59 protein-coding genes and 2 pseudogenes (1 of these 61 running past the window's edge) are annotated in these 55661 nt (G+C 52.3%); 39 read left to right on the forward strand and 22 right to left on the reverse strand.

Translation table 11 applies throughout. The features are described from left to right. Window positions 1–59 precede the first annotated feature (59 nt). On the reverse strand, window positions 60–1799 hold the full coding sequence (locus AWJ19_RS09970; protein WP_068723367.1) for an SGNH/GDSL hydrolase family protein: 1740 nt from the start codon (window positions 1797–1799) through the stop codon (window positions 60–62). 263 nt (window positions 1800–2062) lie between these two features. On the opposite strand from AWJ19_RS09970, the gene AWJ19_RS09975 reads away from it, so the two are divergent. Continuing rightward, window positions 2063–4918 (forward strand): glycosyl hydrolase 115 family protein, encoded by a 2856-nt coding sequence (locus tag AWJ19_RS09975; protein WP_068723368.1) that lies wholly within the window; start codon window positions 2063–2065, stop codon window positions 4916–4918. Here the strand turns inward: AWJ19_RS09975 and AWJ19_RS09980 are convergent. Both AWJ19_RS09980 and AWJ19_RS09985 read right to left on the reverse strand, forming a co-directional pair. Next, the gene (locus tag AWJ19_RS09980) at window positions 4884–5663 is read right to left on the reverse strand and encodes an AraC family transcriptional regulator (RefSeq protein ID WP_068723369.1); all 780 of its coding nucleotides are present in this window, start codon (window positions 5661–5663) and stop codon (window positions 4884–4886) included. The genes AWJ19_RS09975 and AWJ19_RS09980 overlap by 35 nt on opposite strands. 35 nt (window positions 5664–5698) lie before the next feature. Next, on the reverse strand, window positions 5699–6802 hold the full coding sequence (locus AWJ19_RS09985; protein ID WP_068723370.1) for an endospore germination permease: 1104 nt from the start codon (window positions 6800–6802) through the stop codon (window positions 5699–5701). A 164-nt stretch (window positions 6803–6966) separates the two neighbouring features. Here AWJ19_RS09985 and AWJ19_RS09990 point away from each other — a divergent pair, with 164 nt between their 5' ends. The 3 genes from AWJ19_RS09990 to AWJ19_RS10000 are packed head-to-tail and all read left to right on the forward strand — an operon-like array spanning window position 6967 to window position 9939. Next, the gene (locus AWJ19_RS09990; protein ID WP_068723371.1) at window positions 6967–8481 is read left to right on the forward strand and encodes a spore germination protein; all 1515 of its coding nucleotides are present in this window, start codon (window positions 6967–6969) and stop codon (window positions 8479–8481) included. After that, complete coding sequence (locus AWJ19_RS09995; RefSeq protein ID WP_068723372.1) at window positions 8478–9698, forward strand: Ger(x)C family spore germination protein; 1221 nt, start codon at window positions 8478–8480, stop codon at window positions 9696–9698. The genes AWJ19_RS09990 and AWJ19_RS09995 overlap by 4 nt, the downstream gene beginning before the upstream one ends. A gap of 7 nt (window positions 9699–9705) precedes the next feature. Further along, window positions 9706–9939: a hypothetical protein gene (locus tag AWJ19_RS10000; RefSeq protein WP_082707811.1), complete on the forward strand. Its 234-nt coding sequence runs from the start codon at window positions 9706–9708 to the stop codon at window positions 9937–9939. 37 nt (window positions 9940–9976) lie between these two features. Here AWJ19_RS10000 and AWJ19_RS10005 read toward each other — a convergent pair whose 3' ends face one another. Further along, window positions 9977–10210 carry a ferredoxin gene (locus AWJ19_RS10005; protein ID WP_068723374.1) on the reverse strand — a complete coding sequence of 78 codons (234 nt, stop codon included), beginning with the start codon at window positions 10208–10210 and terminating at the stop codon, window positions 9977–9979. Window positions 10211–10416: 206 nt separating this feature from the next. On the opposite strand from AWJ19_RS10005, the gene AWJ19_RS10010 reads away from it, so the two are divergent. Then, window positions 10417–10926 carry a GNAT family protein gene (locus AWJ19_RS10010; protein WP_068723376.1) on the forward strand — a complete coding sequence of 170 codons (510 nt, stop codon included), beginning with the start codon at window positions 10417–10419 and terminating at the stop codon, window positions 10924–10926. A gap of 165 nt (window positions 10927–11091) precedes the next feature. Then, window positions 11092–11994, forward strand: a complete 903-nt coding sequence (locus AWJ19_RS10015) for a hypothetical protein (RefSeq protein ID WP_068723377.1) — start codon at window positions 11092–11094, stop codon at window positions 11992–11994. An 84-nt stretch (window positions 11995–12078) separates the two neighbouring features. On the opposite strand, the gene thiD is transcribed toward AWJ19_RS10015, so the two are convergent. The 3 genes from thiD to AWJ19_RS10030 form a co-directional block, all read right to left on the reverse strand. Next, the gene (gene thiD, locus AWJ19_RS10020) at window positions 12079–12891 is read right to left on the reverse strand and encodes a bifunctional hydroxymethylpyrimidine kinase/phosphomethylpyrimidine kinase (protein WP_068723379.1); all 813 of its coding nucleotides are present in this window, start codon (window positions 12889–12891) and stop codon (window positions 12079–12081) included. A gap of 204 nt (window positions 12892–13095) precedes the next feature. Next, window positions 13096–14481: a DUF4850 domain-containing protein gene (locus tag AWJ19_RS10025; RefSeq protein ID WP_068723382.1), complete on the reverse strand. Its 1386-nt coding sequence runs from the start codon at window positions 14479–14481 to the stop codon at window positions 13096–13098. Beyond that, window positions 14474–15013, reverse strand: coding sequence for an RNA polymerase sigma factor (locus AWJ19_RS10030; RefSeq protein ID WP_068723383.1), 540 nt, complete (start codon window positions 15011–15013; stop codon window positions 14474–14476). Before AWJ19_RS10030 ends, AWJ19_RS10025 begins: the two co-directional genes overlap by 8 nt. 189 nt (window positions 15014–15202) lie before the next feature. On the opposite strand from AWJ19_RS10030, the gene AWJ19_RS10035 reads away from it, so the two are divergent. Then, a complete protein-coding gene (locus AWJ19_RS10035; protein ID WP_347231098.1) occupies window positions 15203–16363 on the forward strand; it encodes a glycosyltransferase in 1161 nt (386 codons plus the stop codon). A gap of 92 nt (window positions 16364–16455) precedes the next feature. Here AWJ19_RS10035 and AWJ19_RS10040 read toward each other — a convergent pair whose 3' ends face one another. After that, a complete protein-coding gene (locus AWJ19_RS10040; RefSeq protein WP_241781673.1) occupies window positions 16456–17436 on the reverse strand; it encodes a glycosyltransferase family 4 protein in 981 nt (326 codons plus the stop codon). Window positions 17437–17593: 157 nt separating this feature from the next. On the opposite strand from AWJ19_RS10040, the gene AWJ19_RS34710 reads away from it, so the two are divergent. After that, window positions 17594–17794: a hypothetical protein gene (locus AWJ19_RS34710; RefSeq protein ID WP_128083559.1), complete on the forward strand. Its 201-nt coding sequence runs from the start codon at window positions 17594–17596 to the stop codon at window positions 17792–17794. An 11-nt stretch (window positions 17795–17805) separates the two neighbouring features. On the opposite strand, the gene AWJ19_RS36430 is transcribed toward AWJ19_RS34710, so the two are convergent. Both AWJ19_RS36430 and AWJ19_RS36435 read right to left on the reverse strand, forming a co-directional pair. After that, on the reverse strand, window positions 17806–18333 hold the full coding sequence (locus tag AWJ19_RS36430; RefSeq protein ID WP_347231101.1) for a TIM barrel protein: 528 nt from the start codon (window positions 18331–18333) through the stop codon (window positions 17806–17808). 8 nt (window positions 18334–18341) lie between these two features. Further along, window positions 18342–18641: pseudogene (locus tag AWJ19_RS36435) on the reverse strand (sugar phosphate isomerase/epimerase); the annotation flags it as partial. A 120-nt stretch (window positions 18642–18761) separates the two neighbouring features. Here AWJ19_RS36435 and AWJ19_RS10055 point away from each other — a divergent pair. After that, the gene (locus AWJ19_RS10055; protein WP_068723390.1) at window positions 18762–19160 is read left to right on the forward strand and encodes a YkvA family protein; all 399 of its coding nucleotides are present in this window, start codon (window positions 18762–18764) and stop codon (window positions 19158–19160) included. On the opposite strand, the gene AWJ19_RS10060 is transcribed toward AWJ19_RS10055, so the two are convergent. Continuing rightward, a complete protein-coding gene (locus tag AWJ19_RS10060) occupies window positions 19157–19561 on the reverse strand; it encodes a helix-turn-helix domain-containing protein (protein ID WP_068723392.1) in 405 nt (134 codons plus the stop codon). The two genes, AWJ19_RS10055 and AWJ19_RS10060, sit on opposite strands and share 4 nt — an antisense overlap. A gap of 146 nt (window positions 19562–19707) precedes the next feature. Between AWJ19_RS10060 and AWJ19_RS10065 the strand changes: the two genes are divergently transcribed. The 3 genes and pseudogenes from AWJ19_RS10065 to AWJ19_RS10075 all read left to right on the forward strand — a co-directional run bounded on the left by AWJ19_RS10065 (window position 19708) and on the right by AWJ19_RS10075 (window position 21687). Further along, complete coding sequence (locus AWJ19_RS10065; protein WP_068723394.1) at window positions 19708–20391, forward strand: NAD(P)H-dependent oxidoreductase; 684 nt, start codon at window positions 19708–19710, stop codon at window positions 20389–20391. A 195-nt stretch (window positions 20392–20586) separates the two neighbouring features. Continuing rightward, window positions 20587–20886 carry a CidA/LrgA family protein gene (locus tag AWJ19_RS10070; protein WP_128083560.1) on the forward strand — a complete coding sequence of 100 codons (300 nt, stop codon included), beginning with the start codon at window positions 20587–20589 and terminating at the stop codon, window positions 20884–20886. Between the two features lie 112 nt (window positions 20887–20998). Next, window positions 20999–21687, forward strand: a pseudogene (locus tag AWJ19_RS10075) (LrgB family protein). A gap of 13 nt (window positions 21688–21700) precedes the next feature. On the opposite strand, the gene AWJ19_RS10080 reads toward AWJ19_RS10075, so the two are convergent. Beyond that, the gene (locus tag AWJ19_RS10080) at window positions 21701–23212 is read right to left on the reverse strand and encodes an alpha-N-arabinofuranosidase (protein ID WP_068723396.1); all 1512 of its coding nucleotides are present in this window, start codon (window positions 23210–23212) and stop codon (window positions 21701–21703) included. Window positions 23213–23358: 146 nt separating this feature from the next. Between AWJ19_RS10080 and AWJ19_RS10085 the strand changes: the two genes are divergently transcribed. The 7 genes from AWJ19_RS10085 to AWJ19_RS10110 all read left to right on the forward strand — a co-directional run bounded on the left by AWJ19_RS10085 (window position 23359) and on the right by AWJ19_RS10110 (window position 27622). Next, window positions 23359–24261 (forward strand): ArsR family transcriptional regulator, encoded by a 903-nt coding sequence (locus AWJ19_RS10085; protein WP_068723397.1) that lies wholly within the window; start codon window positions 23359–23361, stop codon window positions 24259–24261. 109 nt (window positions 24262–24370) lie between these two features. Then, window positions 24371–24544 (forward strand): hypothetical protein, encoded by a 174-nt coding sequence (locus AWJ19_RS35765; protein ID WP_167347609.1) that lies wholly within the window; start codon window positions 24371–24373, stop codon window positions 24542–24544. Window positions 24545–24732: 188 nt separating this feature from the next. Beyond that, on the forward strand, window positions 24733–24918 hold the full coding sequence (locus AWJ19_RS10090) for a hypothetical protein (RefSeq protein ID WP_068723399.1): 186 nt from the start codon (window positions 24733–24735) through the stop codon (window positions 24916–24918). Between the two features lie 198 nt (window positions 24919–25116). Then, window positions 25117–25689: a putative ABC transporter permease gene (locus AWJ19_RS10095; protein WP_241781674.1), complete on the forward strand. Its 573-nt coding sequence runs from the start codon at window positions 25117–25119 to the stop codon at window positions 25687–25689. Between the two features lie 180 nt (window positions 25690–25869). After that, a complete protein-coding gene (locus AWJ19_RS10100; RefSeq protein WP_068723405.1) occupies window positions 25870–26346 on the forward strand; it encodes an NUDIX domain-containing protein in 477 nt (158 codons plus the stop codon). A gap of 32 nt (window positions 26347–26378) precedes the next feature. Then, on the forward strand, window positions 26379–26822 hold the full coding sequence (locus tag AWJ19_RS10105; RefSeq protein ID WP_068723407.1) for a DUF2809 domain-containing protein: 444 nt from the start codon (window positions 26379–26381) through the stop codon (window positions 26820–26822). 5 nt (window positions 26823–26827) lie between these two features. Then, on the forward strand, window positions 26828–27622 hold the full coding sequence (locus tag AWJ19_RS10110; protein ID WP_068723580.1) for a lipid II flippase Amj family protein: 795 nt from the start codon (window positions 26828–26830) through the stop codon (window positions 27620–27622). Window positions 27623–27650: 28 nt separating this feature from the next. Here the strand turns inward: AWJ19_RS10110 and AWJ19_RS10115 are convergent, their stop codons facing one another. Further along, window positions 27651–28433, reverse strand: a complete 783-nt coding sequence (locus tag AWJ19_RS10115; RefSeq protein WP_068723409.1) for a hypothetical protein — start codon at window positions 28431–28433, stop codon at window positions 27651–27653. Between the two features lie 233 nt (window positions 28434–28666). Here AWJ19_RS10115 and AWJ19_RS10120 point away from each other — a divergent pair, with 233 nt between their 5' ends. The 3 genes from AWJ19_RS10120 to lepB all read left to right on the forward strand — a co-directional run bounded on the left by AWJ19_RS10120 (window position 28667) and on the right by lepB (window position 30610). Beyond that, entirely contained in the window at window positions 28667–29533 is an 867-nt protein-coding gene (locus AWJ19_RS10120; RefSeq protein WP_068723411.1) for an SDR family oxidoreductase, read from the forward strand. A 137-nt stretch (window positions 29534–29670) separates the two neighbouring features. Continuing rightward, window positions 29671–30072: a DUF4265 domain-containing protein gene (locus AWJ19_RS10125; RefSeq protein ID WP_068723413.1), complete on the forward strand. Its 402-nt coding sequence runs from the start codon at window positions 29671–29673 to the stop codon at window positions 30070–30072. 40 nt (window positions 30073–30112) lie between these two features. After that, window positions 30113–30610 carry a signal peptidase I gene (gene lepB, locus AWJ19_RS10130; protein ID WP_068723415.1) on the forward strand — a complete coding sequence of 166 codons (498 nt, stop codon included), beginning with the start codon at window positions 30113–30115 and terminating at the stop codon, window positions 30608–30610. A gap of 27 nt (window positions 30611–30637) precedes the next feature. Here the strand turns inward: lepB and AWJ19_RS10135 are convergent, their stop codons facing one another. Beyond that, on the reverse strand, window positions 30638–30943 hold the full coding sequence (locus AWJ19_RS10135; protein WP_068723416.1) for a Dabb family protein: 306 nt from the start codon (window positions 30941–30943) through the stop codon (window positions 30638–30640). Between the two features lie 295 nt (window positions 30944–31238). On the opposite strand from AWJ19_RS10135, the gene AWJ19_RS10140 reads away from it, so the two are divergent. The 8 genes from AWJ19_RS10140 to AWJ19_RS10175 all read left to right on the forward strand — a co-directional run bounded on the left by AWJ19_RS10140 (window position 31239) and on the right by AWJ19_RS10175 (window position 39770). Further along, on the forward strand, window positions 31239–32225 hold the full coding sequence (locus tag AWJ19_RS10140) for an HD domain-containing protein (RefSeq protein ID WP_241781675.1): 987 nt from the start codon (window positions 31239–31241) through the stop codon (window positions 32223–32225). A 171-nt stretch (window positions 32226–32396) separates the two neighbouring features. Further along, complete coding sequence (locus AWJ19_RS10145; RefSeq protein ID WP_068723420.1) at window positions 32397–33134, forward strand: GTP pyrophosphokinase family protein; 738 nt, start codon at window positions 32397–32399, stop codon at window positions 33132–33134. 139 nt (window positions 33135–33273) lie between these two features. Further along, entirely contained in the window at window positions 33274–34140 is an 867-nt protein-coding gene (locus tag AWJ19_RS10150) for an HAD family hydrolase (RefSeq protein ID WP_068723422.1), read from the forward strand. Then, window positions 34133–35770, forward strand: coding sequence for a glycoside hydrolase family 9 protein (locus AWJ19_RS10155; protein ID WP_068723423.1), 1638 nt, complete (start codon window positions 34133–34135; stop codon window positions 35768–35770). The genes AWJ19_RS10150 and AWJ19_RS10155 overlap by 8 nt, the downstream gene beginning before the upstream one ends. Next, window positions 35767–36441 (forward strand): HAD family hydrolase, encoded by a 675-nt coding sequence (locus AWJ19_RS10160; RefSeq protein ID WP_068723425.1) that lies wholly within the window; start codon window positions 35767–35769, stop codon window positions 36439–36441. The genes AWJ19_RS10155 and AWJ19_RS10160 overlap by 4 nt, the downstream gene beginning before the upstream one ends. Window positions 36442–36475: 34 nt before the next feature. Beyond that, complete coding sequence (locus AWJ19_RS10165; protein WP_068723427.1) at window positions 36476–37024, forward strand: YfiT family bacillithiol transferase; 549 nt, start codon at window positions 36476–36478, stop codon at window positions 37022–37024. Between the two features lie 177 nt (window positions 37025–37201). Further along, window positions 37202–38794, forward strand: coding sequence for a diguanylate cyclase (locus AWJ19_RS10170; RefSeq protein WP_068723428.1), 1593 nt, complete (start codon window positions 37202–37204; stop codon window positions 38792–38794). A 139-nt stretch (window positions 38795–38933) separates the two neighbouring features. Beyond that, the gene (locus AWJ19_RS10175; RefSeq protein WP_082707812.1) at window positions 38934–39770 is read left to right on the forward strand and encodes a cupin domain-containing protein; all 837 of its coding nucleotides are present in this window, start codon (window positions 38934–38936) and stop codon (window positions 39768–39770) included. 49 nt (window positions 39771–39819) lie between these two features. Here the strand turns inward: AWJ19_RS10175 and AWJ19_RS10180 are convergent, their stop codons facing one another. After that, window positions 39820–40812, reverse strand: a complete 993-nt coding sequence (locus tag AWJ19_RS10180) for an acryloyl-CoA reductase (protein WP_068723430.1) — start codon at window positions 40810–40812, stop codon at window positions 39820–39822. A gap of 139 nt (window positions 40813–40951) precedes the next feature. Here AWJ19_RS10180 and AWJ19_RS10185 point away from each other — a divergent pair, with 139 nt between their 5' ends. The 4 genes from AWJ19_RS10185 to AWJ19_RS10200 all read left to right on the forward strand — a co-directional run bounded on the left by AWJ19_RS10185 (window position 40952) and on the right by AWJ19_RS10200 (window position 43238). Then, the gene (locus tag AWJ19_RS10185) at window positions 40952–41548 is read left to right on the forward strand and encodes a TetR/AcrR family transcriptional regulator (RefSeq protein WP_068723431.1); all 597 of its coding nucleotides are present in this window, start codon (window positions 40952–40954) and stop codon (window positions 41546–41548) included. Between the two features lie 130 nt (window positions 41549–41678). Further along, the gene (locus tag AWJ19_RS10190) at window positions 41679–42224 is read left to right on the forward strand and encodes an AAA family ATPase (RefSeq protein ID WP_068723433.1); all 546 of its coding nucleotides are present in this window, start codon (window positions 41679–41681) and stop codon (window positions 42222–42224) included. Between the two features lie 4 nt (window positions 42225–42228). Next, a complete protein-coding gene (locus AWJ19_RS10195; RefSeq protein WP_068723435.1) occupies window positions 42229–42693 on the forward strand; it encodes a hypothetical protein in 465 nt (154 codons plus the stop codon). A 101-nt stretch (window positions 42694–42794) separates the two neighbouring features. Then, window positions 42795–43238, forward strand: coding sequence for a GNAT family N-acetyltransferase (locus AWJ19_RS10200; RefSeq protein WP_068723437.1), 444 nt, complete (start codon window positions 42795–42797; stop codon window positions 43236–43238). Window positions 43239–43309: 71 nt separating this feature from the next. Here AWJ19_RS10200 and AWJ19_RS10205 read toward each other — a convergent pair whose 3' ends face one another. From AWJ19_RS10205 to AWJ19_RS10215, 3 genes are all read right to left on the reverse strand, one after another. Continuing rightward, a complete protein-coding gene (locus tag AWJ19_RS10205) occupies window positions 43310–44101 on the reverse strand; it encodes an ABC-2 family transporter protein (RefSeq protein WP_068723438.1) in 792 nt (263 codons plus the stop codon). Between the two features lie 53 nt (window positions 44102–44154). Continuing rightward, window positions 44155–44940, reverse strand: a complete 786-nt coding sequence (locus AWJ19_RS10210; protein WP_068723440.1) for a hypothetical protein — start codon at window positions 44938–44940, stop codon at window positions 44155–44157. Between the two features lie 61 nt (window positions 44941–45001). Then, window positions 45002–45817 (reverse strand): ATP-binding cassette domain-containing protein, encoded by an 816-nt coding sequence (locus tag AWJ19_RS10215; protein ID WP_241781676.1) that lies wholly within the window; start codon window positions 45815–45817, stop codon window positions 45002–45004. Between the two features lie 383 nt (window positions 45818–46200). Here AWJ19_RS10215 and AWJ19_RS10220 point away from each other — a divergent pair, with 383 nt between their 5' ends. Next, the gene (locus AWJ19_RS10220; protein WP_068723442.1) at window positions 46201–46692 is read left to right on the forward strand and encodes a DinB family protein; all 492 of its coding nucleotides are present in this window, start codon (window positions 46201–46203) and stop codon (window positions 46690–46692) included. 340 nt (window positions 46693–47032) lie between these two features. On the opposite strand, the gene AWJ19_RS10225 is transcribed toward AWJ19_RS10220, so the two are convergent. The 3 genes from AWJ19_RS10225 to AWJ19_RS37575 all read right to left on the reverse strand — a co-directional run bounded on the left by AWJ19_RS10225 (window position 47033) and on the right by AWJ19_RS37575 (window position 49295). Next, window positions 47033–47491 carry a DIP1984 family protein gene (locus AWJ19_RS10225; protein WP_068723445.1) on the reverse strand — a complete coding sequence of 153 codons (459 nt, stop codon included), beginning with the start codon at window positions 47489–47491 and terminating at the stop codon, window positions 47033–47035. 83 nt (window positions 47492–47574) lie between these two features. Beyond that, window positions 47575–49062, reverse strand: a complete 1488-nt coding sequence (locus AWJ19_RS10230) for an ABC transporter substrate-binding protein (RefSeq protein ID WP_347231099.1) — start codon at window positions 49060–49062, stop codon at window positions 47575–47577. Further along, window positions 49059–49295, reverse strand: a complete 237-nt coding sequence (locus tag AWJ19_RS37575) for an SgrR family transcriptional regulator (protein WP_347231100.1) — start codon at window positions 49293–49295, stop codon at window positions 49059–49061. Before AWJ19_RS37575 ends, AWJ19_RS10230 begins: the two co-directional genes overlap by 4 nt. Window positions 49296–49408: 113 nt before the next feature. On the opposite strand from AWJ19_RS37575, the gene AWJ19_RS10235 reads away from it, so the two are divergent. The 3 genes from AWJ19_RS10235 (at window position 49409) to AWJ19_RS10245 (ending at window position 53714) form a co-directional block, all read left to right on the forward strand. Then, complete coding sequence (locus AWJ19_RS10235) at window positions 49409–50920, forward strand: DUF4173 domain-containing protein (protein WP_068723447.1); 1512 nt, start codon at window positions 49409–49411, stop codon at window positions 50918–50920. A 118-nt stretch (window positions 50921–51038) separates the two neighbouring features. Beyond that, window positions 51039–51737, forward strand: a complete 699-nt coding sequence (locus AWJ19_RS10240) for a cyclic nucleotide-binding domain-containing protein (protein ID WP_068723449.1) — start codon at window positions 51039–51041, stop codon at window positions 51735–51737. A 279-nt stretch (window positions 51738–52016) separates the two neighbouring features. Beyond that, window positions 52017–53714, forward strand: coding sequence for a methyl-accepting chemotaxis protein (locus tag AWJ19_RS10245; RefSeq protein WP_068723450.1), 1698 nt, complete (start codon window positions 52017–52019; stop codon window positions 53712–53714). A gap of 40 nt (window positions 53715–53754) precedes the next feature. Here the strand turns inward: AWJ19_RS10245 and AWJ19_RS10250 are convergent, their stop codons facing one another. Continuing rightward, the gene (locus tag AWJ19_RS10250; RefSeq protein WP_068723452.1) at window positions 53755–54180 is read right to left on the reverse strand and encodes a hypothetical protein; all 426 of its coding nucleotides are present in this window, start codon (window positions 54178–54180) and stop codon (window positions 53755–53757) included. Window positions 54181–54583: 403 nt separating this feature from the next. Between AWJ19_RS10250 and AWJ19_RS10255 the strand changes: the two genes are divergently transcribed. Further along, window positions 54584–55661, forward strand: the 5' end (the start) of a protein-coding gene (locus tag AWJ19_RS10255; protein ID WP_241781677.1) for a discoidin domain-containing protein. 1601 nt of this gene lie beyond the right edge of the window; only the first 1078 of its 2679 coding nucleotides appear in the window; its start codon is at window positions 54584–54586; its stop codon lies beyond the right edge, outside the window.

A 55661-nucleotide genomic window follows, 5' to 3' on the forward strand; every position in this document is an offset into this window, starting at 1 on the left:
TTATCTGGCTCCTTATCCCATCCCTCAATAACCCACTTACATTTGCACTCACGCCGTTGTCAGCAATACCCAAACCCAAGTATAGTAAAGCACTTGTCCTGATCACCACTGCCCATGGTGATTTCCACCGTATGCTCGCCGCTCGTCTCCTGCTGGTAGACAATGACTGCATTACAGTGGGTCCAGTTGTTCTCGTGCGGGTCGGCGGTGAGCACTTGTTTGCCGTCCACGCGGATTTCGGCTTTGCCGAAGCTTGCGCTGCCGGAATCCTTGAACACCAGAATGAGGATTTTACTGGTTATTGTCAGCTTAAATGGCACAGCTCCGGCTCCCTCCGGACGCATCCAGTTATAGGGGAACTGCGGCGTCCCGTGCGGATTGTCATCCAGCTCTACCATCTGCAGGTCCATGTCGGATTCTGTGAAGCTGCCCGGTTCGATCCGCACGTTACTTAAGGTATGTGAGCGGTCCAGCAGGCGTATCGCCGTAAAGTCATTCCCGATTGCCGGCGGCACGTTAAGGTCAATATCTTCAGTATCTGCCGGCGCTTCAGCGGCCCGTGTGAACAGATGGATCAGGCAATCCGCCATAACCCTGTGCCCGTCGCCGGTTGGATGATAGATATCGTAGAAAAACTGCCTTTTGGAGATTGTATTTCCACCGGCCTTGGTCAGCTTGAACTGCTCGGTCACAGCATCCTTTATACTGACCATCGGGAGGTTGTAGCGGAGTCCGACAGGGGAGAGCCGCTCCTGAAGGTTCCAGTCATTCACAAAAACGCTGAACAGCAGCACGACCGCAGGCTGGTTACCGGCGGACAGAATCTTCAGACACAGGCTTTCGTAGCAGTTGCCCCTTGTTTCATCCCCCGCGTCGTTGACGGCAAATTCGACAATAACGATATCCGGCTGGACAGCACCGTCCCTGAGCACATCGCGTTCATAGCGGATAATTCCAAGCTCGGACGGAGTTCCGCCAACCCCGGCTTTGATAAAATGAACATTCCCGCCTCCGTCTTTACCGTACAGCGCTTTAAATCCTAAATAAGACTGATAGGCATAACATTCACTATGGATCGGTTTGGCTCCCGCACCCTGCGTAATGGAGCCTCCGATATAGGCAATCGTTACATCTTCTCCGCGGGAGGCTTTGTCTATGGCGGCTTTCAGCCGCACATTATTCCCCGGATGCATCAGGGAGCGCGCTATCATCTCCCGGTACTGCTCCGAACCGAAGGCTACCGGCGTTTCCGGGGTCAGCTCAGGTGCCGTATACCCGTCATTCAGATAAAAAATAATACTCGCCACCGCCAGGCTGCCAGCCTCTTCAAACTCAAAAGCAAATTTGCCGGGGACGTCATCGTCTGCCGACCATTCAATCTGATCCAGCTGCAAAATAAGCTCAGTCCCGTCCGCCGGACAGGGGACCTGGAGACTGGTGCCGGATGTATATTTGTCTGTCTTTCCCCAGTTCTGCAGCAGAAATGAGACCCCGCCCCGGCTATCCTCCGCTTTTACAGATATTCCGATGCTATGGACGAGCTTGCGGAATCCCGCACAGGTTCCAAGCAGGGACAGTATGTGCTCATCCTCAACCCCGCCGATATATTTGGCCTTATCAATCAGATAGCTTCCCTCCAGATAAACCTCCTGTGAAGGCTTGCCCGAAGGGCGCGCGGTTGCTTCAATTTGCGTTTCAAACAGCACAAAAAATCCATTTCGGCGCTCAGCAGGGTCTTCAGGAGCTTTGGGGCCGCTGCCGGCGGTGATGCTATCTAGTGAGCTGATTGGATCTGACATATAGGATCATCCTTTTAGCTGATATTTTGAAGGCGCTTACTATTTATGGCGGGTATAAGGGAGCACGTGCGCCATACAATGCCTGAATTTTATCAGAATTCGGTCTTTCCTGAAATGCATTCCCGCTCCATTTGAGCCCTTTTATGAAATTCATATCGGTTAATTACAAGAAGTATCTGGTTTACACATGGCTGCTGTAACCGCTTAACTTATATAATGTGCCTGAATAGCCCAAAAAGCCGACACGGAAGGAAGAGGAATGAATGATCGTTGTGGAACGGGGAACAGCAGCAGGAATATATCTGGACGAAGCAGCAGAAGATGATGGCGGTTTGCGCAGAGTAGCGGAATCTTTTGCCGCAGATATAGAGTTGGTAACCGGCACAAGACCGGAAATAATCACTGAACCTAGGCAGCTGGGCAGTACCGTTATAGTTGTAGGAACCGCCGGCAGAAGCAGGCTGATCGATGAGTGGATTGCTGCGGGGAAGGTGGATGTATCCGCCATTCAAGGTAAACGGGAATGCTACAGAATTCAGCGGATTGAGCATCCGGGTGACGGGGTGCAGCAGGCACTGGTTATCGCGGGCAGCGACAAACGGGGGACCATCTACGGGATCTATGCTGTCTCTGAAATGATGGGAGTGAGCCCGTGGGTTTATTTTGCCGATGTCATACCTGAGAAAAGAACACTGCTGGATCTGCCGGACACTAAGCTTGATGTCAGCTCCAAAGAGCCTTCAGTCAAATACCGGGGTTTTTTTCTGAATGATGACTGGCCTTCTCTAGGTTCCTGGGTAACCGGGGCGTTCGGGGATTTCAACGAAGTTTTCTATGAAAAGATCTTTGAGCTGATTCTCAGGCTTAAGGGCAATTATCTCTGGCCGGCCATGTGGAGCGCTGAGTTCAGTGTGAACGGGAAGAGTCATCCGCTTGCGAATGCAGAGCTTGCCAAGGAATACGGAATCATCATGGGCACCTCGCATCACGAGCCCCTGTTCCGGGCCGGCAGTGAATGGCAGAGGGTGTATAAGGATTACGGGACAAGCAATCTGTGGGATTTTGCCCGGAACCGGGAGGCGATCACCGCTTTTTGGGAGGACGGCATCAGGAGGAATAAAGATTTTCCGAACCTGATTACGCTGGGCATGCGGGGCGAAAGCGATTCGGCGCTGGAAGGCAGCGACCAGGAAAACATTGAACTGCTGAAGGAGATCATCCTCACGCAAAAAGAACTGCTTAAGCGGTATGGGCTTGAGCAGGCACCGCAGGTTCTGGCCGTCTATAAAGAGGTGGAGAAATACTGGTACGGCACGGCTGAAGCGGAGGGGCTGAAGGACTGGGAGGTTCTGAATGATGTGACCATTTTGCTGTCGGATGATAATTTCGGCAACCTCCGCAAAATCCCGGCGGGGCAGGAGCAGCACCGCAGCGCCGGCTGGGGGATGTACTATCACCTGGATTATCACGGCGGTCCGCATTCCTACGAATGGGTGAATACGACTCCTCTGGAGAAGGTCTGGGAGCAGATGAGTATGGCTTATGATTACGGAATCCGGGATGTGTGGATTGTTAATGTCGGAGATTTGAAGCCGATGGAGCTGCCCGTATCTTACTTTCTGGATTTGGCTTATGATTTCGAAGCCTGGGGAACGGCTGCGATAAACAGGACAAAAGAATATACAGAGCGGTGGGTGCAGCAGCAGTTCGGCCATGCGGCAGATGAAGCGGCTGTGTGCGGAATTGCCGGGATACTGGCAGATTACACTAGGATGAACGGGCGGCGCAAGCCGGAAATTATCCGGCAGGATACCTTCAGTTTCGTGCATTACAATGAGGCGCAGCGGGTGCTGGAGCAGGCTGGCAAGCTTGTGGAGGCTGCTGATCATTATAGAAGGCTTATCCCGGAGCAACTGCAGGATGCTTATTTTCAGCTCGTCTATTTTCCCGCTGCGGCTTCGGCTAACGTCCTGCAAATGCAAGTGTATGCCGGGCTTAGCCGGCTCTATGCAGAGCGGGGGAGCGTTCTTGCAAATACGTATGCAGGGCTGACAGCAGAAGCCATCGAACGGGACAATCGGCTGGAGCAGACGTATAACAACGGAATCTCCGGCGGAAAATGGCGGGGCATGATGAGCTCGGCGCATGTCGGCTATGTCAACTGGGATGCGGCAGGGTGGAGTTATCCGCAGGCGGCAGCCGTGGTACCGGTAAAAGGACCGCTAATGATCATCGATGTGCAGGGCACGGAGCAAGGGTATACTTCAGGAACAGCGGCTCTGCCGGTGTTTACGAATCTGCAGAAGGAGACTTATACGGTTACCGTCAGCAATGGCGGGGACGCGGGCTTTGCCTATGAAGTAGCAGCCTATGCGGACTGGATCAGGCTGGACCCTCCCAGCGGCTGGACTGAGACAGCAGAGACAATCACTGTATCCGTTGACTGGGATAAGGTGCAAGGGGCATGCAGCGGCGATATTGTTATCAGCGGAGCCGAAGGCACGGTTACGGTCCGTGCAGAGATAGACTGGATTGACCTGAACGGGGTGCCGCCTAAGACTTTTGTTGAGACGCATGATGTTGTGTCCATTGAGGCAGAGCATACCGTTACGCGTGTTATGGCGGACAGTGTGGAATGGAAAACGGTCAACAGCTATGGAAGAACCTTATCCTCGGTCAAAATGTACCCGGACACTGTATCCTTTAGTGAACCGGCGCGATCGCCTTACCTGGAGTACCGGGTATCCATCCGGCAGAACGGCGAATACAGCCTGACGGCGTACGTTGCACCGACAAATCACCTCTCGCCGGTCTGCGGCTTGAAGTATGCAGCAGGCTTTGACGGTCACAATCCTGTCATCGCCGATGCTCTGCCTCCGGGCTTTGAGGGCGGCAATCATGATAACGGGGCCTGGTGCAGGGCGGTAATGGATAATATCCATGTTACAGCCACCACCCATACCCTATCAAAAGGTATCCATACTCTGCGTTTCTATGGACTGGATGCCGGGCTTGTGCTGCAAAAGCTGGTTTTGTCTGCCGGGCCGCTGCCGTATTCCTATCTTGGGCCGGAGGAAAGCTACATCACTTCAGCAGAGCTGACGGAGGATAGCCTTTGATCTGTTTGAATACAGTGCTGAAGTAGGCTGCATCCCGGTAGCCGCAATGAGCAGCAACTTCGGAAACATTGAAGCCGCCCGCCGACAGCAGCATCTCGGCATTATTGACCCGCACCCGGTTGATATATTCCTTCAAGGCCACTCCGGTGTTAATCTTGAACAGCTTGCCCATATATTCGGGGTTTAGCCCGGCCGGTGCGGCAAGCTCGCCGATCGTGATTTCATCACAATAGTGATCCATAATATAGGCGGTTGCCCTTTGAATCCGGGGATCAACGAACGGGGTCTGCTGATGATGTGCAATAACAAGCAAACGGTAGATGATCTGCTGAAAAAGAGCTCTGGCTTTCATCCGGTAGAGAGGCTGCTTGCCCATCCAGACATGGGAGAATTCGCGGATATCCTCCAGAACCTCCTTGGTCCGCCAGTTGCGGGTTACCGTCTGAAAGGGGAGCTGCACTTCATTGTGCCCGCCCAGCCAGAAGAAGTTAAATGCATAGGAATGCATCGGCGCTTCTTTGAAGGTATGGGCTTCACGGATGCTGCCCGCAGGAGCATACAGCAGATCACCGGCCTCAACGGTGAACTTGTCCCCGTTGATATAATAGTTAGCCTTACCTTCAACGATAAAGGTGAGATCATGAAAATCGATGGTGCTCTGGCCGATTCCCCAACCTTCAAAGCACTTCCGGTCAACAAACAGAAAAACATCCGGCACCAGCTGTTCGTACTGATTGATATCCATGCTTGACTGAGCCTCCTCGGTTCAATCATAGCGCCTCATGAACCCCGGGACAAGCGTTTCCGCACCTTAAAAACAATCAGCATAAATAACGGCAGTACGAATGAGTAAGTCATATTCCAGTCTACCCAGTAGGCTGGAATTTCTTTTATATAGAAGATAATATTTCTGGAGACCAGCTGGGAGAGCCCGTAGAGCAGGAAGGCTACAGGGAAAATCAGCGGACGGTAGCTTTTCAGCTTCAGGAACTGGGCTGAGCCTAATACAAAGGCATAGAAATACAGGACGGTTTTGAAGTAGGTGCTGATGATCCAGGCAGTTGCCATGAGTGCTTCTATCCGCTGCAGGAAGTTGGCGATATTGATTTTGCGGGCCAGTATGTAGGCAGCGTAGAAGTTATGCTCGGAGAAGTACACGCCCAGCACAGTGAGCGAAAGGATCAGAATCAGGTTAAGCGTCAGGGCCCCGACAAAAATGCAGGCAAAAATATCGCGGTTGATTGTACCCGACTTGCGTGCATAAGGATACACCATAAAGAATACACACATTTCCCCGAACGGATAAAAGACACCGTACATGACCGCATGCAGCATGTCGGGAAAAGGAGTAATCATAATGGGATAGATCCGTTCCACTTGGACCTGCGGAAAAAGCAGCACCATCAGGCAAATGAGGAAAATAACAAATAACGGAAGGAAGATCTGCGATGCCCGTCCTAGTGTCTCAAGCCCCAGCCGCATTCCGTACACGAGCAGAATGATACTCATACCCCTGATGACTCCGCCGGGAGTCCCCTCATAAATTTGCGTACACATAAAGTCCTCGATTTCACGGATATACATGGAGCCGGCGATCAGGTAGAAATACAGATAATAAAGGGCCACAGCTCCGCCAAGCCACTTCCCAAGAATCTGCCGGCTCAGCTCGATGATGGTTTTGTTAGGGTCAATATTAGCTACAGTCACCATCATAAAAATCATACCGATCCCCAGCGGCAGACTGATCAGACCGGCAATCCAGGCATCCTGATGGGCGTTAGCCGTCATAACGGAAGGATAGACCAGCGCCATATCCCCGATAAAAGCAAACAGGCCGAGTATAACCATCTGCGCTGTGCTAATCCTGTCCTTTTCTAGCATCATAATGTCTCCCCTGACCCCGCTGTGGGCGGATATCCTTGTCAATACTTGCTTAGTATGGCTTAGTAAGCCCAATTTATGTTAGCTCAGGAGGGTCTCATCCAAGGAATAATTATCATGATCTGAATTAAACTATGGAACAGATTGGTTTAACAGGAGGCAGCACAATGAAGGACAAGCATGATCAGGATCTGTCCAGCCGGCTGGATGACAATCACGAACAGATCAAACAGCTGCTCGGGTTAAGCACCGATCTGATAAGCAAGGAGCTCCTGCTAGGAGACAAAACGCGGCTTACCCTTTTTTACATAGACGGACTGGTGGATACGGGGATTTTGCACCAATCCATTCTGTACTCCCTGCAGGGAAACAGGGTACCGGAGATGCTGGAGGGGCTTAATCCGGAGCAGACTGTAGAGCTGCTTAGACAACGTATTCTGATAGCCGGCGATCTGACGCTTGTTAGCAAAATGGGGCAATTTGTCCATGACCTGATGTCAGGCAGTGTCATGCTTACAGTAGACGGAACCGCTAATGCGCTGCGGATTGGTCTGCCCGGCTGGGATGACAGGGCGGTAAGTGAGCCTAGCTCGCAATCCGTGGTACGCGGTCCGATGGAAGGCTTCACAGAGAACCTGCGGACCAATACGGCGCTGCTCCGCCGCAAAATCAAGGACAGCCAGCTGTGGCTGGAGACCCTTCAGATCGGCAGGGTAACCCAGACCAGCGTATCAATCATGTATTTAAGCAATGTTGCCAATGAGGAGCTGGTCAAGGAGGTGAAGCGGCGGCTGAACAAAATTGATACCGACAGTATTCTGGAGAGCGGCTATATCGAGGAGTTCATTCAGGATACAGCGAGGACGCCGTTTCCGACCATGTATAACAGTGACCGGCCGGATACGATCGCTGCGGGCATTCTTGAGGGTAAAGTGGCGATTCTGATTGACGGAACGCCGTTTGTCCTGCTGGCCCCGACCATTTTTGTCGCTTTTTTTCAATCAGCCGAGGACTATTACCAGCGTGCTGATATTTCAACTCTGCTGCGGTTCATCCGGTTTCTGGCGTTTTTTCTTACACTGCTGGCACCGGCCTTATATGTGGCCATTACGACGTATCATCAGGAGATGATTCCGACCAGCCTTGTAATAAGTCTCGCTGCCCAGCGGGAGAGTGTCCCGTTTCCGGCTTTTATTGAGGCGCTTATGATGGAGCTGACTTATGAAATCCTGCGGGAGGCGGGGGTCAGAATTCCGAAAAATGTCGGCCAGGCCATTTCGATTGTCGGGACGCTTGTCATTGGCCAGGCGGCGGTTGCAGCAGGCTTCGTCTCCTCCGCAATGGTCATTATCGTATCCATTACAGCAATCTCAAGCTTTGTTATTCCGGAGGTCGGCATGTCCATTGCCGCACGGATCATCCGGTTTGCCCTGATCGGCCTGGCCGGATTTATCGGCTTGTACGGAGTTCTGTGCGGGGTGTTTGTTATTGTACTGCATCTGGCGAGCCTCCGTTCCTTTGGAATTTCCTATATGAGCCCTATCGGGCCTTACCGGTCTGAAGATATGAAGGATACGATTTTCCGGTTTCCATGGCCGCATCTCCGGAAGAGGCCCACGGAAAGCCGGACCAAAAATATTTATCGTCAAGGACCGGCTGGACAGGGGGAGCAGGAATCATGAAAAGGGCTGTCCGCAGAGCAGTATTTGTGTTGCTTCCTTTGCTGCTGATGTCCACGCTGCTGAGCGGGTGCTGGGAGCGGCAGGAGCTGAATGAGCTGGCGTTTGTTCTTGCTCTGGGTCTGGACAAGGCGGAGGACGGATTTGAGGTGACGATGCAGGTAGTCATTCCTTCAGCAATCTCATCACAGACTGCCGGCGGGATGGGCAGTGGTATACCTGTAGTTACTTACAGCTTTCCTGCAGCGAGCATTTATGAAGCCTTTCGCAAATTCAATTTGACCAGCTCACGGTCGGGCTATATGGGACATATCCGGGTGGTAGTAATCGGAGAGGCGCTTGCCCGTGAAGGGCTGGGCCCGGTGCTGGACGTGCTGAAGCGGAGCCGTGAGCCGCGGATGGATTTTTATGCAATGGTAGCTAAGGAAGGGACGGCGAAGGAAGTACTGAATGTGCTGACTCCGCTGGATAAGCTGCCGGCTAATAAGCTGTTCAATGCTTTGGACAAATCCTACCAGGTGTCTGCCAAGACGGTTGCTGTTACGCTGGACAGGTTCATAGAGGACCTGCTTTATGAAGGGAAGAATCCGGTATTGACCGGAGTGGAGGTCCAAGGAGATCCTGAAGCAGGCGGGGAAAAAAGCAACACGGAGCGTACCAGCCCAAAAACCAGACTGCGTTATGAAGATGTGGCTGTGTTCAAAAAAGATAAAATGCTCGGCTGGCTGAATGACGGTGAAACCGTCGGTTATAATTTTGTCGTTGATAATGTCGTTAAGAATACAGGCCATGTAGAGGGTGATGACGGCAAGCTGATAGTGATCGAGGGGCTTGAATCTTCTACTAAGAGGAAAGTGAAAATAATCGGCGGAGAACCCCATATTTTTCTGGAGGTCAAGGCGATCTGCAATGTACAGGAGGTGCAAGGCACAGACCACCTTGAGACGGATCAGACTATTCACGAGCTGGAAAAGAAGACAGAGGAACGGATTATCGACCGGATGGAGGATGCTGTGTCTCAGATCAATAAGCGGTTTAATGTCGATATTTTCGGCTTTGGCCAATCCATTTACCGGACACATCCCAAGGTCTGGGCCAGACTGCAGGAGCAGAATAAAGACAACTACCTGAAGGAGCTGCCTATTCATTACAAGGCTGACGTTACGATTAACCGGATCGGCACCATCGACAGTTCTTTTGCAGATCAAATAAAGGAGTGAAGCGGATATGCTGCTTGTTTTGTTATGCCTGGCCCTCGCTGTTGTCTGCGTCGCTGTCGATCTTCCCTTAATGAAAGGGCGGCGTAAAGGCCGGGACCGCCTTGCCTTCGGGCTGTACTGGGCAGCCGGAATTGCTTCAGCAATCTGCGCCCTGCTGCGGGTGAACCTCCCGAGTCCGCTTCTGCTCGTTATTATGATTTACAAGCCGTTCAACACTATCGTCGGATCATGGTTTCAATGACTTTTCAATGATTGACCGGCGTACAGCAGCGTATTTCTTAAGCAAATGGGGCATCCGAGAGCTGGATGCACTGGGTCGGACAGCTGTCTATTGCATCCTGCAGCTCCTCCTGCAGCACTTCCGCGATAGCGGTAACTCCGCGGTTGTTGTCCCCTGCAAAAATGACTGAAGCAATTCCGCTGTCATCCAGATCAAAAATATCGGGAGCCGCCGAATTACAGGCACCGCAGGCGATGCATTCCTCCTGATTAACACTGGCGAATGTGAACATTTTCTCAAGCCTCCTTATGACTTGTAAAGGCAAATTAATGTTTTGCCTAGTGGGATGTATATGTAATAAAGCGCTTTATATGCCTGGATATACCGGGAACCAGCTGCTCTGACGTTTTTTTGTGACGTCTTTGTTGACGGATCGGATGCATTGCTATACATTTGCCTCAGCAGTAATTTAATTAATGGCCGGGGTGACAATGTCAGATGACAGACAGCAACAGTTTACGTTATGAGCTAAGACAGATGGAAGAGTACGATGCCAGGGAGATCAGCGGATGGAAATATGAGCCGCCGTATGACCTTTACAATATGGGGGATGATCCCGCGGGTCTTCAGGAACTGCTGGACGGCAGTTATTATGCTGTTACTATACCAGGGAACCAGCTGGCCGGTTTTTTCTGTTACGGGGGCAATGCGCGTGTTCCGGGAGGGGCAGAACAAGGCTTGTACAAAGGGGATAATGTGCTGGATATCGGCCTTGGGATGAAGCCGGAATATACCGGAGCCGGACAAGGAATGGATTTCCTGCGAGCCGGCATTAGTTTTGCAGAGCAGCAGTATGCACCCGGGAAGCTCAGGCTCACGGTAGCAGCCTTTAATCTGAGAGCAGCAGCCCTGTACCGTAAAGCCGGATTTGAGCTGACCGGGAGCTTTGAAAGAACCGGCGGAGATAACAGTATGGAATTCCTGGTCATGGAACGGCCTCTATTGTGAAGGGCAGCCCGGTATTGGCTGCTTTTTTTCGTGTATACCGAAGGAGGTTCATTAGAGAAGATACCAATCCGGAGGTAAACTGGAGTATTGGGGCCAATGTCTGCTAGAATAGGGTTATCTGCATTTATGAAGCTGGCATTATACATATTTAAAGGAGAAATGAATGTGAACGAGAAGCTGAAGCAGGCCTATGAACGGTTAGGTTTATCTGAAAACGTATCCAGGGAAGAGATCAATAAACGCTTCGACCTGCTGCTCAAACGGCGGAAATCGAAAGCTAAGGATGAGGAGCGCTCGGCGCCGGAGGAGGATTTCCAGGCGTTCAAGTTTATACTGGACACGCTGGACAAGCAGGAGATTGATGAAGCCGAGCAGCAGCGGCTGGCTAAATACGGGAAGTTCTCCGGTACGGCCAGCAAATGGGAACGGTTCTTCCGCCTGTACCGGACGCATGTCATTGTATCGGTGATCGCGGTCATTGTGCTTGCCGTTGCCGGAAATGCCATCTATAACAACTGGCAGCACCGGAAGTACCTGGCTTCCCTGCCGCCTCTGGATGCCAAGATTATGTTCCTGGGTAATTTCGGCGTGCAGGACCCTGACGGCCAGACGGCCGATCTGGATGCCGCTATTATTGCGCAGTATCCGGAGTGGAAACGGGTGGAGAGCAATATGATCTACTTGCCAAGAACCGGTGAGGGTGCGGACTCCTTCGATATGAACTATATGCAAAAAGCGGTAGTGGAGCTGGCGGCGAACCATCCTGATATCATTATTCTGGATGAAGCTACACTGGAATGGATCGGCGGGCAGGACGGCTTCCAGGATCTGAGCGCCATTGTAGAAAGCGGGAGTGTTGACAAGGATGATCCCCGCCTGAAGTGGGGAAAAAATCCGGAGAGCGGGCAGGAAGAGCTGTATGGCGTAGATATTACGGACTCCGCTTTTGTCGCCGCATTGCCGGTTAACAAGGCCGATGACGAGAATATGATCATCGGCGTTCTCGGTGTAGATGAAGCCAAGGATAAAGCCATTCCGTTCATAGAGCATATTGTCGGCGGAAAATAATAAGATGCTAAAAAACCGTGTCCCCATTAAGGGGTACACGGTTTTTTAGCAGAAAATCAAATTCTGTGCCGGTTGGGGCCTGTCCTATTTCTCCAGACGGTAACCGCCGTGGAATACAGGTCCTACATACTGGTTAAAAGCATATCCGCTCCGGATGGCGGCAGAGACGAAGTCTTTAGCCTTGGCTACAGCTTCATGTACCGTCAGACCGTTCGCCAGCCCGCCTGTGATCGCCGCAGCAAATGTGCAGCCGGCACCGTGGTTGTAAGCAGGCTCAATCTTCGTGGTTTCGAGCACGGTAAATTCCGAGCCGTCGAAGAAGACATCGATCGCCAGATCGCCGCCGAGGGCCTTACCGCCTTTTACGACGACATTCCTGGTCCCCAGTTTGTGTATCAGGCGGGCTGCTTCCTTCATATCCTCAAGGGTTGTGAGCTTGCCCAGTCCGGACAGCACCCCGGCTTCGAACAGGTTGGGAGTAGCTACTGTTGCCAGCGGCAGCAGCAGATCGCGGATTGCATTGGCGCTTTCAGGATTCAATACTTCATCTTCGCCTTTGCAGACCATAACAGGGTCAATGACTACATTTGTCTGCAGGTTGTCTTTAATCGCTTTTTCAGCGACGTGGACGATTTCGACACTGCCCAGCATGCCTGTCTTCATGGCATCGACCGGACCGCCGGCAAAGACCGTCTTGAGCTGCTCGGCTACGATTACAGCATCGACCGGGTAAACGTTGTGGTGCCATCCGTTATCCGGGTCCATTGTAACGATAGTGGTTAATGCGCTGAAGCCATAGGTACCATATTCCTCAAAGGTTTTGAGGTCAGCCTGGATGCCTGCGCCACCGCTGGAGTCACTACCGGCTATAGTTAGGGTTTTAACGATTTTTGACAAGGCGAACGTCTCCTTCTGTATATAAAGTTCTGAAGCACTGATTCTGGTGGAATCATTGTATATTTCCCGCAGAAACGGCTGCCGGCCAAATGGACGGTAGAGCCGTTTCTGCATGCACTACGATATTATAACAAAAAACACCGCTATCGTCGCCAAAAAAGCGCAGCACTATTTATCAGTACTGCGCAGCCTGTATATTGTTGTCTATTCCCTGCTGTTGAATCCGGCTAAGGCGGTTTTTATGGCCTTATCGTATTTGAAGCCGCCTTCCCCGCCAGGGCCCATCCAATACACAACCAGGAAGTTGCCGCCTCTGAAGGCGTGCGGATAAATCCTGGCTCCGCCGTCATAGGTTGTGCGGTTAATCTCCAGTTTCAGCGCTTCAAGCCCTTCAGCACAAGCTTCCACACTATCATAAGTATAGATGGACAGGCGGTCCGGAATACTCAGCGGACCCTCATAGTCGATAAGCTCTTCATCCGGCCACACGCCGGCCAGCTCTTTATTGAACATATGCTCATCTCCGGGGCCGACTGAAGTCAGCCGGAGGCCTTGCTGCTCAAGAACAGATAACAGGTCACTGGTTGAGTATGGATCAGGATCTGCTTCCTCTGATTGCAGCCCGGCCTCAGGGAGAATCAGCGCCCCGTTGCTGGCAGCGAAAAAGCCCAGTATGCTCTCCAGTGCTGCATTCTCCGGAATTCCGGAGGCATGGCGCAGCTCTATTCTTCGGATGAGATAACCCCAGTTTCCCTCCTCATAATAAGCCGCCCCGTCTGCCAGCAGGCCGTCCTTGTCCGGCTGCAGGGTATAGCGGACAGTACGTCCGTCATCCCCTCCGGTACCCAGCATCTCCCGGCTTTTGAAATCGAGCGGCACGTATACAGGAAAGCCCTGATCCTCTGCCCAGCCCGCTTTTTCCGGAAAATACAGGCCGATATCGCCGATTGCACAGCCCTGGCAGCTCCAGTTGGTATCGGTGTAGGCTAGTGTCTGCGCCGGATCGGCCGGGTCCGTGAAGGTTAAGCCATAGGAGCCGTTGGCTCCGATAACCGCAGAGGCCTCCCAGCCGGCAGGCGAGAGCAGCAGGTAGCTGTTTTTGCCGTCAGCTCCGTAGACCAGTGTCGCCTGCAGCTGGTCTGCCATTTCAGCAGAGAGCGGATAAGTCATGTCCGGCAGGGAAGGAACCGGATTCTTGACTGCCGGGTATCCGTCATCCACACTGGGGACGGCAAGCACTGTAACAAGCGGCAGCTGCACCTCTCCGCCGGAAATATCTGGCGAAGGGAAGGACAGTGCAGACGTCTGTGTGCCGGCTTCTCCGGGATCGGGAGAGTTTTCACCGTTGGAAACTACACCGTGATCCGGCCGGTCGGTGAGGCTGCTGAATCCCCCGCTGCTGTAGCCGATCACGAGCATCAGCGCCACTAAAGGCAGCATGGCTGCAGCATATGTCCAGCGGCGGAGCTTCCGCTGAGGCGGATTGTTTAGCCGCCCGTTCACGTTCCGCTGCAGTTCTTCAGTGAAATGCCTGTCTGCAAACGGCGATTCCTGCAGCCGCTTTTCCCAGTCGTGCGGTAATCTAGCCATTCCCGTTCAGCTCCTTTTCCCAGTATTCGCTTGCCTTTTGCCGTGCGCGGTGCAGCCTTGATTTGGCAGCCGACAGGCTGATATTCAGCGTATGGGCCAGCTCTTCCATCGTCATTTCATAGTGGGCATGCAGCATCAGAATCTCACGGTATTTCCGGGGTAGCCTTAATAACAGTTGCCAGATTTCACTGCTGAGTGATTCATCCATATAGGCATTTTCAGCCGAATGTTCTGTACGTGTGCTGTCCGGGGCTGCCTGCAGGGTTACCCTTTTCATAAAGCTGCTGCTGCGGTAGGTATACCAGCGGTTGCGGGTGATCCGCAGCAGCCATGTTTTGACGGATGCCTCCCCGCGGAAGGCGTGCATATATTTATATGCCCGGATGAAGGTCTCCTGGGCGATATCGTCGGCAGCACTGCTGCTGCGCGACAGGAAAAAGGCGTAATTCCATACATCCTCACCATAGGTTTCCATCAGTGTCTGTAATGCGCCAGCGCTCATCGTGGCGACGTTATTCCGCTCCATTGACATGCCTTGCCCCCCAGTCTCAATAACATTGACCCTCATGCATCAGGAAAAGTTGCTTTTTGAAGGAAATTTTTTTGCCTGGCCCATTCACCCGGTCCATTCAATAGAGGATACCGGCGGAATCCGGCAGCAGCATAGGTAGGAACAGGGTTGCAGAACGGGAGGGCTGCATATCCATATAGGAGCACCAATGTGGTTGACAGTACAACCGGTCAGGAGGACATGATGATAGAAATCAGCTTATGTATGATTGTCCGCAATGAAGAAAACAGCCTGCCCCGCTGCCTTTCTACAGTCTCCGCGATTGCCGACGAGATCATTATTGTGGATACAGGCTCTACCGACGGTACAAAGGCTGCCGCTTCGGCTTTCGGGGCGGTCCTTTATGATTTTACCTGGATTGACGATTTCTCCGCTGCCCGTAATTTTGCCTTCAGCAAAGCTACCAAAGAGTACATCCTCTGGCTTGACGCCGACGATTATCTTAAAGAAGAGGATCAGCAGCGGTTTATACGGCTGAAGAGCAATATGCCGGAGGGGATAGACAGCGTAAATATGCAATATAATCTGGGCTTTGATGCAGCCGGGAATGTTACCGCTTCGCTGCGCCGCAACCGTCTGGTCCGCCGCAGCTGCAATTTCAAATGGATCGGACCGGTGCATGAGTATCTGGAGGTGTACGGGCCATCGCTCAGCAGTGACGTCTGTATTACGCATGAAAAAGACAAAGCATACACCGACCGCAATCTGCGGATTTACCAGAAACGGGCGGCAGCCGGAGAACAGTTCACCCCGCGCGACCAGTACTATTTTGCTAATGAGCTGCGTGACCATGGAAGGTTTGAAGAGGCCTCCGGCTATTATGAGCAGTTTCTGGACGGAGGGAGAGGCTGGGTAGAGGATAATATTCAGGCCTGCCTGAAGCTGGCAGAATGCCGGGAACGGTTAGGAGAGCAGGGAGCCGCCTTCGCCGCACTCTGCAGGACGCTGCAGTATGACCAGCCGCGTGCGGAGTTCTGCTGCAGGCTTGGTGCCTGGCATCTGGATAAGGGCCAGCTGCAAACGGCGGCTTACTGGTATGAGCTGGCGGTCATGCTGCCCCGGAACAGGGAATCTATGGCTATCAGGAATGAAGCCTATTCGACCTGGCTGCCCCATCTCCAGCTGGCCTTGTGTTATGACCGGTTGGGACAGCATGAAAAAGCCAATCAATATAATGAAACAGCTCTGTTGTTCCATCCGACACATCCCAGCATGTTATATAACCGCAATTATTTTCAGAACCTGCTCGGAGACCGTTATATCCGGCTGCAGTCCCCGGAAGCAGCAGAAGATGGTCCTGCATCGCCGTAAGACTGATAAACAGGTGTGCCAGAATAACCTGCCGATTTCAAACAAAAGGACAGCAGCACACCGCCGGTTTCCGATGTGCTGCCGTCCTTTTATTATGCCAAAAAATTTAGAATGGTCTGTTCCAGCTTCCGGACGCTGTTCGCCCAGGTCCAGCTGTTCGAGTCTGCTTCACCCTGGGAGGCCAGCCTGACTCTGAGCACATGATCCTGCACCAGCCGGATCACGTCTCCGGCCAGCCGGTTTTCATAGCGGAAGGAGAGCAGGCAGTTTTGTTCATGTCTGGCATACTCCATATTTCCCCCGGAATACACGGTTGCCAGCGCCGCACCGCAGCGCATGGCTTCCAGCCCCGGCAGGGAGCCGCTGTCAAATATGCTGGAGCTGACAAAAATATCCGCACCGTTATAATGATAATTCAGCTCTTCATCGTTAAGCGGGGTGAAGAAGCGGTATTTGCCGCTGGCTTTCAGCTGCTGCAGGGACTCCGAGGTGTAGAATTCATCCGGCGGGCTGATGAAATTGACAGTAACATGCGGCAGATTCTGTTTGACGATATCTAACTGCTGAATGAGATAATCCTGCTCACGGTGCCAGGAAAATCCGTTCTCGACCTTGCGGAGAATGGCTGTAATATTCATGGGCTCCTGCAGCTTGTGGCGGATATGCTGGTTACGGAAAATAGTACTGATGCCGACCGGAACCATGCTTGCTGTTATCCCGTGGTTAAGTGCAATAATATCCCGTTGCCATTTCGACAGCACAATCAGCCTTGGCGTGGTATTATAACTGGGAAATGAGACATGATTTTCAGGCAGGAACAGAGGTTCATAGCATAACGACAGGCGGACATGAAGCCCTTTGCCGCTCTGGCTTGCCGCCTCGGAGACCGGCACCGTAGTATAAAAGTTGGATACGATAACATCGCTGAAGGGAAAGTCGGATTCCCGGAGCACAGTATGGTCGGTACGGTGCAGGGCCGAATGAATCTCGTATGAAACATCACCGTGGATAGGCATGACAATAACAACCTGGTGGCCCATCGCAGTCAGACCATTGGTGAGTTCCACCAGCATCCGTTGCGCTCCGCCATGGCATAAGGTAAGAATGGGGAATGTGAACCTCATCACTGATCTCTTCCCTTCCTGTGTAGCGCTGCATTGGCATTCATGCTATGTTATAGCATTTTATTCAGCAGGCAGGGAAAAGTACGTTATTTGGTCAGGTGTCTAAATGGAACGAAGGAAGGCTGGATCAATCTCATGGATATGTGGAGACGGCGGATCGAGAAATGGAAGGGTACAGCTGGAGTATTCAAAAAATCCTGATCGTGCGGCAGAGCATTACGCCTACCACACCGGTCAGATTGTGTACGCCTCAAGATGGCTGGTGGATGATGATGAGCACCTGCTGGCCTGGAAGCACTACACTTGAAGCTTACAGCACTAGCTGCGCAGGCTGTGCAGCAGGGCAACCGTTTCGTTAAATACCGGCAGTGTGATCTCCTCCAGTGACACATCAAGCATTGGCTTGCGTGCCTGAAGCTTCCGGAAGAAGTCAGCCGTGTGGAACAGCCCGCCGCCCGGAACGCCATGGCGGTACCCCTCGCTGCCCGCATAAATGTCCTTCAGATGAGCGAGAATGATCCGGTCACCGAACAGGTCGAGGGAGCTGTCCACAATCTCATCCTGACGGCTGACATCCTGTCCAATCAGATTGCAGGGGTCGAATACGACGCCGATGTTGCTGGAAGGCACTTCATCCAGAATGCGGCGCATGTGCTGCGGAGAAGCAAGGGTGTGCGTGCTGACGCCTTCGATACCGACGAATACACCCCATTTTTCCGCTTCTTCGGCCAGTTCCTCCAGAGTAGACCTAAACGTCTGCCAGCCGATTTCCTCATAGCGTTCCGGATCAGCCGCTGATAGGTGGTTAAGCCTCCGCTTTCGGTGGCTACCATGGGTGCCCCGAATTGCTTGGCGAAGCGCAGATGCTCCTTGAAGCGGTTAATCTCAGCCCTGCGTATTGCCGGGTCCGGGTTAATCGGGTCAATGTAGCAGCCGAGCACGCCGATTCGGATGCCCGCCTTGTCGAATTTTTCACCGATATAATTAGCCAGCGCGGGGCTGAACTTGCCCGGAGAAAGATCAATATCCTGTATAGCTTTGGTCAAGGCGAGCTGCACGAAGTCAATGTCATGAGCCTGCAGAGTGGAAACCAGTGTGTCTAGGGGCAGGCAACCTGCCGTATGGGCCAAAGTTCCGAAGCGAATGGGTAACATCTCCTTTTATTATAATTAATGCGTATACCTATTAATAATAATTACGCTTTCATATACTTGCAACTTCTAACCCGCGATAGATAGCACGGATTAGGGTAATTGACAGTAGGAGGGATTGATATGGAACTGGAAAATGATAAGCTGCCGGCAGTGCTGAAGGCCGAGGAATTTAAGTACAGCAAGGAGAATGAGCAGATCGTCAAAAAGGATTTCTGGCGCAAAATGAAAAAGTTCGCCGGTAAAATCCCCTTTACGAAGGACGCGGTTGCCATGTATTACTGTGCCATTGATGCCAAGACGCCGCTCTGGGCCAAGGGTATAGCTTTCGGTGCCCTGGCTTACTTCATCGCTCCTATTGATGCTATTCCGGATGCATTTATCGGACTCGGCCTGACTGATGATGCTGCAATCATTGCCGCCGGTGTCCGGGCGATTGCCGGTCAGGTGACCGAGGAGCACCGGGAGAAGTCCGAGCAGTTTTTTGATGATGAACCCAAAACAGAAGGGGCACGGCGTTAAGCCTGCCCCCTTGCACCGGCTTCCTGCCGGCTGCGGCTGTCCTTTTCGACGGAAAGCTGCTTGGTCTGGTAGGCCTCGCCCCAATCCCGCATTAAGTGGATGATCGGAACCAGTGTCCGACCAAATTCAGTCAGCGAGTATTCAACCTTTGGCGGAACTTGCTGGTAAACCTCACGGTGGACCACACCGTCTTCCTCCAGCTCGCGCAGCTGCAGCGTAAGCATACGCTGCGTAATGCCCGGGCAGATTCTCCGGAATTCATTAAAGCGTTTTGTTCCGTCCATCAAATGGTACAGGAGCACGCCCTTCCATTTTCCGCCGATTACATCAAGGGTAAATTCTACGGGACAGGCCTTAGCGCCATCGGGACATTCGCCAAAGCCGCCTTTTCGGTCACGCATGCCAGTTCACCTCACAGTATCATTTTGTATACTACATAACAAAAATGTGCGTACTTCAAACTTCGTTATATATATCTTAATATTAAGCATGCGAGCAGGATAACGTCAAAACAATATTTTAAATGGACTGAAAGGGTGTAACGGAGATGGAAACATTGGAAAAGAACGAAGCGTTAAAAGAGGATATTCTGGCAGCCTACGCTTTCAGGCATGCCACCAAGGAATTTGACAGCAGCCGCAAAATCAGCAGCGAGGATTTCGGCTTTATTCTGGAAACGGCACGCCTGTCGCCGAGCTCCTTCGGATTTGAGCCCTGGAAATTTGTCGTCGTCCAGAATCCGGAGCTGCGTGAGAAGCTGCGGGTGAATGCCTGGGGGGCGCAGAAGCAGCTGCCTACGGCCAGTCATTTTCTGCTGATTCTGTCAAGACAGCCGGCGGATCTCGCAGCAGATTCGGCCTTTATCGGCGGCATGATGCATGATGTGCAGCAGCTGCCGCCGGAAGTGGCTTCTGGCAAAGCCAAGGCTTTTGATACCTTTCTGAACGAGGACTTCGGATTAAAGGGCAACGACCGGGCCAAATTTGAGTGGGGGGCGCGCCAGACCTATCTGGCACTCGGGAATATGATGACCGCTGCGGCCATGATCGGCATCGATTCCTGCCCGATTGAAGGCTTCAACAAGGAGCTGATTGAGCAGACGCTGGAAGCGGAAGGCATTCTGGACCGTGAGCACTTCGGCCTGGCCTGCATGGTCGCCTTCGGATACCGGAAGGCTGAACCCCGCGCCAAAACAAGACAGACTGCCGGACAGGTCATTCAGTGGGTATAAGACTATAGCAAGACAAAAAACCTCTTTGCAAGAAGCCCGTGCTGTGTACGCCGGCTTTGCAGAGAGGTTTTTCTTATTTGTGAAAATATTGAGAAGGTGCGAAAAACAATTGAAAATTTGCTGAAAGGCCGCTAGTCTAAGAAGGTAACGATTACCGGTGAATTACTTAATTTAGACTGAAGGGATTCCTGCAACATGAAAATAATCCGTATCATTGCCGAGGTCGGAGTACTGTATGTGTTCTATCTGGCAGGCGATGTTCTGCAGAAGCTGCTGCATCTGCCCGTTCCCGGCAGCATCGTCGGCCTGTTGTTGCTCTTTGTACTCTTATTATTAAAAATTGTACCTGTTAAGCTGATTGAAAATGGCTCGTCATTTATCCTGGCCTACCTGCCCATGTTCTTCATTCCGGCAACCGCCGGGATTATGAACCACCTGGATATTTTCAGCGCCGCGGCCTGCTGCTCATTGCGATTCTGGTTGTCAGCAGTGTGATCACCATGGTTGTGACTGCCCATACCAGCGAGTGGATCGCCGGCTTTAGCGTAAGCCGTGCAGCGAGACAAAGCCTTACTGCCGAGACCCTGAGTGAAAAGAGGAAGGGCGCATGAGACTGCTGCTTGCCGCAGGATTCATCCTGTTTAATGTTGCTATTTATCTGTTCATGGCTATGCTGTACAAACGGTACCGTCTGCCTGTCCTTTTACCCGCGCTGACGGCCACCTTTACGGTGGTGGTACTGCTGCTCGGATTCGATATTTCCTATGATACATACATGATCGGCGGCGAATGGATCAACCGTCTGCTCGGGCCTGCGGTCGTCTCACTGGCTTACCCGCTGTATAAGCAGCGGCATGTGCTGCGCGAGAATCTTCCGGCGGTGCTGGGAGGAACCGTGACCGGCCTGCTGGTCGGCATGCTGAGCGGCCTGCTGCTGGCAGCCGGTCTGGGCTTCTCCAAAATTTATGTGCTCTCTATTCTGCCCAAGTCCATTACGACAGCAGTTGCGATTCAAATTTCCGGCAGCCTGGGCGGAGATTCTTCACTGACCTCTGTATTCGTGATGATTGCCGGCTTCACCGGGGCAATTGGCGGACCATACATTATCAAGCTGTTCAGAATCCGCAGCGAGTCGGGCATCGGCATCGGACTGGGCACCGCATCCCATGCGCTCGGCACTGCCAAAGCGCTGGAATATGGTGAGCAGTCGTCTCTATGAGCTCTGTTGCCATGACCGTCTGTGCGATCGTCGGCTCCATTGTTTCGCCGCTCGTCGTCTGGATCATGTATCACTAGCTTTTGCCGTCTGCTATTCAGCCTTAACCTTCAGGCGGATTACGTTCCAGGAAGCCTTCGGCAGCACCGCGCTCACGCGTCCGCCGTCTGCAGCTGCATTTCCGCGGTCATGGGGCAGTACGTTGCCCGGATTCTGGCGTGTGTTGGCTGCATACAGATCCTCATGCTCAAGCACCGTGTGCTGGATGACAGAGGCTTCGCCGAAGCTGCGCAGATCAACTGAGAATTCCATACCTTCAGTCAGGTGTCTGTTCACAGCGAACACAGTAACTTCGCCAAGCTCTTCATTATATACGCTGACTGCTTCAAGGTAAGGGACATCAGTGAAGTCCTTGGAATCATATTTCGGGCTGGTAATGAGCGGGTGCAGGACGGTTCCCCGGCCGTACTGTGAAGCATGCATGTAAGGGTAGAATGTAGTCTGCAGCCACAGAGGTCCGCCGTTCTCTGTCATAATTGGCGCGATGACATTGATCAGCTGGGCAATGCAGGCCATTTTTACCCGGTCAGCATGCTTGAGGAGACTGATCAGGCAGCAGCCCACAACAAGCGCATCCTCGAGATTATATACATCCTCAAATTCCGGCGGAGCTACCTGCCAGTACGTTTCGGCGCGGCTGGACCCCTGGGACTTCCATACATTCCATTCATCAAGCGAGAGGTAAATTTTCTTCTTGCTTTTCTTTTTGGCCTTGATATAGTCGCACACAGCGGCTACACTGTCGATGAATTGATCCAGATCCAGTGAGCTGGCCAGGAAATTCGGAGTATCACCTTCATTGTTATTGTAATAAGTATGCAGCGACAGGAAGTCTACATTGTCATAGCTGAGATCAAGCACAGTGGCTTCCCATTCGGCAAAGGTAGACATGCTTCTGCCCGAGCTGCCGCAGGCGACGAGCTCCAGGTTGGGGTCAACCCAGCGCATTGCCTTGGCCGTTTCGTTGGCAAGTCTGCCGTATTCAACCGCTGTTTTGGCACCGATCTGCCACGGGCCGTCCATCTCATTCCCAAGACACCAGGTCTTGAAGTTGTGCGGGTCTTTAACCCCGTGGGAAATCCGCAGATCACTGTAGTAAGATCCTGACGGATGGTTGCAGTACTCCACCAGATTCCGGGCTGCGTCGATGCCGCGTGTGCCCAGGTTTACCGCCATCATGACTTCAGAGCCGACCAGCTTCGCCCACTTGGCGAATTCATTGGTGCCGACCTGATTGGTTTCTGTAACCCACCAGGCCAATTCAAGAGAGCGCTTACGTTCTTCCTTGGGTCCGACACCGTCTTCCCAGTTATAGCCGGAGACAAAGTTGCCGCCCGGATAGCGGATAATCGGAACGTTCAGCGAACGGATAGCCTGCAGGGCGTCTCCGCGGAAGCCGTCCTCATCGGCAGTCGGGTGTCCGGGTTCATAAATGCCTCCATACACAGCCCGGCCAAGATGTTCGATGAAGGAACCGTAAACTCTTGGATCAACCTCGCCCAGTCTGAAATCCTTGTCAACGATCATTGTCGATTTTATTGTCATCAGTGCAGCTCCTTTGAGATGGATTAATGAATTTGTTAATTAATTAATCTTTATATGATTACATAATACGAATTATACGTTAAAATAGGCAATATAAATCTTTAGGATTAATATAAATACTAATCCAAGAGGGGTAGAGGATAAGGATGTACTTAACTACTGATTCAGAATCGCTAAAAGTGTATGAAGCGCTGGCCAGTGAGGTCAGGCTCCGGATCATTGATCTGCTGGGTACGGAAGAAATGCATATAAAAGAGCTGGCCGAGAGGCTGTATCTCAGCAGCGCCATCGTCAGCTCGCATGTCACCAAGCTGCAGAAGGCCGGAATTGTCAGCTCGCAGATGAAACGGATTGACGGCGGAACCTATAAATACTGCTCGCTGTCGGCTAATTTTCTGCAGATCAAATTGTCGGGGGCGAAGGGCATTGCCCGTAAAGTGGTTGAGGTATCCGTTCCGGTGGGACACTATACAGATTTGCAGGCCTTCCCGACCTGCGGAATTGCCACGACCGACAAGCTGATCGGATACTATGATGATCCGCGTTATTTTCTTGATCCCGAGCGGGTTGATGCAGGCATTCTGTGGTTTGCTAAAGGTTATGCCGAATATAAAGTGCCTAATTACCTGTTTATGGACCAGAAGGTTCAGGAAATTGAAATATCCCTGGAGCTGGGTTCGGAAGCGCCGAATGTTAATGAAAAATGGCCTTCGGAAATTCTGTTTGCGCTTAACGGGCATGATCTGGGCAAATGGACAAGTCCCGGCGACTTCGGGGTGATGCGCGGACGGCTTACCCCTTCCTGGTGGAATTCCGATGTGAACCAGTACGGGCTGCTGAAGGTGCTGCGGGTGAACCGAAGAGGAACCTATATAGACGGGCAGCAGATTTCATCGGTAACCCTGGATGATGTATGCTGGCAGAAGGACCAGTGGACGTTCAGGCTGACGGCAGAAGACTCAACCCGAAGGCGAGGCGGATTGACTCTGTATGGACGGGGCTTCGGTAATTACGAGCAGGATATCGTGTTCAGGGTTTATTATGAATAAAGAGAAGCGGTGGATTACTTCCTTGCGCAGAATTAATGTTTGCAAATCAGTCTTACGGGTAACTATAACTAAGTGAACAAAAAACTGTTAAGCCTGAGGAGGAATTCACATGACGGATCACATTCAGAACGAAGCGGATCTCCGCAATAAAGAAAATAAAGACGGTGACTCGCTGGCAGAACGCAAGAAGATGGAGAACGGCGTGGACATTGAGCCGGAGGCTGACGACTGGGTAGCCAAACCTGCGGAATCCGCCCATCCGGACCCGCTTCCCAAAAACTAAAGATATGCACTCAAGACAGGCTATCCTATATGGATAGCCTGTTTCTGCGTACACAGCTCATGGTGTATTGAGTATTGCCTGGTGCCTGTTGTATACTCAGGTCAAGTCCAGCCATTAGTCTTCATCATTCAGCACAGCAGCGCAGATTTCCCGGGACTCAGGCAATTGAACTTGAGGGAGGTAAAGAAATGCGTAGTCGGAACGATAACGGCAGGTACAGGCAAAAGCGGGGAGAGGCACTGGCAGGCAATTTTGAGAAAAAGTACGGCTCTGACTTTGGCGTTCGCAGTGAAGTTTCGCTGGAGGCCCTGAGAAAACAGCATGACAGTCCTTTAACAGCACAGCTCGCAAAGGAACAGCAGCAGAAGGAGTGAACCTTAAAGTGTTCAGTATTCAGACAAAGTTAAGGATGACAAGGAGATGTCCCGTGAAGCCGTGATTTACAGGCTGCTGGGACATCTTTTTTGTTAGCACTAATATATAAGTCTCCTGTATAAGATGAAAAGAGCTATGGCATACTACCTCCCGGAACCATCTGTAAAACTAAACTTACAGTGAGGGAGGCAGTGCCTGTGAATCTTTTTCTGCTGTTGTCACCCGGCAGCGATTCTGCTTTTGCGGCGGCAGGCCAGTATTTCTTTTACTTTGCAGTCTACTCCTTCTTGGGCTGGGTCCTTGAAGGGACATATAATCTCTATAGCCGGGGAAGCTTCCGCAAAGAAGGTTTTCTAAAGGGGCCGGTTAAACCGATGTATGGCTTTGCTCCGCTGCTGCTTCTGTCGTTTCAGCGGCTGGAGCTGCCGCTTCCCGTGTTCCTGCTGCTGGCGCTGATTATTCCGTCGGTGGTTGAATATGTCAGCGGCTGGCTGCTCAAGACCTTTTTCCGCAAGCAATGGTGGGATTATTCGGACATGCCCCGCCAGCTCCACGGTCATATCTGCCTTAAATTCTCACTGTATTGGTGGGTGCTGTCTGCCGGATGCATCTATGCGCTACACCCGCTGATCGCGCTGCTGTACCATTTAATGGAGCCTGTATGGTTACCTGCTCTACCGCTGGTTGCTGTGATGTTCCTGGCCGATATGCTCTGGACCTTCCGGATACGCCGTCGCAGCCTGACTGAACTGGAGCATGGTGAAGGCTAATGTCTATTCATAAGGACATGTTAATAATAAGGACCTTTCTTTGACCACACGGCAAAGGAAGTCCTTATTTGGCATGCCTGCAAGGAACCGGGGTATGGGATGTCTAATATAGATACAGGGTGCTGTACTTCCTGAACCGTTACTATCATACATTAGTACAAAATAGAGGGGGGCGTTATCATGCCGATATCTGATTATTACCGTGAGCTGCGCAGCCGGATAGGTACAAGCCTGCTGATGATGCCGTCTGTAGCTGCAGTCATTCGTAATGACGCCCATGAGATTCTCTTCGTCCGCAAAAGCGGAGAACAGCTGTGGGGTCTGCCGGCCGGTGCAGTTGAGCCTGGGGAGACTCCGTCCAGGGCAGTGCGCCGCGAGGTGTTCGAGGAGACTGGTCTAATGGTAACACCGTTAAGGGTGAGCGGAGTATTCGGAGGAGCAAAATATGCATATGAGTACAGTAATGGTGACTGTGTCGAGTATTCGGTTACTGTATTCGAGTGTACTATCGTTAAGGGTACACCAAGAAATATGGATGGAGAGTGTGAGGAGCTCAGATTCTTCAGTGAAGACGAGCTGCCGCAGATTGCAATTCCGTACCCTCCTGAGCTGTTCCGTAGACCGTCAGGTGAAGCTCAGCCGGCAATATTCGAGTAGATTCTTGTTTTGCAGAGTCAGGAGCTAACAGTGTGCAAAAAATTGAAGTGAACCGCAGCCGCAGCAAAATTATATATTGCTGTGCCATAATCATTACTATTGTGTCAGGATTATGTTCCAGAGTGTATGCGGAGTATCTGCCTGAATTTGCCGCAGCCCATCTGGGAGACGCTTTATGGGCGGCAATGGTGTATTTCGGATTCCGCCTGCTGCTCAGCCGGTGTTCAATGGCAGTTGCGCTGGGGGTGGGCATTCTGTTCAGCTTCAGCATCGAGTTCAGCCAGCTGTACCAGGCAGCATGGATTAACGAAGTACGGGCTACGCTGGCGGGCGGGCTGATTCTGGGCAGAGGGTTCCTCTGGATCGACCTGTTGCGCTATACAGCAGGAATCTGCGGAGCCTATATACTGGACCGCTGGTGCCTGAACACAGCTTCACCCGTGATAAATAAGGTTGATGGAGATGAGATTCCCTAATGACCATGACCAACAGCTTAATCGTGGTATGCCTGCTGACTCTGATCATCAATACGGCCGAAACGTTATCCTATTCGGTCCGTTTTGCAGGTGTGAAGCTGAACAAGATTGCGATTGCCTTATCCCTGACCGGCATTATCGTGCTGATCTCAAGAACAGCCAATATGATTCAGGCTCCGCTGACGGCCAAATTTGTGGACTACTCCAACAATGAAGATCCTAGCTTTCCGCTCGGCAATTATCTGCGGATTATTATGCTCGCTTCCACCCTGGGTACTCTGATTGCAATAGCGCTGTTCCCGACCTTTGTCGGCCTGTTCAGCAGGGTGATTTCCAGGCTGGAGATAGAGGGCTCCATTCCCAAGCTGCTCAGCAGCGTGACAGTGGAGCAGCTCAAGAACACCCGCAAATATTTCAAACGGCCCGGCCTGCAGCTGCCCAGCTTCCGGTATCTGGGCATTCCCAAGCGGTTCATTATTATGAACATCTTCGTCACGGGATTCTACACTGTCGGTGTATTGTCTTCCCTGTATGCGGGACATCTGTCTCCCCAGCTGCTTGCCACCGCCTCCAACGCTTCAGGGCTGATCAACGGTCTGGCCACGATTCTGCTGACCATCTTTATTGATCCGCAGCTGGGGATTATCACCCATAAGGCTACAGAGAGCGTGGAGTATCGTGACCAGCTCGGTAAAATCTATGTTCTGCTGATGTTCTCCAGGGTTCTCGGAACATTGCTCGGCCAGCTTGTATTTGAACCGGCGGCCTATTTCATCAGCTGGATGGTTCAGCTGATCTGACAAAGCCCGCAGGCTTCACCCTCAAGATTCATTCCGGAAGCCTTGATTCGGCAAGCCGGAGGGCCGCAGTAATCTTCTGCTCAAGTACATAGGCCTGCTGCAGATAAGTACGGATTTCCGTCATCCGGGCACAGGAATGCTTCATTCCGGCTGCAGCAGTAACGGCATCTCCAGCCCTTACGGCTGCCTTATATTGTTTGTCCGCTTCTGAGCGGAGAGCCTGAGCTTCGCTGATCTGCTTGTTCCCGGCAGTGATTTGCTTTCTGATGCCGGATACAGGCGACAAAGCATCCTTGGCCGGCTTGTTCTTCGCTGCAGCAGCACTTGTAGCTTCGGTAAGTGCCGTATTCTTCGCCTTAATCTCAACCCGCGCTGCAGTCGCAGCAGCCTTCAATTTATTGCGCTTCAGTTCGAATGCAGTAGCGCTCTTGAGATTGCCCGCTTTGCGTGCGGCAGCAGCCTGCTTGCCCAGGGAAGCATACTGCTCCAGCAGCGCAGCATGCTTCTTCCTGGTGGCATCAGCCTCTGACTTGAGCCGGCTCAGCAGACTCTTGTCGGTTGACTGTAGCCTTGCATTAACAGCAGCGAGATCGGCTGTGTTCTGCTTGCGCAGCTCCTGGTTCCGTTTGCTCTCGGCCTTAACAGATGCCTGCAGGCTGATGTAGCTGCTGTACAGATCATTAATCTGGTCAAGCGCCGCATCCCAGTCTGAGGCTGCGGCAGCCCGGGGAGTATTCCCGGACAAGACCGCCAGAATGACCAGGAGGACAGTAAGGGTGCGGATTCTGCTCGTGATTGAAGGGCTGTTCATTTAGTTCATCTCCATTTCTGCATGTTATCAGCGAACGCAAAAAAGCACCCTCAAGAAAGGCATAATTGCCTATCCTGCGAGGTGCTTCGCCCGCTCAACATGTATATTTTATACACACTATAGCTTGAATTTATTGGGAAGTCAAGAAATAAAAGAACGCCAGTTCGCTATTGCCCGAATATAGAATTTACAATATAGAATTGAAGAGATCATTCACAGCACAGGAGGCTTATATGAATCAAATAAATGAAGAAGCCCGAGATCAAATCGCGCTGATTACGGGAACTTCCAGCGGTTTCGGACTGCTGACGGCAGTCAGGCTGGCTGGCCTGGGGTATCAGGTGGTTGCGTGCATGCGCGATCTGCAGCGCAAGGACGAGCTGCTCCGCCAGGCGGATGCGGCCGGTGTAACGAAGAGAATTCACCTGGTAACGATGGATGTTACGCATTCCGACTCCATTGAAGCGGCCGTGTCAGCGGTTACCGGGCGTTTCGGGGCCATTGATGTGCTGGTGAATAATGCAGGCTTTGCTGTCGGCGGCTTTACGGAAGAAGTAAGCATGGAGGAGTGGCGGCGCCAGATGGATACGAATTTTTTCGGTCTGGTGGAGGTTACCAAGGCTGTTTTGCCTGTTATGCGCGAACAGCGTGAAGGCTGCATAATCAATGTCAGCAGTGTGAGCGGCCTGTTCGGCTTTCCCGGCTATGCGCCGTATGCCGCATCCAAGTTTGCAGTGGAGGGCTTCAGCGAAAGTCTGCGCCAGGAGCTGCTGCCTTTCGGGATCAGGGTTATTCTGGTTGAACCCGGCTCCTTCCGCACACCGATCTGGGGCAAAGGGATGGAGAGCATCCGCACCAGTGATGCTTCTCCTTACAAAAAGCAGCTGGAGCAGGTGCTGAGCTACTCCCGGAGGACTGCAGAAACTGCGCCGGATCCTGCACAGGTAGCAGAGCTGATCGGAAGGCTTGTCCAGAAGCGTTCTCCCAAGCTGCGCTATCCGGTCGGCAAGGGTATTCACAGCCTGATTATCGGCAAAATCCTGCTCCCCTGGAAAATGCTCGAACGCTTCATTGCCAAATCCCTAGCGGGGATGAAATAGGCTGCTCTGCTAAAAAAATCCGGAACATCCGCGTTATTCTGGAAGATGCAACCAGATGTTGATCACTCTCATTGCCAAACTATGAAAGTTTGAATACAATGAAGGTTCACGGATTTTGTTAAGAATTGAGGTGTACGATGCCGGATACAGTAGGGCTGCATATCTGTTTTGACGAGTCGGGGCGTGAGATAGAAGTGCTTGATGTGACTCCAGTAGCGCATGATAAATACAGGATTGAAGAGACGCCGATTTTTAACCCAGGCATAGCGCTCGGAGATATTATCCGGGTCAAGGAGAAGCAGGGGATCTCCTATTATGTGGAGACTGTGCAAAAGTCAGCCTATAAGCGGTATGCCTGGCTGCTCAGCAAGGAAGCGGCGGGTTCAAGAGAGATTTCAGCGCTGAAGCAGGCGGTCAAGGAAAATGGCGGGCGTTATGAACAAATTTTTGGAGGCTTTCTTGTCATACATATCCAGAAGGACGCTGCAGTTGATGTCGAGGCTGAAATGTCACGGATATTAGCTAAGTTTGAACTCTAATTCCAACTTTATATCTAAATCGGACAAGCGGAGGGCCAGTATGAAAAAATTTCTGAAGCAGTGGCTGCCCAGTATCGCGCTGGGTGTAATCCTGTCCTTATTTATCCGGTCGTATGTTGCTGAAGCGATGAGAGTCCCGACGGATTCAATGGTCCCGACAATCGAGGTAAATGACAGGCTGTTTGTGGAAAAGCTGCTCTGGCTTACCACGCTGGAGCATGGGGATATCGTCGTGTTCTATCCGCCGGTACCTGGCGAGGAAGAGAAGCGTTATGTAAAACGGCTGATCGGACTGCCGGGAGATACGATTGAAATCAAAGAGGGAGCGCTATTCCGTAACGGCAGCAAGGTAGATGAGCCTTATCTGAAGGAAGGTATGACTTATACCTTTGGGCCGGTTACAGTGCCGGATGAGCATTATTTCTTCCTTGGCGACAACCGGAACGTCAGCTATGATGCCCATTTGTGGCCGACTCCGTTTGTAGCCAAGGATCAGCTGGTCGGCAAGGTGCTTGCCGATGTGAACGATATCTTTTAGAGACGCTGCCTCCCGGTCTGCCCGGGATCAGACATGCACAGGATAATCCACTACAACAACACTCTCAATAATCCCCTCAAGCATGGCTACAAATTGCTGGTGGGCCGGATGCGGCCCGTATGCGCGCAGGGCTTCCTGATCTGTAAAGGTCACACGGAGCCCCAGCGTATAGCCATGGATATTCTCCGTCTCCTCGGTTACATTCACACCTGCCGTTAATCCGGTTATTCCCGGAATCTGATCCTTCAGACCCAGTAGCGCCTGTACCAGCTGCTGCTCCTGCTCCGGGTTAAAGCTGCTGTTAAACTTAAATACAACCAAATGCTCGAACATAATGAACCTCCTCAACTGAAAGAACTGGAATTGATTATACTATTGATTACAGCAATAAAGATAGAAACAAGAAAAAACTTCACTTAACAACACCATAACGACTCCGGAATAAAGCGCGGCTAAAGTAGGGTTACATTAGAACTAGGCCGGACAAATGAATGTGACTTTAACCATATTGTTACCAGGAGGGCATTTGGCTATGATCAAAGAAGATAAGGTTTAATTATTTGTAATTTAAAAGGAGTGCTGCAACTTGAAGGTTCATGTCACAGATCTTAAACCAGGTGACCGCCTCATGACTGACACTTTCAATCGTGTAGGCTTGCATATACTGCCGGGCGGGACTGTCGTCACGCGTGAAGAAATTTCCCTGCTGATCAGACACAGGGTCGATTACGTGTCGATTCAGGTCCGTGAACTGTATGGAATTGCTGAGGACCCTGGCCATGGGCTGTATAATGAATTCGACCAGGTAATTATGAATTATGAGGCGACTTTTCTGGAGGCATTATCCCAGGGCTGCTTCACCCCGGCTCTGGTGGATACTACGCTGCAGCCGCTGCTGGAGACTCTGGATAAGCAAAAGGATGTAGTCTCTCTGCTGCTCCTGCTTGACCGCGAAGATATTGATACATACCAGCACTCGCTTCAGGTGGGCCTGCTGTCTTACTATATTGCTAAATGGCTGGGGCACTCCAAAGAGGAAAGTTACCGGATCAGCCGTGCCGGCTATCTGCATGATATCGGCAAGAGCCAGGTGTCCTTGTCCATCCTGAACAATCCCGGCCTGCTGTCGGCTGAGGAAACAGAAGAACTGAAACGCCATACCGCCTACGGCTACGATATCATCCGCAGCTCGATGCAGGATGAAGCCACAGCGCTGGTTGCACTGCAGCATCATGACTATGAGAACAACCCCGCTCATCCTGCAGGTAACCTCAAGAACGAACTGCACCCGTATACGGAGATTGTTACAGTCGCCGATATTTATATGAAGCTGACCACCTCCAGACTCAGCCGGCCCAAGCAGGGACTGGTAAGTGTGTTACGCCAGGTGCATGAATGGGGCTTCGGCAGACTGAACGGCAATGTGGTACAGGCTTTAACCGGCCATCTCCTGCCGGGCTTTGTAGGAAAGACTGTGCAGCTTAGTAACGGGGAGACCGGCACGATTGTAATGAACAATGCCCTGGATATTTTTAAGCCGCTGATTAAAGTGAATGAAGGTTACAGGGACTTGTCCCGGGAACGCACCCTGACTGTTGATGAGGTTCTGGTATAAGCCCGGTTAAATCTTGCAGTTATACTCAAATAAAGTCACCCTTCAGGCCCAGTACGGGACTCGGGCGGCTTTTTTTTACATATAAGGCATATTTGAATTCCTCCGGCTGACTGGCTATGATTAATAGAGAAACTGCCAAGCCTATTGGCAGCAGAAAGAGGAGAAATGAAGATGAACGCTGGCAACCAGATTGAGAATTTTAAGCAGATCAAATATGAGCTGACCCGGTTTATGATGATTTACAAGTTCGCCCTGGAGGAAATTGAGACCAAGATAGAAATCCTGAAGCAGGAATTTCAGATGCTCCATGACTATAGCCCGATCGAACATACCAAGTCCCGCATCAAATCCCCGGAGAGCATTATGAACAAAATGCTGCGCAAAAACAAACCGTTCTCCCTGGATGCAGTAAGATCAAGCATCAAGGATATTGCGGGCCTCCGGATCACGTGTTCATTCATTTCGGATATTTATCAGGTCAGCGAGATGCTGCAGAAGCAGGATGACCTGAAAGTGCTGCAGGTAAAGGATTATATTAAGAACCCTAAGCCGAACGGTTACCAGAGTCTTCACCTGCTGGTGGAAGTGCCGGTGTTCCTGTCAGACTGTACAGAGCTGGTATGTGTAGAGGTTCAGATCCGTACGATTGCCATGGACTTCTGGGCCAGCCTCGAGCATAAAATTTTCTACAAGTATAGCCAGTCTGTTCCTGAACACCTGACCCGTGAGCTGAAGAATGCGGCCATAAAAGCAAACGAGCTGGATCTGCAGATGGAACGCCTGCACCGGGAGATTCAGGAAATCAAGGATGCCCAGGCGGATGAGGATTCCATTGAGTTCCAGCGGATTATGATTAATAACCAGCAGTTCAATCTGCCTGCCGGTTTTATGAAGCTGCTGGGTGAATAATCACAGCGGTAGCTTATCTCATCGTATAGCATGTTTTGTATATGAAGCAGATGCTATCAAAACGAAGTGAATGCTTCCGGAGCAGTTTTGCGGTGAAATTCCAGTGTAGCAGATGCTATCAAAACTTTGAGGAGGATGTATGACAACAGAGGCCTATATTACGGATCTGGACGGAACACTGCTCACCTCGGAACAGAAGCTTACAGACTATACAGTGCAGGTAATTACAGAAGCGCTTGATCAGGGCGCTATAATCAGTTATGCAACGGCCAGAGGGTATGTCAGCGCAGCCCGTGCAGTTTCCCGGATACCTTGGAAACATCCCCTGATACTCTATAACGGGGCGCTGATCTATGACGGGATCAACGGCAAGGTGATCGACGGGTATTGGCTGGATCCCGTTATCTCCGGTGAAATTATCGCTCTCGGACAGGAGCTGGGCGGCATTTCACCGTTTTATTTCTCACTGGATGAAGCGGACTGTGAACGTGTGCTGCATGAACCGCTGACGAGAAGCGGTGTGGTACAGTTCTTTAACAGCCGGCCCGGGGACAAGCGGTTCCGGGAAGTGAACAAGCTGGAATGTCCCGACGGCTTCAGGACACTGATTATCAGCTATATCGGTTTGCTTGAGGAGCTTCAGCCAATCCGCCAGGCGGTGCAGGAGCGGTTCGGGAACCAGCTGCAGGTCCATTTCATGAAGGACATATACATAGAGGATCATTACTTTCTTGAATTCAGCCATCCAAGGGGCAACAAGAGTGAAGGCCTGAAATTGTGGGCACACCATGTGGGCGTTGAGACAGGCAATATCACTGTTTTCGGTGATCATGTTAATGATTTTGGGCTGTTCTCGGCAGCAGGCAGGGGAATAGCCGTGCAGAATGCCCAGCCGGAGCTCAAGGCTCTTGCACATGAGGTGATTGCCTCCAATAATGAAGAGGGTGTAGCAGCATATCTGGAGCAGACACTGAAATTAAAAAGGGAGCGTGTATCAGGTGAGTGAACACATTATCCGCGCAATTACAGTGAATCAGATTGGATATCCGGCAAAAGGGAGCAAGATTGCCCTGTTTACGGGCGGGGAGCATCAGTTCCGGGTGCTGGATGCCAAAACCCGTACAGCCGTGTACAGCGGAGTGACATCTGCAGCAGCCTGGGACAAGACCAGCGGTGTCACTGTACATACAGGAGATTTTTCTGCGGTTACGGATTCCGGCAGCTATCTCATTGAAGCGGAGGACGGGGCGGTTTCTGCTGAGTTTATTATTGGAGAGCGTCCTTATGAGGAGCTGCAGCAAGGATTGTTGAAAGCCTTTTATTTCTACCGCTGCGGTGTGGAGCAGGGGGGAGAGTATGCCGGACCTTGGGGGCACGCAGCCTGCCATCTGGCAGAAGGTTCTGTAATTGGCCAGCCCGGCCTGAAGCTGGACAGCAGCGGAGGCTGGCATGATGCCGGAGATTATGGCAAGTATTCCGGTCCGGGGGCTAAGGCTGTTGCCGACCTGCTGCTTGCCTTTGAATGGTATCCTGCTGCATTTACGGACAGCTTCACACTGCCGGAAACCGACGGCAAAACGCCGGATGTGCTGCTGGAATGCAAGGTCGAGCTGGACTGGCTGTTCAAAATGCAGGAGCCCGGCGGCGGTGTGTATCACAAGCTCACCACCGCAAGCTTTCCCGGGCTTGACGTGATGCCGGAGGATGATACGGACGAGCTGTTCTTCTCGCCGGTATCGTCGGCGGCCACAGGAGATTTCGCCGGTGTGATGGCAATGGCTGCAAGAATCTATAAGCCCTGGGATGAGGGCTTTGCGGCACGCTGCCTGGCGGCGGCAGAGGCAGCCTGGCAATGGCTGGAGCAGCACCCTGAGGAACCAGGCTTCACCAATCCTCCGGGAATATCTACCGGTGAATACGGTGATGAAGAGGATAAAGATGAACGCTTCTGGGCCGCGGCTGAGCTCTACCGGACAACAGGCCAAGAGATGTACCACGAAGCTGTTCGGGCGCTGGCCCGGCTGCCATTTCCGAAATTCGCCCTTGGCTGGGCGGATATGGGCGGCTACGGCACATTTGCTTATCTGCTTACCGGCAAGGATCAGACGGATGAAGAATTATACCGGACACTGCAGGAAGGGCTCCTGGCTGAGGCGGACCGGCTTGCTGCGGTTAGCCGACAAGACGGATACCGCATCTCCTTGCGTGAAGAGGATTATATCTGGGGCAGCAATATGCTGGTGATGAATAATGCGCTGCTGCTGCTGGCAGCAGAGCGCTTCAGCGGGGAGGCATCCTATGCGGAGTGTGCGCTGGATCATCTGCATTATCTGCTCGGCCGGAATGTACTGGACATCAGCTACGTGACCGGCTACGGTGACCATCCCGTCCGCCATCCGCATCACCGCCCGTCTGTAGGAGACGGGGTAGAGGAGCCGGTTCCGGGCCTTGTGTCCGGCGGGCCGGATCGCGGTCTGCATGATGAATATGTCAGGGAGCATCTTCAGGGGAAGCCTGCCGCGCAGTGCTTTGCCGATCATGACCTCAGCTACTCAACGAACGAGGTTACAATCTACTGGAACTCTCCGGCAGTATTTGTGGCGGCGAGGTTTAATAGCGGGTCTTGGCAGGGATGAGCCGTTATAGCGTAGTCAGCCTGGATATGTTTCAGACGCTCGTAAATATTGAAGGCCGGAGAGAGCATGTGTGGAGGCCTATTCTGCAGCAGCATTACAGTGAGGAACGGGCTTTGGAGCTGGGCAGCCTGCTGCTGCGAAGCTATTATGAAACGGCGGCAGAGGTTAGGGAGAAGGGAAGCTTTTGGACCAGTAAAGAGATTTACTCCCGCGGCTTCCGGCAGGTTTTCCGGCAGCATGGGGTGGATTTCGATGACATGCAGGCTGTAGATATCCTGTTTGCACAGCATCGGCTGTCTGCTTTGTATGAAGATACGGAACGGTTTATGGAAAAGGTATGCCAGGATTATCAGGTTTGCATTGTCAGTGATACAGATACCTTGATGCTTCCGGAATTCTACCTGAACTATCCTGTCACCCTATTTACTTCTGAAAAGTACAGGTCCTACAAAAACGACAGCCGCAATCTTATGTTCCATGAGGTCGTTACCCATTACGGAGCTGCACCGGAGCAGATTATTCATATCGGAGATACACCGTCAGATGTTTTGGGGGCGGCAAGGGCAGGGATTACTTCATGCTGGATTAACCGGACCGGAGCGTGCTGGGAGCATACGGTGAAGCCCGATTATACAGTGGCTTCGCTGGATGAATGCTATGGGCTCTTATAGCTTACATTAGCCCCATATTAGAGAGGAGTACTATATGAGTGAATATACACCGGATGAGCTTGAACTTTTGCGTTATCCTGTAGGAAGATTTGAGGCGAGGATCTATCTGAATACGGAGGAACGAAATCAGGACATTCAGAAGACCAGCCGGCTGGCGGCAGAATTAAAGGATGCAGTGCTTCCGCTTACTCCCGAGCAGTTGAATACTCCCTATCGTGAAGGGAGCTGGACTGTAAGGCAAGTCGTTCATCACCTGGCTGACACCGGGATGTACGCCTATCTCCGCTTCAAAAAAGGGCTGACGGAGGAACAGCCTCAGATTCCGTCTTACCGGCAGGATCTGTGGGCTGAGCAAAACGATTATACAGGTGAACCGGTGGAATCCTCGCTTCAGCTGATAGACAGTCTTAACGGCCGGTTTGTAACCCTGCTGAATTCTTTGAAGGAGGCTGACTTCGAACGGAGCTTTGTGAGCGCCGGTCTTGGAACGCTGACCCTGGATGCTGCACTGCAAAGATATATCTGGCATAGCAATCACCATACTGCCCAGATTACTTCGCTTATTCAGCGCAGCGGATGGTGAATCATACCAAAGAGCAGGCTGCCGGCGGCTTCCCTGGCACCTGCTCTTTGATTTGTCTGCCGCCCCTACAATGTTCAGCTGGCAATAGAACTGGAAAAGAAATCTGGAGCTAGATTCTCCATTCCAATCGTATATAATTAAAGCAAATAAGCCCGGCCGGATAGGGGGTTGAGAGAAATGCCCGGACCAGTAAGAGCAGAACCCAGACCCAGAAAGAAACTTAGCCTCACGTTGCTGCTCATGGCACTGGTGACTTTGGTGTTCCTGTTAACCACAACCATTCTGCTGATTGGTTCTTACCAGTCCAAAAAGAAATCTCTTATAGAGACAACGCTTAATCTGAATTACACTAATGCGGAAAGAATGAGCAAGACGGTGGACTCGCTGTTTCTTTCGATGCGCAGCAGCCTGCTCTTCAGTGCGGACCAGATTGCCAATCTGGGAGCCGTACCGCCGGCCCATATAGATGCTTATCTTGAGCTTACGCGCAACAGCAGCAATTACTTTAACTCGATTGTTCTGATGGATTCGGGCGGTAATGTTTTGAATAATTCACCTTCAGATCTGGGGATGGCAGGCAGGCGCCTTTCTTTTCCCGAGATAAAAGAAATGCTCAGATTAAAAAATTCTTACCTTTCGGCGCCTTTTATTGCCCCGTCGACCGGCAGAATGCTGTTCTTAATGAGTGAGCCGCTATATAACAAAGACAGATATTATCAGGGACAGCTGGTAGGCACGGTCTATCTCCAGGATTACAACATTCTGAATATGATCTTCGGAAATAATGTGATAGATGAGTCAGGGTCTTATTACTACATTGTCAGCAGGGAAGGGCGTTTACTTTATCACCCGGATATCAGCAGACTGAATGATGATGTAACCAATAACAGGGTTGTCGCGCAGTTAATGCAGGGTAAGAGCGGCAGTATGCAGGCGGTAAATACACAAGGGGTATCCATGCTTGCCGGTTATTCGTCCGTTCCCTCCAATGGCTGGGGCGTTGTCGTTGTCTCACCTGCAGATGTTATCCAGCAGCAGCTGCGGATGCATCTGAACAAAATTTTGGCGTACACCCTTATTCCGTTCGTAGTTTTGCTGTTCTGTGTATTTGTCCTTGCACACCAGCTGGCCAAACCGTTTGTGGTTCTTGCTGACCTGGTCAACAAAATCGGCAGAGAAAAGGTCGAGCTGCCCGAGCTGAAGCCTCATTGGAACCGTGAGGTGGATCTGCTTACAACAGCGGTGGTGCTGGCCTGGAAGGACATCCAGAAGCAGACAGACCAGCTGACCCAGGAAGCGAGGACCGATCTTCTGACCGGCCTGACTAACCGCAGGGCGCTGGATAACAGCATCAGCCAGTGGATTGCCGCAAGGGTGCCGTTTTCGGTCATTGTACTTGATGTGGATAAGTTCAAATTTGTAAATGATACGTACGGCCATCTGGCCGGAGATGAGGTGCTGCGGCGGGTTGCTGATATTCTAGTGTCAAACATCCGGCCCGGCGATGTCTGTGCCCGTTACGGCGGTGAGGAGTTTGTACTGCTGCTTCCCCGGACCAAGGCGGAGAATGCTTACATTGTGGCTGAACGGATCCGTAAGACGCTGGAAGTGACGGAGGTTCCCCTGCCGATGACGGTTACCTCCTCGCAGGGAATTGCCCATTACCCTACGCATGGAAGAACCCGGGAGGAGCTGCTGGGAAGGGCGGATGAGGCATTGTATACGGCCAAGCATACCGGAAGGAACCGGACGGTTATCTATGGCGAGTAAGGCAGAGGAGCATCTTTTCCCGGAAAAGATGCTTTTTTTGTTGCGTGGAGAAGCAAAGAAATCGTCACCTGGGCGTAGGCAGATACATATTCTACCCCAGAACGATAAAAATTGGGCTTCAAAGAAAGGAAGGCATTTCATGACTTCATACATGGATTATAAATCCCCGGCGACACAATTCTCGGCAGATCTGAACTGCAGTACGCTGTTTAAAAAGGATGACTGCAATTATATCAATGTTCTCGGGATCAAGCAGCTGAACACGCTGGAAAATACATCTCTGCTTGATATTTTTCTCAGCAAATCCAATGTGGTTGAGCCGCATTACCATCAGAATGCCGCCGAGCTGGTATATTGTATTTCCGGTTCAGCAGTGGTTTCGCTAATCAACCCGTTCACTAACGAGCTGCTGCATTTCCCGATTACCCCCGGCCAGGTGGCTAATGTACCGCAGGGCTGGTGGCATTATGAGGTCGCCACAGCGGATTGTACACATCTGCTGGCGATTTTTGACGCGCCTACGCCTGAGGTTATTCTGGGATCAGATATTTTAAGTAAAACACCGGCCAATGTACTGGCTCATACTTACTGCCTGAATGAGGCAATGGTGAAGGAAACGCTGGCTCCGGTGAAGCCCGGAACCTTCATCGGCCCGCCTGCGGACTGTTGTGAACCTGTGAAGGCAGCAGCCGAAAATATGCAGGCCGCCAATATAGCCCCAAATATGTCCCCGAATATGGCTTCAAACATGGCCCCAAATATGGCGCCTAATATGGCTCCAAACATGGCTCCTGTTATGGCAGCATCCAACATGCCGTATTATATGCCCCAGCCGGCTTCGCAGGGATTCGGGTATCAGCCTATGAGTATGCATTCCTACTATAGCCAGCCTTATGTACAGCAGCCTTACCGCCAGCTGCCATACACGCAAGGTATCCCGGCTTACGCGAATGCTGTAACAGACAACGAGTTATAGGTGGCACCTATACAAAAGTCCCCCGGGTCTCATGACCCGGGGGCTGCTTCTATGACAGGCGGACAAGCACCCGGCCTCTTGTATTGGATTTAAGGATATCTTCCAGTGCAGCAGGAAGTTCAGTTAATGTGATCTCCCGGTCTACAAGCACATCCAGATTGTCCGGCTTCAAATCATTTGCCATCCGTGCCCAGATGAGCTGCCGCTTGCCGGCAGGACAGGAGACAGAATCAATACCCAGCAGGCTTACCCCGCGCAGGATAAAGGGCATTACCGTTGTCGGAACCGCGGTTCCTGCGGTTAATCCGCTGGCCGCAACCGCTCCGCCGTAGTCGATCTTGCTCAGCACGGCTGCAAGCGGACTTCCGCCGACGGAATCCACCGCAGCCTGCCAGAGCTGCTTGTCCAGCGGCTTCACGGCCCCGCCGCCAACCTCTTCACGGGTAATAACCTCGGCTGCGCCTAAATGCTGCAGATAGCCGGCTTCGTCCATTCTGCCGGTGCTGGCTGTTACCTCGTAGCCCAGCTTGGCCAGCATGGCAACTGCCGTGCCGCCAACGCCGCCGGTAGCACCGGTTACCAGCACCTTGCCTTTATCCGGGGCCGCTCCGTGATCCTCCAGCGCCTGAATGGACAGTGCAGCAGTGAAGCCGGCTGTCCCGTATATCATCGCTTCCCGCAGGCTGAGCCCTACAGGCAGCGGAATCACCCATTCGGCCGGAATGCGGGCATATTCACTGAATCCGCCATAGTGGGACACGCCAATGCCATAGCTGGTGGCAATGACCGGCTGTCCCGGCTGAAAGCGGCTATCGTCTGAGGACACGACCGTTCCGGACAGATCAATGCCAGGAATGAACGGGTAATTACGCACGATGTTGCCGTTTGGAATGCTGGCAAGTCCGTCTTTGTAATTTACACTGGAATAAGCCACTTTGATCAAAACCTCCCCGGCAGGCAGTTCCTCCCGGGTAATCTGCTTGACCTCCACTGAGAAGGTATCGTTCTTATCTACAACCAAAGCTTGAAATGTTTCAGTCATTTTAAATCCGCTCCTATCCATTAACTGTATGCAGGTCAGTTATATAATATTTATTCTGACCGGTCAACTTTTTTATGACTATGATATACTACACATTAAACAAACTAAGCGGGCAATTACGCTGCATGGCGGAGGTCGTATGGTAAAGTACAAGAAATCCGAAGAGAAGCGCAAACAGATTCTTTCAGCTGCATTCCGCGCCTTGTCAGAGCACGGTTATGATGCGGTTACTCTGCAGACGATTGCGGATTACGCAGAGGTTAGCAAGGGGGTAGTCCACTATTATTTTACGAGCAAGGAAGCCGTGCTGGTGGAGCTGCTGGAGTGGCTGACCGGCAAAATTTCCGCAAGGGAGCGGGCGGCGGTAGCGGAGCAGCATTCGGCGGAAGGCAAGCTTAACGCCTATATTGATTCTGCGTTTGCCGGTCCGGTGCAGAACCGGTCGTTTTACCGGGTCTATCTCGATTTCCTGTCCAGGGCGAGCCGCGGTCCGGTCTATCGGGAGATTAACCAGCGGTTCTATGACAGCTGTGCGGGTATCAGTACAGAGGTGCTGCTGCTGGGACAGCAGGAGGGGATTTTCAATAAAGAACTGACGCCGGACAGGGCAGCCCCGGTCATCCGGGCGATTATTGACGGCTGCCTGATCCAGTGGCTGATGGCTGATCAGGATGAGCTGCATACCCTTTATAAGGAATCCTGCCACAGTGCAATCATGAAGCTGCTGAGTGTGTAGCTATGGCTTCATTTTTGCAGAATCTGCTCACCTGTAGTATGTTAAATTATGGATAGCTATTACATTGGCTGACGGAGCAGCGTACGGGCTGCAGCCATATCCTCAGTTGAGAGGGATTCAGGAGGTGCGGATGAAACGCAGAATTCATATCATGGGAGCCTCAGGATCGGGAACAAGCACACTCGGGCAGGCGCTTGCCGGCCGGCTTCCGCATGTTCACCTGGATAGTGATGATTACTTCTGGGAGCAGAAATTCTCGAAGCAGCGTGAACTGACGGAGCGTCTTGACCGGATCAGGCATGATCTGGAGCAGCTTGAGCCCTGGATTTTATCCGGTGCGGTGTGCGGCTGGGGGGATAGCCTGCGGTCCTATTTTGACCTGGTAATCTTTCTGCGGATTCCTCCGTCTATTAGACTGGAGCGGTTAAAGACCAGGGAATATGAGCGTTATGGCCATGAGAGTCTGCCTGGCGGGAGCAGGTACGGGGACGTGCAGGCCTTTCTGGAGTGGGCGAGCCTGTACGATACGGCAGGTCCGGAGGTACGGAGCCTTAAGCTGCATGAGGCATGGATGCGGGAGCTGAACTGTCCTGTTTTGCGGCTGGAGGGGGACTTGTCGGTAGAGGAGCGTGTGGAAGCTGTTCTGAACTACTTATCCTGTGGAAAAGAGGGCTGAGCCTATGAGAGGGAATGCGGCGTTACGAATTCTTTTGCTAAGCGGGTTTATCGCAGTGCTGATGCTTCTGACTGGCTGTAACAGCGGTACACTTCATCAAACGTACACTTTTTCTGGTGAAGGCGAGCACTGGTCGGCAATCTACAGTGAGACGGTTACAGAGAAGCCAGCTCAGGCCAAAGGCGGAAATGCATACTATAAGGCGTCCAGCGAATATAACTTTCAGTTAGCCTATAAAGGGGATGCCAAAGATCTTAAGAAGATTAAGCAGTTTACGTATGGCTTCGAGGCGCTCGGCCACGGCTCAAGCCAGTCGATGGAGGGCCCGGTAAGAATTAAGTCTTTACACATGTACGGCTCAAGCGACGGCTCGCTGAATCGCGGACAGGCGCCTATCAAGGTGAGTGTTGAATGGGACGGGCATCAGGAGCAGTTTGAGCTGCAGCTGGACGGGGATGAGCCGGAGTGAGGATCAGTTAATCAGTCGAACGGATGAACCACCCCCGAAATGGACAGCTTTATATATATGAGAAATAAATATTTACAATCGTAAGGAGAGTTGTACATACCATGGTAACGATCAAAGAAATTGAGGCGGACTCACTAACGGAATTAAATGAGCTGTACCGGGAGCTGACCGGCGCGCCGGCAGAGCCGGGCAAATTTGCGGATACTTTTGCAGCAATTAAGGCAGACAGCAGGTACATCCTGTTAGGCGCTTATGTGGACGGAGAGCTGATGGGCTCGCTGATGGGCATCCTCTGTCAGGATTTAATCGGGGACTGCCGGCCGTTCATGGTTATCGAAAATGTCGTCGTCTCAAGCCGCGCCCGCCGTCAGGGTCTGGGCAAGCAGCTGATGACCGCCATCGAAAACATCGCCCACGAGCGCGATTGCTATTACATCATTCTCGTTTCAGGCGAGAAACGCAAGGAAGCCCATGTCTTCTATGAGAAGATGGGCTACCGGGACGAGAAGGTGGAGGGGTACCGCAAGCACCTGAGCTCGCACTGAGCCGGCAAGCGAAGTGATGCTGCCCTCTAATAATTGTAATAAAACAGTGAAGCTGATCACCATAACGGGGGTCAGCTTCCTGTGCTTTTGTAATGTCTTACGCCGATACGCCAGACAAGCAGCGAGACCCCGAGAAAGGCAGCGCCGGAAGGAAGCGAAAGATAGCCCAGCCATGCCGGATAATCCCAGCCGCATACGGTGGCAGCCGGATAGAAGCTGATGAACAGCATCGGCAGCATAAAGCTGAAGACATTTTTCAGCACCCGCGGCATATACGGCTCCGGACAGCGGGTAACCTGGTAGCTGGCGTTGGTCAGCAGATAAATCCAGTCAAGCCCTTTAATAGTGAAAAAAGCAAGCCCCGAGGTCAGCACGAACACCCCGCAATACATAATGCAGCCGCCCGCGAGCGCCATAAAGAGAATTCCGATTTTGCCGGGAGTCAGCTGCACTCCAAGTTCGCTCAAGGCCCAGCCTGCGGCGCAGATTCCTGTGATTGGACGGACGAGCCGGTGCAGATGGAACCGGGAGGCGGCAACCTGAACGAACAGGGAGCGCGGCCGCAGCAGGAGCCGGTCAAAGTCACCGGAACGCAGCAAATGCCACGGAAAATAATCAAAGCCCCGGCAAAAGCTCTCCGCCAGACCAAATGAGGCTACTGCCAGCGAGTAGACCAGAATGATGTGGGCGACGCTCCATTCCCCGATATTGCCGAAGCGGGAGAACAGCAGGACGGTAGCGATCGGGTCGGAGACCACGACAACCAGCACCTGGATCAGCATCAGCCACCAGCCTTTATACTCCATTCCGGACAGCAGATGCATCCGCAAATATTTAAAATAGATTTTACTCTCGGCAATCATGCTGTGTGCTCACCCTCCCTGGACGATAATATTTTTCAGCTTGCGGTTCATGATCAGCCGCCGGCCGCGATAAAGAGAGCACTCCAGATAAACTGCAGTCCAATTGCAGGCAGAGCAGCTGACGGAGGCATACTGCCGATGTAGAGCTGGGCCGGAATGTCGGCGAAGCCGCCGAACGGCTGAAGGTATAGGAAAGTCTGCATGAAGTCTGGCCATAGCCGAAGCGGCAGGTAGGTGCCGGACAGAATTCCGCTCAGCAGCAGAAGCATATGGCTCGGCCCGTCACCCCAGGTAACATTCAGCCGGACTGTGGTTACAAGCATGGCGAATGACGAGCAGAGGACAAAGGCCATAATGACCGAGAGCAGAAAGCAGAGCAGCCCCGCAAAAGACGCAGGAGCACCCAGCGCATAAGCGGCGGGCATCAGCAGGCCAACCAGCACGGTAGCGACACTGCGGATCCAGGAGGTGCCAAGCTTGCCGGCCGAGCTTTTGACGAACCAGTGGGTGTACAGATTCATCGGCCGGCACAGCTCAATGCCGACGTCGCCGTTGTTGATTTTGCCCATGATCTCACCGTCAATACTCATCGTCTGCAGTACAAACAGCCCTTGTGCGATCCACACATAAGAAATCGTCTGCGGCAGGCTCATGCCGTTGTTGTTCCACGAGCCGTGCTCGCTATATGTATAAAAAACAGTAAACAGCACACATTCCAGCAGCGCCCAGAACACGCCGACCACCGTTCCCGAAATGGCCGACACCCGGTACTGCAGGCCTTCAGCCATCCGGATGCGGAAGAGGGAGAGTGAAGCCCGGCAGGTATTTTTAAAATCCATTGCAATTACACACCTCCTGAAATAATATAAATGCCCTCACTCTATGAGGCTGCACACCCGGTTATGTCAGAGCCAGATCGTTGTACATAGCGGCGATCATCGCATCGGTATTGACCTTCATCACAACCTCCGGTGCATATTTCTCCTGCAGTCCGGCCAGCTTGCCGTCATAGAGCAGCTTGCCGTGCCCGATTACCATCACCCGCTCACATAGCGCCTCAATATCGTCCATATCATGGGTAGTCAGCAGCATGGTAACTCCGTGCTTGCGGTTTTCTTCCTTCAGAAAATTGCGCAGTGCCAGCTTCGATACCGCATCCAGTCCGATCGTCGGCTCATCCAGAAACAGAATCTTCGGCCGGTGCAGCAGGGCTGCCACCAGCTCACAGCGCATCCGCTGTCCCAGCGAGAGCTGGCGGACAGGAGTTCGTAATAGCGCTTCCACACCGAGGGTTGCCGTTAGCTCGGCCAGCCTGATTTTGTAATCTCCGGGCGGGATCGCATAAATATCCTTCAGTACGTCAAAAGAATCGGCCACCGGCACATCCCACCACAGCTGCGAGCGCTGCCCGAACACAACGCCGATTTGGGACACATGCTCCACACGGTATTTCCAGGGGATTTTGCCAAGAATGGTGCATTCGCCGCTGTCCGGTGTCAGAATTCCGCTCATCACCTTGACCGAGGTAGATTTGCCGGCACCGTTCGGGCCGATGTATCCCACCAGCTCACCTTCAGCAATGTCAAAGCCGATCCCGCCGAGCGCCTCCACCTCCGTTACATTCCGCATAAAAGCTCCCTTAAAGAGTCCCCATTTGCCTTCCGGGCGTTTGTACACTTTAAAGCTTTTTTTGATCTCCCTGAGTCTGATTTGCATCTCGTTCGCCTCCTTCGCGCAAAACATCATACCATTATATGGGTGAACGAGACAGCGGCGCTTTATACTCTGTACTTCCTTAAGCGCAGGCAGCGGGGGAGTAAAGGAGCTTTTTTCTCCGTTTTCCATAAAAATGCTTGCAAGGTTGACATTTCCGTGCTATATTAATTTTATAGTTAACGCAGGAAAACTAGGTGTTTTTTTTGTATCATATACATATTGAATTTACGTACCGGTGACCTTGGTTGCCGGTATTTTTGCGTTGTCTGGGGATATTGAGAGCAGCAGCTTTTTATAATCATTCTTTCCCTCGGACTCGAATACCCGCTGTGATACACTGAATGCAAAGATTCTTATTTAAATTTAAAATTCCGGAGGGATTTATGCAGACATTGTTCCGTTACAACTGGATGGTCCGTGAAGAGTGGTATAAATGGTGTGAGACGTTGAGTGAGGAGGAGCTGCTGCAGCCGAGGACCGGCGGGGTCGGCGGGATTCTGAAAACGCTGTTCCACATCGCAGATGTGGAATGGAGCTGGATCATGGCGATGCAGGGCAAGCCTGATTTTGAGGAGGATTTTGCGGAATATAGCACTTTGGATAAGGTAAAAGAGCTGGATGCCCGCTTCCGGCCGGAGGTAGAAGCGTTTGTGCTGGGCTGGCATGAGGGGCTGGAGCGCAATATCTTTGTGGATAAGCGTTACGAAGGAGAGAAGGCTATCGATGCCTGGGGTGAGATTATGCGTCATATCATTGCCCACGAGATCCATCATATCGGACAGCTGTCGGTGTGGGCGCGGGAGCTGGGGCATAAGCCGGTGTCGGCCAATCTGATTGGACGCGGACTGCGGGACACGCTGCCGGGCAAGGAATAAAAGAGCCAGGTGGCGAAAGGTCAGCTAAACGCCGGATAGTGACGCCCCGCCTAACACAAAAGCGGCAGCCGGAAGTAAAACCTCCCGGCTGCCGCTATTTTACAGAATCAAGTCTAACAAGTCCCCGAACCCGCCCTCACCGGAATCATACATCAGCACATGGTAGTTAACAGTTAAAAAAATTCAGCCTGGTTACATGCTGCGCGCACTCTTGTAACATTATTGGGCTAAGCATTAAGTTGTGCAGATTTGGCCCGGCATCTGCTTCAAGGTCCAACTTACCCTGTTGGCGGGTTGTGCTCACCTGTATGTGTCCGGCTACCAACTTGCCTTTATTGCACTACTCCAGAAGATTCGTGCTCCAGTTCTTCTCCTGAATCCGGAAATCCAGTTCACGGTATTGCTTGGACAGTTCGTCTACTTCCTTCTGCAGGGCAGTGACTTCAATCGTTGTATAGAATTTAACCTCCTGCCGGCCGTAACGCTCCTGCTTGATCGAAGCCTCGTTCAGCAGCTCATTCAAAATATTACGGTGCTGCATGATCCGCTCCCGTTCAGCCAGCGCCTCCGACAGGGTGAGGTCTGCATCAAACGGACTCAAGGAGTTCGTTTTGTTGATCTTCTTGACCCAGACTGCCAGCTCATCCAGCGTCCGCTTCAATTCCTGAAGCAGCTCAGCCGGCGGCTCAGAGGGCTGATCTCCTTCCTGAACCTTAATGACTCTTCCGAGGCGCTGCTTCAGCTGCGCCACCTTCCGCTGGCAGTCTGCCCGCAGCACAAGTGCTTCTGCTAGTCTCATTCAAATCCCCCTCCGCTATAAACATAGTAAACCTAATATACCAAACCGGAGATATATTTACCAATTTGGCATAGGGAACACGATCATAGCTCCGGCGGAAACCACAGATGCCGCAGATCCACCCAGCCCTGGCTGTTAAAAGTAACCCCCCGGACAGAGGGGAGGTAGGCGGTTTCGGCCGGCTTTTCGTAGAGGATATGCAGCTGATGCTTCTGCCGCAGGCTGTCTTCAATCTGCTGAAAGCCGGCTGCCCTTGCCTTGCTTTCCGGCTCCCGGGCGATAATCTGCAGTCTTCCTTCAATATCCGCACGGATCTGCGGCTCCAGGTGCTGCACCATCGTGGAGTAAAGATCGGACAGCCGCAGCTGCTCGTCCTGATCGCGCAGCAGCGAGAAGAGAATCAGGTCTGCCTGCAGCCGGACCGGTCCTTTGAATTCTTCAGGAGATACGGATAATACATAGCAGGCATACCCGCAGCCGGTCAGCTTCGCGGCTACCGCTTCTGCATCTCCGGCATACTGCGGAATGGTTGCAATTTGCAGCGCCGGTGCGGCCGCAGCTGCCACTGCTTTTGCTGCTGTTTTTGATTCTGCTGTATTCTCTACACTATCCGGACCAACAGCCTCATCGGCAACGCCGCCGAGGCAGGACAGAACCTCAGCACGGATTAGCGGATCGCTGAGCGGACCTTTTTTCTTCGTGTTGCAGGTCACGAATTTGCGTACCGAATACTCCGAATGTATCCGGCTCCAGGCAGCCGGACCGCCGGCAGAAGGATTATGGACAATATGGAAGGCTGAGCCGGTCTCGGGTTCAGCTGCCGAAATATCCCATGGGACATGCAGAATCTCCACCCGGTCAAGATGCGCCCGGCCCTGAAAATAATAAGGAAACACCTCCAGTGTGCACAGATCCTCATTCATCTCCACCAGCTTGAACGGTCCGGTACCGGCAGGCCTGCGTCCAAAGCTGCCGGCAAAGGATGTCTCCAGATCACGCGGAACGATCGCAGCGCGGCTGGTGCAGAGAAAAGGGAGAAACAGCTCATTCGGCTGCTTCAGCAAAAAGCGCACCGTTCCCGGATTAAGCGCCTTCACTTCCCGGATATCCCGGAATATGTTGCTGTACAGCAGCCGCTGTGAAGAATCCATCATCCGCTTGAAGGAATAGACGACATCCTCGGCAGCAAGCACCTTTCCGTGATGGAACAGCACATCCTTGCGTAGATGGAAGGTCCAGACGGTGCGCTGCTCACCGGTATCCCAGGTATGGGCAAGAGCGGGAATGATCCGGTCCTGACCGCCGCTGCGCGCAACCAGACCGTCAAAGACATGGCTGGATACGAAGGATTCAGCCAGCAGATTCATATACAGCGGGTCCAGGTTGTGCAGCTGCTGCCGGACCGGGAGCCGCAGCGTATCAATCCGTTTATCGCTGCGCAGCTCGGAATGATAGCCGAAATAGGCCAGCAGCCAGCCCTGGAGGGTATCCTGCAGGGAGGAGGAGCGGGCATGTGCGCGGATCCCGTCGATGGCGCTGCGGATCTCGCTGCTGCTGATGGCCTGCATCATGGAGCTAAGCGCAATTTCCTCGGCATCCGCGAGGAACCTAAGGGAGGAGCGCGGCCGCGTCCCCGGCTGGGGGTCCAGCAGACCCAGCCCTGCTCGGACAGCTTCTTAATGACATGCAGCGTGTTACGGTGGGTACAGCCCAGGGTATGGGCCAGCTCATCCAGGGTAACGGAAGCTTCATCTGCTCCTCCATGCCGGGAATGCAGCTTCAGAAACTGGCTGTGAAGCTTCATATCAGCAGCCCCTTTCAATAAAATAGGAAATGAGCGGAATATTTTTTCTCTTTTTCTTCTTATTTTATCAGCTAGAATCAGGTTAAGATAGTGAAAAACTGGAGGGAATTCCCATGGAAGAGAAAGTCCCCGTTATTCCGAGGTCTGCGCTTTCCGCACTGGCTGCGGCCTTGCTGCTGGCTATCGTGCACCAGTACTTGTTTTTTGGGCATAAGCCCGGAGTCTCTTATCCCATCTTTGTCGTCCTATTCTATTGTTTCATGCTGTATTATGCGAAGGACCAGCTGCGCCCGCTGAAGTGGTTCGACTATGTATGGCTGGCTGCGATATTTTTGCTCGCCATGACCTTTGTGCTGTTCTCAAGCTGGTTTTTCTTCGGACTTAACCTGCTGGTGCTTCCGGTACTGATTCTCTTACATATGACATACCTGCTAAGCTACCGCCGGCCTTCATGGAGCGGAATTCAGCTGATTGGCGCTGCGCTGGAGCATTTTTTTGCCCAGGGTCCGCGGCACTGGCCTACAGTGTTCACAGTCATCCGCAAAACAGGCGGAGAAGGGCTAAAGAACGAACGTAAGCAGGTATACCTTAAAGTGCTTGCCGGTCTGCTGCTGTCCTTTCCGCTGCTGCTGATCGTTATATCGCTGCTCTCCTCGGCAGACGGCGTTTTCAACCAGATTCTTAACAAATTTCCGGAGCTGCTGGAGCGGATTTCCTTCAGTGAAGGGTTCGGACGGACGCTGTGGAGTGTGGTGCTGGGAATCGGGCTGTTCAGCTATTTATGGGGGTTTGTTGCATATAAACGGATCGAGCGGCAGGTTATCGTGCCTAAAGAGGGAGAACCGCGGATGGAACCCTTCGAGTTCACGGTTGACCCTGTCATTGCTACAACTGTCCTGACGGCAGTCAATGCAGTGTATGTGCTGTTTGTAAGTGTACAGTTCTCCTACCTGTTCGGTGCCTGGGAAGGCGCTTTGCCGCAGGGGAGTACGTATGCCGATTATGCGCGGAGCGGTTTTTTTGAGCTGATTATGGTTACGTCGATTAACTTCGGCCTGCTGCTGCTGTCGCTGCTTGCCCTGCCCCGGGCCAAAGCAAGACTGCTGACCGTTATCCGCACACTGCTGTATATCCTGGTATTGTGTTCGGTAGTCATGCTGTATTCGGCTTATTCCCGGCTTGCCTTATATGAGGAGGCTTATGGCTATACAGAGATACGGTTTCTGGTACACGCCTTTATGATTTTTCTTGGACTGCTGCTGATTCTCGCTGCTGTACGGATAAGCAAGAGAGAATTCCCGCTTATAAAATGGTATGTGGTGCTTGGTGTGCTCTCCTATGTCTTTATGAATTACATCGGCATGGACCGGATTATCGCCACCCAGAACATCGCCCGGTATGAGGCCAGCGGCGATATCGATGCCCCATATCTTAGCGGATTGTCCTGGGAAACGGTTCCGCTGCTGATTGACTTCAGTAAACAGAATAATGATCTGCTGAAGCAGGAGCTTAGTGACAAATGGTCTAACCGGCGGGGGGAGGCGCAGCAGGAATGGCCTTCCTTTAATGTAGCGCAATATCGCGGACAGCAGGCACTGCAGGAATACATGAATACGGCAAAATAGTCCTGAGACCGTCATTCTTTCAGAATTGTATCCGGTTATGTTACAGTTAGAGCATCATACGGGTGCTTTCTGTGCGGAGCATAACCTTGTACATATGCGGGCTCAAGGAGGAAATACAATGCAGTCAATAATGGACCCTGAAGCGGTCCGGCGGCTGGCGGAAAGTAACGGGCTGGATAAAATGTTCAGCAGCGCTGACATTGCCGCGATGGAGCTGCGGCGCTACGGGGACGGAGATGTGATCTGCTCGGTCGGTGACCGGCTGGAGAGCATGTTCATTCTGATGGAGGGCAAGCTGAAGATCCACACGCTTCTGCCCAACGGCAAGTCGATGCTGGTGCGCTTCGCCAGGCCGATGTCCGTGATCGGGGATGTAGAGCTGCTAAGGCAGTATCCGGTCAAAAATGAGGTGGTTGCCGTGGGCAGCAGTCTGCTGCTCGTAGCCTCACGCAAGATGCTGTTAAGAGAGCTGGAAGAGAATACGGCGCTGCTGCGTTTTCTGATGGGGGAGCTGAGCCACAAAATGTATACCCTCGGCCAGACCTCGGCGCTGAACCTGCTCTACCCGGTGGAGAACCGGTTTGCCAGCTATCTGATGTCCCTGTTCGAAGAGACCGTTGGCGGCCAGCGGGTTGAGGAGATCCGCACCTCCAGCCTGACGGAGACGGCTGATCTGCTCGGTACAAGCTACCGGCACCTCAACCGGATTGTCCGGCGCTTCATAGATGAAGGGATTATCGAGCGCAAGCGCGGCAGGCTGAGTGTGCTGGATCAGACCCGGCTGGCCCAGCTGGCTAACGGGAATTTATATGAATAATGGATGTTTGTGAGAAAGGCCGCTGTTCCGGTATTTGACCGGGCAGCGGTCTTTTTTTGCGCGTTGAGGCCGGACAGGCGCTTTATACTTTCAGCTAACGTTCAGTTCCGGCTCAGGCCGATTTAAGGCTCATTTAAGGCTGTCAGCGTAGGATGATGGATATAAGGAACATGACACAAAATGAATGACAGGAGGACATGCACCGGGGCAGAACGAGACCGTACATAGGGACTAAAAAATGATCAGCAACAGAAATACATAACCGGGAGGCAACATTTTATGTTAAAAGGAATCCGGGCAAGAATCCTGATGGGGTTCGCTGCCGTCATACTCGTCTTTATCCTGGCAATCGCCGGCAATACACTGTTTCAGGGCAAGGCTACAATGCAGACAGACCAGATTAACCGCAATTACAGCAAGCTGACGCTGGTGCAGGAGCTGACTGACCAAATCCGCACAGCTGACGGGCTTGCGGCCAGATATGTGATGAGCAACACCGACGATGAGCGTACCCAATATTTGTCGGCGTATGAGGCTAAAATTCCGGAAATCACGGCTTCAATCACAGAGCTGAAGAATGCAGGCCTGAACGAAGCGGAGCTGTCCGGAATCAACAATCTGGAGAGTGAGTGGAGCAATTATCTGACAGTGCTTAAGAATGCCTTCGCAATGGCCAAGGAAGGAAATTTTCCGGGTGCGCAAAAAGAGTTCACGAATCTCTCACTGGATACCATCATTGATTCACAGCTTGTATTTGAGGATGTACTGTACAAAGAAATAACGGCCGCTCAGAGCCAGGCAGCTTCACACCGAGGTTCAGCTATGGGTATCAGCCTCGGGGTAACCGGCTTGTCGGTACTGCTGGCTGTCCTGATTGCACTGCTGCTGTCCGGACGGATTCTGAAGCCGATCCGTGATGTGAATAAACAGCTTCAGGAAATAGCCGAAGGCAGAGCGGATCTGACCCGTAAGCTGACTGTCCGCAGCAAGGATGAGATCGGACAGCTGGCGCATACCTTCAATCAGATGACAGGCAATCTGGGCAGCATCATCAGCCAGGTGAGCCAGTCGGCGGACAGTCTGGCGGCTTCCTCCTCGAAGCTGACTGCGGACAGCAAAATGACTGCGGCCGTAACCGAAAAGATCGCCAGAATCATGGGCAGCGTAGCCTCCGGAACAGACAAGCAAATGACTGATCTGCAGACCAATATGACCACGATACTGGAAATGTCCGCTGCAATCCAGCAGATAGCGGCAAGTGTGCAGGATATTTCGGATGCATCGGTCCGGTCAGCCGAATATGCGCTGGGCGGGGATGAGTCGCTGCAGGCGGCGGCCCGCCAGATGGACTCTATTAACGCATCTATTGACTCGCTGTCGAAGCAGGTGATGGGCTTTGTGAACCGTTCGCAGGAGATCGGAAGTCTGGTGGGTGTCATTAAAGGAATTGCCTCACAGACGAACATGCTTGCCCTCAATGCAACGATTGAAGCGGCGCGGGCCGGGGAGCAGGGCAGGGGATTCGCGGTAGTCGCCGACCAGGTCCGTAAGCTGGCCGAGCAGTCGGAGGAATCCGCTAATCTGATTGCCGAGATGGCGGCGGGCATTCAGAATGACGCTTCCAGTGCAGTTGCAACCATGAAGCTCAGCATGAGTGAAGTGGAGGAGGGTACGGGTATTATCGGGAACGCCGGACATGCTTTTGGAGAGATCCGGATTTCCGTTGACTCACTGGCCGGACAGGTGCAGGAGGTCTCCGGTGCAGTCGAGGAGATTACAGCCGCAACGGATGAGATTGTCGAGTCCATCCGCAAGGTGACACAGATCTCGGAGACTACCGCCTCCAGCACACAGCATGTCTCCGCCGCTTCCCAGGAGCAGATGGCATCCGTGGAACAGATTGCTTCCTCTGCCGGCACGCTCAGCACGATGGCCCAGGCGCTACAGGGGCTGGTGGCCCGGTTCAATGTCGCCTAATACAGCACCGAGGGGGCCCTGCCGATAGGCAGGGTCCCTTTTATTTCTGCTCTTTTGCAGCACGAAGGAACTTCAGGTCTTTAATCAGGCCGATGGTAAAAAAGATGCCGGTCAATAATAGAGAAACCGGCCCCGTAATGAAGATTAGCCAGAACACCGTTCCGCCGTTGAAGGCGGACAGGCATATCAAAAAGATGAAGTTAACATTGAAAATGATAACCGGGTAATTCAGCCACCGTAAAAAATGGATCCTTCTGATCCATTTAAATATGAAGATCAAGTATAGAATCAATGCGGGAGTAGTCAGTAGAAAATAGGGCCAAACCTGGTTGCCCTCTGGCACACTGGCCTCACTGAAAAAGTTATGCGAATCACCGTACGGGATAGCAATGAAGATGAAATAAAGGAAGGCCGCAGCAGATGCCGCGAGCATATAGAAATCTGTATTTTTACGTGCAGGTGCCATAAATCATCCTCCGAAAATGTGATACTCTATAAATTCTGGACAACAGAATGAATTCCTCTCAGGTACGTTAATTTGCACATACTCCGCATAGAATCGGTCATCGACCACTGCTTCTCTATAACTTATATTATTACCATAATTAGTCAGCTGATAGTCTCATGATAAGTTCGGTCTGCCTATCCTGCGATTGCGTTTTTTGTTCTGCATTGATACGCAAGGGACGGGCCGTTCTTTTTGTTGTGTGCCTGCTTAGGCCGGGAGCCTAAAAAAACTTATTCAGATGATAGAAGCAGCGGACAAGGCAACGGACTTACAGCTGACCCGGGAGGTGATAGGTAAAGAAAAACTTGTAAGCGCATACTTAGGCGGGATAGATTGATAAATCTACAGGAGGTGGCTGAACATGTCTACCGGAACCAAGGCTTATGCAAAAAGGCATATGCGGATGTACATCCTGATCGTTCTGCTGATTACGGGACAAATGGGGATATTTCCGGCAGTAAGCGCTGCGGCGGGTAATCTGGCCCAGGGTAAAAGCATTACCGCAAGCTCGGTCGGTGATGTCTACACCGCGGGGAATGCAAACGACGGCAATCAGGGGACATACTGGGAGAGCGCCAGCAATGCTTTTCCGCAATGGATTAAGGTTGACCTTGCAGCGAACAGCAGTGTGAATCAGGTGGTGCTGAAGCTCCCGTCAGGCTGGGAGAGCAGAACGCAGACGCTGTCCGTCCAGGGCAGCACCAATGATTCGTCGTACAGCAATCTTGCCGCATCCTCAAGCTATGTATTTAATCCGGCGGCAGGCGGCAATACAGTGACAATCAACTTTACAGCGGCTACAGCCAGGTACATTAAGATCAATTTCACTGCCAATACCGGCTGGCCGGCGGCCCAGATATCCGAGCTGGAGGTGTACGGCAGTGCCGTGACCACTCCGGGAACGTATGAGGCAGAGGCGGCTGCTTTAAGCGGCGGCGCCAAGACCAATACCGATCACAGCGGGTATACCGGCAGCGCTTTTGTTGACGGTTACCTAGCGCAGGGAGCTTCTACCGCTTTTACGGTAACTGCAGGAGGAGCAGGGAATTACGATGCTTCCATCCGGTATGCAAATGCCACAGGCAGTGCCAAGACCATCAGCATCTACGTCAACGGTACAAAAATCAGACAGACGGCGCTCCCTAACCTGGCGAACTGGGATACCTGGGGAGTCAAAAGCGAGACATTGACGCTGAATGCGGGGACGAACACGATTGCCTACAAATATGATCCGTCAGACAGCGGGAATGTGAACCTGGACCAGCTGGTGCTCACGGCCTCATCTACTCCAACGGCCAGTCCGACAGTGGCGCCTACAATTGCTCCAACCCCGGTTCCTACTGTGGCGCCTACAGCTACGCCAACGCCGACTCCGACAGTAGCGCCTACACCTACAGCAACTGTTACACCGGCACCGACAGCTACACCGACTACAGGCC

This window comes from Paenibacillus sp. DMB5 (genome assembly GCF_001517085.1).
Taxonomy (GTDB): Bacteria; Bacillota; Bacilli; order Paenibacillales; family Paenibacillaceae; genus Paenibacillus_AQ.

Excerpts from the sequence above, each read along its gene's own strand:
- AWJ19_RS09970 (WP_068723367.1), bottom strand. The coding sequence starts at position 1,799 with ATGTCAGATCCAATCAGCTCACTAGATAGCATCACCGCCGGCAGCGGC.
- AWJ19_RS09975 (WP_068723368.1), top strand. The coding sequence starts at position 2,063 with ATGATCGTTGTGGAACGGGGAACAGCAGCAGGAATATATCTGGACGAA.
- AWJ19_RS09980 (WP_068723369.1), bottom strand. The coding sequence starts at position 5,663 with ATGGATATCAATCAGTACGAACAGCTGGTGCCGGATGTTTTTCTGTTT.
- AWJ19_RS09985 (WP_068723370.1), bottom strand. The coding sequence starts at position 6,802 with ATGATGCTAGAAAAGGACAGGATTAGCACAGCGCAGATGGTTATACTC.
- AWJ19_RS09990 (WP_068723371.1), top strand. The coding sequence starts at position 6,967 with ATGAAGGACAAGCATGATCAGGATCTGTCCAGCCGGCTGGATGACAAT.
- AWJ19_RS09995 (WP_068723372.1), top strand. The coding sequence starts at position 8,478 with ATGAAAAGGGCTGTCCGCAGAGCAGTATTTGTGTTGCTTCCTTTGCTG.
- AWJ19_RS10000 (WP_082707811.1), top strand. The coding sequence starts at position 9,706 with ATGCTGCTTGTTTTGTTATGCCTGGCCCTCGCTGTTGTCTGCGTCGCT.
- AWJ19_RS10005 (WP_068723374.1), bottom strand. The coding sequence starts at position 10,210 with ATGTTCACATTCGCCAGTGTTAATCAGGAGGAATGCATCGCCTGCGGT.
- AWJ19_RS10010 (WP_068723376.1), top strand. The coding sequence starts at position 10,417 with ATGACAGACAGCAACAGTTTACGTTATGAGCTAAGACAGATGGAAGAG.
- AWJ19_RS10025 (WP_068723382.1), bottom strand. The coding sequence starts at position 14,481 with ATGGCTAGATTACCGCACGACTGGGAAAAGCGGCTGCAGGAATCGCCG.
- AWJ19_RS10030 (WP_068723383.1), bottom strand. The coding sequence starts at position 15,013 with ATGTCAATGGAGCGGAATAACGTCGCCACGATGAGCGCTGGCGCATTA.
- AWJ19_RS10040 (WP_241781673.1), bottom strand. The coding sequence starts at position 17,436 with ATGCTGGTGGAACTCACCAATGGTCTGACTGCGATGGGCCACCAGGTT.
- AWJ19_RS34710 (WP_128083559.1), top strand. The coding sequence starts at position 17,594 with ATGGAACGAAGGAAGGCTGGATCAATCTCATGGATATGTGGAGACGGC.
- AWJ19_RS10055 (WP_068723390.1), top strand. The coding sequence starts at position 18,762 with ATGGAACTGGAAAATGATAAGCTGCCGGCAGTGCTGAAGGCCGAGGAA.
- AWJ19_RS10060 (WP_068723392.1), bottom strand. The coding sequence starts at position 19,561 with ATGCGTGACCGAAAAGGCGGCTTTGGCGAATGTCCCGATGGCGCTAAG.
- AWJ19_RS10065 (WP_068723394.1), top strand. The coding sequence starts at position 19,708 with ATGGAAACATTGGAAAAGAACGAAGCGTTAAAAGAGGATATTCTGGCA.
- AWJ19_RS10070 (WP_128083560.1), top strand. The coding sequence starts at position 20,587 with ATGAAAATAATCCGTATCATTGCCGAGGTCGGAGTACTGTATGTGTTC.
- AWJ19_RS10080 (WP_068723396.1), bottom strand. The coding sequence starts at position 23,212 with ATGACAATAAAATCGACAATGATCGTTGACAAGGATTTCAGACTGGGC.
- AWJ19_RS10085 (WP_068723397.1), top strand. The coding sequence starts at position 23,359 with ATGTACTTAACTACTGATTCAGAATCGCTAAAAGTGTATGAAGCGCTG.
- AWJ19_RS35765 (WP_167347609.1), top strand. The coding sequence starts at position 24,371 with ATGACGGATCACATTCAGAACGAAGCGGATCTCCGCAATAAAGAAAAT.
- AWJ19_RS10090 (WP_068723399.1), top strand. The coding sequence starts at position 24,733 with ATGCGTAGTCGGAACGATAACGGCAGGTACAGGCAAAAGCGGGGAGAG.
- AWJ19_RS10100 (WP_068723405.1), top strand. The coding sequence starts at position 25,870 with ATGCCGATATCTGATTATTACCGTGAGCTGCGCAGCCGGATAGGTACA.
- AWJ19_RS10110 (WP_068723580.1), top strand. The coding sequence starts at position 26,828 with ATGACCAACAGCTTAATCGTGGTATGCCTGCTGACTCTGATCATCAAT.
- AWJ19_RS10115 (WP_068723409.1), bottom strand. The coding sequence starts at position 28,433 with ATGAACAGCCCTTCAATCACGAGCAGAATCCGCACCCTTACTGTCCTC.
- AWJ19_RS10120 (WP_068723411.1), top strand. The coding sequence starts at position 28,667 with ATGAATCAAATAAATGAAGAAGCCCGAGATCAAATCGCGCTGATTACG.
- AWJ19_RS10125 (WP_068723413.1), top strand. The coding sequence starts at position 29,671 with ATGCCGGATACAGTAGGGCTGCATATCTGTTTTGACGAGTCGGGGCGT.
- lepB (WP_068723415.1), top strand. The coding sequence starts at position 30,113 with ATGAAAAAATTTCTGAAGCAGTGGCTGCCCAGTATCGCGCTGGGTGTA.
- AWJ19_RS10135 (WP_068723416.1), bottom strand. The coding sequence starts at position 30,943 with ATGTTCGAGCATTTGGTTGTATTTAAGTTTAACAGCAGCTTTAACCCG.
- AWJ19_RS10140 (WP_241781675.1), top strand. The coding sequence starts at position 31,239 with ATGACTGACACTTTCAATCGTGTAGGCTTGCATATACTGCCGGGCGGG.
- AWJ19_RS10145 (WP_068723420.1), top strand. The coding sequence starts at position 32,397 with ATGAACGCTGGCAACCAGATTGAGAATTTTAAGCAGATCAAATATGAG.
- AWJ19_RS10150 (WP_068723422.1), top strand. The coding sequence starts at position 33,274 with ATGACAACAGAGGCCTATATTACGGATCTGGACGGAACACTGCTCACC.
- AWJ19_RS10160 (WP_068723425.1), top strand. The coding sequence starts at position 35,767 with ATGAGCCGTTATAGCGTAGTCAGCCTGGATATGTTTCAGACGCTCGTA.
- AWJ19_RS10165 (WP_068723427.1), top strand. The coding sequence starts at position 36,476 with ATGAGTGAATATACACCGGATGAGCTTGAACTTTTGCGTTATCCTGTA.
- AWJ19_RS10170 (WP_068723428.1), top strand. The coding sequence starts at position 37,202 with ATGCCCGGACCAGTAAGAGCAGAACCCAGACCCAGAAAGAAACTTAGC.
- AWJ19_RS10175 (WP_082707812.1), top strand. The coding sequence starts at position 38,934 with ATGACTTCATACATGGATTATAAATCCCCGGCGACACAATTCTCGGCA.
- AWJ19_RS10180 (WP_068723430.1), bottom strand. The coding sequence starts at position 40,812 with ATGACTGAAACATTTCAAGCTTTGGTTGTAGATAAGAACGATACCTTC.
- AWJ19_RS10185 (WP_068723431.1), top strand. The coding sequence starts at position 40,952 with ATGGTAAAGTACAAGAAATCCGAAGAGAAGCGCAAACAGATTCTTTCA.
- AWJ19_RS10190 (WP_068723433.1), top strand. The coding sequence starts at position 41,679 with ATGAAACGCAGAATTCATATCATGGGAGCCTCAGGATCGGGAACAAGC.
- AWJ19_RS10195 (WP_068723435.1), top strand. The coding sequence starts at position 42,229 with ATGAGAGGGAATGCGGCGTTACGAATTCTTTTGCTAAGCGGGTTTATC.
- AWJ19_RS10200 (WP_068723437.1), top strand. The coding sequence starts at position 42,795 with ATGGTAACGATCAAAGAAATTGAGGCGGACTCACTAACGGAATTAAAT.
- AWJ19_RS10205 (WP_068723438.1), bottom strand. The coding sequence starts at position 44,101 with ATGATTGCCGAGAGTAAAATCTATTTTAAATATTTGCGGATGCATCTG.
- AWJ19_RS10210 (WP_068723440.1), bottom strand. The coding sequence starts at position 44,940 with ATGGATTTTAAAAATACCTGCCGGGCTTCACTCTCCCTCTTCCGCATC.
- AWJ19_RS10215 (WP_241781676.1), bottom strand. The coding sequence starts at position 45,817 with ATGCAAATCAGACTCAGGGAGATCAAAAAAAGCTTTAAAGTGTACAAA.
- AWJ19_RS10220 (WP_068723442.1), top strand. The coding sequence starts at position 46,201 with ATGCAGACATTGTTCCGTTACAACTGGATGGTCCGTGAAGAGTGGTAT.
- AWJ19_RS10225 (WP_068723445.1), bottom strand. The coding sequence starts at position 47,491 with ATGAGACTAGCAGAAGCACTTGTGCTGCGGGCAGACTGCCAGCGGAAG.
- AWJ19_RS10230 (WP_347231099.1), bottom strand. The coding sequence starts at position 49,062 with ATGATGCAGGCCATCAGCAGCAGCGAGATCCGCAGCGCCATCGACGGG.
- AWJ19_RS37575 (WP_347231100.1), bottom strand. The coding sequence starts at position 49,295 with ATGAAGCTTCACAGCCAGTTTCTGAAGCTGCATTCCCGGCATGGAGGA.
- AWJ19_RS10235 (WP_068723447.1), top strand. The coding sequence starts at position 49,409 with ATGGAAGAGAAAGTCCCCGTTATTCCGAGGTCTGCGCTTTCCGCACTG.
- AWJ19_RS10240 (WP_068723449.1), top strand. The coding sequence starts at position 51,039 with ATGCAGTCAATAATGGACCCTGAAGCGGTCCGGCGGCTGGCGGAAAGT.
- AWJ19_RS10245 (WP_068723450.1), top strand. The coding sequence starts at position 52,017 with ATGTTAAAAGGAATCCGGGCAAGAATCCTGATGGGGTTCGCTGCCGTC.
- AWJ19_RS10250 (WP_068723452.1), bottom strand. The coding sequence starts at position 54,180 with ATGGCACCTGCACGTAAAAATACAGATTTCTATATGCTCGCGGCATCT.